A 55,397-nucleotide genomic window follows, 5' to 3' on the forward strand; every position below is an offset into this window, starting at 1 on the left:
ATACTGTTCGCGCACCGAGGCCGAGCCCGACTCGAACAGCCCGTCGCCGCGCAACACCACGACGCTGCGGTCCACCTCGTCGCGCACGGTTACCAGATCGTCGCGGATCTCGGGCGCCAGGAACACCGCCAGGCGCGGCGACGGGGCCGGACGGCGCACCGGCGCGATCTGCACCGTGGGCGGCCGCAAGGCGCTGACGGCAGCGAATACATCATCGGACTGACGGCTCAGGCTGAAGGCCAGCGCCCAGTAGATCGCCAGCGCCAGCACGCCCGCCAGCGCGCCGAACACCCATAGCGGCACCGGCAGGCGCCGCAGTTGGGTCTGCGCCGGCACGTCCTGCCAGTGCGGCGACAGGGCGCGCGGATAATCGCCGCGCGCCGTCCGCAGAATGCGCAGCAGGCGCTGGCGCAGGGTTTCGAGCTGGGAACGGCCATTGTCGGCCACGCGGTAACGGCCTTCAAAGCCCAGCACCAGGCAGTAGTACAGCAGTTCCAGCAGGTCCAGATGCTGGCTGGGGTTCTGCGACAGCTTGGCCAGCAACTGGAAGAACTTCTCGCCGCCCCACGTTTCATTGTGGAAGGTGACGAGCAGGCTGTGCGCCGACCACACGCCGTTGCCGCCCCAGGGGGTAAGCGCGGCCGCTTCGTCCAGCGCCGTGCACAGGCAATAGCGCGCCCCCAATATGGTTTCATTGGGAATGCCGGCCTGCTGCGCCCGCAGCTCGAACTGGCGGATTTCGTCCAGCAGGTGCTCGCGCAGCATCGCGGGCGACGGATGCGTAGTGGTGGCGCGTATCTGCGGGATCAGGTCCAGCAGCGGATTCGCGGCGGCCACCAGCGGGTTGGAGCCGCTGATGACATATTCGTGAGGCCGCATCCGGCCTGACGCCGATGCGGACCCTTCTGGGATTCCTCCGCCCAGCGGGCCGGGCAGAGCAGTATCGGAAGCGTGCATGATGTCTCCGGACGGTGCCTAGTCGCGCAAGGCCCAGAATTCCATGGAAAGCCCCGGAAACTCGCCGGCCAGGTGCAGGGCCAGCGCGCCCGTGCGCTCGAGCTGTTTCCAGAAATCGCCGCCCTTGTCCAATTCGAAGTACACATGGCCGGCGCTGTAGGGAATCTGGCGCGGCGCCACCGGCAAGGCTCGCACGACCACGCCGGGCAGCTGCAAGTGCACAAGGTCGCGGATGCGCTCGACCGGCCCGATCTTGACCTGTGCGGGGAAACGCGAGCGCACGGTGTCCGAGGGCATGTCGGCGTGTACCGCCAGCACGAACCCGGCCGTGCGCAACAGCTCCAGGTCGGGGATCTGCGCCACGCGCACGCCCTGGCCACGGTCTTGCAGCGGGATCTGCAGCGCATGCTGCTCCAGCACCGCCGACAGCGAACGGCGCAGCTCATTCATCAGTGTGCCGAAGGTGGACTGCAGGTCGTCGTGCTGGTATTCGGGCAGCACCTCGGGGCGGCGCGAGGCCGCGGTATAGGTGGCCAGATCGCAGGCCAGCATCAGCCAGTCGTGGAACAGGCGCTCGGGATGCTGCCATTCGGACTGGCGGGCATGCCACAGCGCGCCGATATAGCGGTTGACGGTTTCCAGCAGCATGAAGTCCGATACCTCGGACACACCGCCGCGGCCGGGCTGGGACAGGCGCGCCGCCAGCGCCTCGCTGCGCGCGTTGAGCAAGCCATAGAGTTCCTGCACATAGCCAAGCAGCAACGGCTGCGTGCCCGCTGCAAGCCATGGCGGCACATAGCGGTCATCGAGCACCACACGATTGTCGGCGCGGCGCTCCTGCACCCTGGCCACGCCCAGGCCCAGCCATTCGTCGCCAAGATCGGTTTCCAGCATCAGCCGCAGACGCAGCTTGCCCAGCTGCAAGAGGGCGGGCTCCAGGCCCATCGAGCCGGAGTCTTCCACTTCGGCCTCTTGCACCAGATAGCGCGCCAGTGAATCGGGTTCGTCTTCGTACTGCACATCGGTGGCCCCGGGCCGAACGCGAGGCAGGGCCAACATGACCCGCACATCCTGGGCATGTTCGGGCACGTCCAGCGCCGGCGGCGCATCGTCCGGGTGCGCGAATTCGAACGGGGTGCCGTCCGGCAGCACCCCGCGCGCCTGTGTCAGCACCAGTTTGCCTACCGCCAGGGCGTCCTGGTCCAGCGCCAGGTCGCTGAAGCCCCAGAAAAACCCGTGCAACGGCCCGGCGCGCCGCTGCACCAGCCCTTCGATATAGCGCTCGAACTGCTGAAAATGCTGGGGGCGCAGAAACATCCCCTCTGTCCAAACGACTTTGTTCTTTTCCGCCATGTGTCAGTTTGCAGTTAAGTTTGCAGGTGGGGGCCGGCCCGCGGCCCGTGTGCGCCTAGAACGGCCACCAGGAACGTTCGCGGTCGGTGACGGCCAGGCCGTTGTCCTTGACCGATATCTTTATCGTCTCTTCGTTGGGCGAGAACTGCCAAACCTTATAAATGTTGGTGTTCTGCGCTTCGGGCAACGGCACCACCAGGCGCCAATGGCTTTTCTCCAGGTCGCGATAGGCCGCCACAATGCCGACCATGCGCGCCTCTGCGCTACCCGCGTACTGCAATATCTTGGTTTCGCCGGGGCGAAGGATGGCCTGGTCCGTGTTCAACAGTTCTTTGCCCAAAGCGGCCTGCGGATCCGTCTGCAACGAGAAAAAGTCGCGCGACTCGAATCCGCTCGATGAGCTCAGTTCGTACACCGTGATCTGTATAGGCGACGGGCGCCCGTTCGCGTCAGGATTCACCTGCGCGTCGGCAGTCAGTTCGATCGCATACGGCACCGGTACGCGGCGCGCGGTGGATGAACATCCCGCGAGCATAAGTATTGCAACAACGCTCGCGCATAACCCTCTAAACGTAAGAATTCCTGAATTACGAAACCACATAATTCGCGAAAAGCCTCCAAGGATCATGGACAAAGGGTGTATCACAAGGGAAAAACAAGAAACTGTCGTGCAAATACAGAAATAGTTACTACTGTTACGGTAACGCTAGTCTGTTGCGCGCTTCGATATCCTTTTCTAACCGCCCGTCATCATTTCGCGGGCAGCCGATGGCTATCATCGGCACTTGCGCCCGCGCTTGCCCGCGCGCGATGTATCGGAGACCTTCCTGATGAGACTCACGGTTCTGCCCCGCCCCGACCAGCCGGCTGCCTCGGCAATATCCGCAGTGTTCCAGGCCCCCGGCGGCACACTGGGTCGCTCCCCCGACACCGACTTGCCCCTGCCGGACGCCGACCGCAGCGTATGCCGGGTGCAGGCGGCGGTGCGCATCAGCCACGGCGCCTGCTATCTCGTCAACCTCAGCAGCATGGGCGCGGTAAGCATCAATGGCCGCGCCATCGGGCGCGACCAGGAAGTGCCCCTGGCCCCAGGCGACGAACTTGTGATCGGGCCCTACCGGATCCAGGCCGAAGACCCGGCGGCCGTCGCCGCGGCCGCCGCCCCGGCGGCCGTCCTGGCCGAGCCCGACCCCTTGCTCGAAAGCCCGCTGCTGGATGACGCGGAACTTGCGCCCGCGGCGGCATACGCATCGCATCAAGACGCCCCCCCTGCGATTCCCCCGGCGCGCGTTGCGGCCCCCGCCTCGGGCCCGGTTGCTGCCGCCGAGCCTACGCCCGCCCCCGTTGCAGCCGAAGCCGCGCCGGCGGCCCAGGCTCCGGCCGAACAAACTTCCGCCCCGCCTCGGGACACAATCACCACCGTCCAGGAGTCTGACTCGCGCAGCGTGTCAGACACCCCAAAAGCGCCCGACACCCCTACGGCACCCGCGCCCAGCGCCGCTTTCCCGGACGCCGCACCCACGGGCTTTGCTTCGGCCGGCCAGCTGCCCCAGGCGCCGCTGGACGACCTCGACCTGCCGCTGGCCGCCGAACCCGCGCCGCCGGCAGACGCCGCGTCCGACCCTTTCAGCGATCTGTTCGGCCCCGGCACCTTGCCGGTGGGCAGTGTGCCCGACGTGTCCGCGCACCCGTTCGACCTGGAGTCGGCGCAGGTGCGCAACCCCGAAGATCCCCTGCGCCAGCTGCCGCGCGGCGACGCCAACGTGCGGGGCCCCCTGCGCGATCCGCTCGACGCGCTGGGCGACAACACCGAAGGCGCACACAATGTCTTCTCGGATTCCACTCCTTCGACGCTCCCTTCACACGACCCGCTGGCCGGACACCGCTCCGACCCGGTCACCGAAACACTCACCCCGCGCCAGCAGGACGACGATGCGCGCGCCGCGCGCGACCACCTGCGCGAATACGGCGCCTACCTCCGGCCCGCCCGCGTCCGGCAGGAAGATCCGGCCGATCCGTCCGGCAAGCCGCCCCGCAAATAGCGGCGCGGCATTGCATTACTCATAGCGGTAACGGAAGTCGCCGTCGGCGGCTTCCAGCTTGACGGCGCGCACCGTGCGCCCGTCCATCGACGCCGTCAGCAGCTCGCGGCTGATCTGCGGCAGCACGGTGTTCGTCAAGATCGCATCGACCATGCGCCCGCCCGACTCCACTTCGGTGCAGCGGGCCACCACCAGTTTCGTCGCGTCAGGGCTGACGTCCAGCGCAATACCGTGATGGTCGTGCAGCCGCCGGCGCACCCGCTCGAATTGCAGGTCGACGATGCGCGCCAGCATGTCGTCCGACAGCGGCAGATACGGCACCGCCACCAGCCGGCCCAGCAGGGCCGCGGGAAACGTCTGGAGCAAGGGCTCGCGCAGCGCCGCCGCCAGGCCTTCGGCGTCGGGCATCAGCGCAGGGTCGCGGCACAAGTTGGCAATGAGTTCGGTGCCGACGTTCGAGGTAAGGATGATGATGGTGTTGCGGAAGTCGATATAGCGGCCTTCGCCGTCCTCCATCCAGCCCTTGTCGAACACCTGGAAGAAGATCTCGTGCACATCGGCATGGGCTTTTTCCACCTCGTCCAGCAGCACCACGCTGTAGGGGCGGCGCCGTACTGCTTCGGTCAGCACGCCGCCCTCGCCATAGCCCACGTAGCCCGGCGGCGCTCCCTTCAGCGTAGATACGGTATGCGACTCCTGGAACTCGCTCATGTTGATCGAGATAAGGTTCTGCTCGCCGCCGTACAGCGCTTCGGCCAGCGCCAGGGCCGTTTCCGTCTTGCCCACGCCGCTGGGGCCGCAAAGCAGGAACACGCCCACCGGCTTGTGCGGATCGGTCAGCTTGGCGCGCGAAGTCTGGATCCGGCGCGCAATCGCCTCCAGGCCGTGACGTTGCCCGATTACCCGCTGCTCCAGCGTATCGGCCAGGCGCAGCACCGATTCGGCCTCGTCGCGCACCATGCGCCCTACCGGTATGCCCGTCCAATCGGCCACCACCGACGCCACCGCCGCCGCATCCACGGCGGGATAGATCAGCGCCGACTCGCCCTGGCGCTGCGCCAGCTCCTGCTGCGCCTGCGCCAGCTCTGCGCGCACCTGCTCGGGGTCTCGCGCCGACGAAGCGGCAGGCGTGCCGTCCGTGCGGCCGGCCTGCGGCTCGTCCGCCCCGGCCGCAGGCGCTTGCTCCGCCTGCCGGGCATCCTCCAGCGGCGCACCCTGGTCCAGCTCGCGGCGCAACTCGAAAACGCGCGCGGCCAGCGCCCGTTCGGCTTCCCAGCGTCCGGCCAGCTCTTCCTCTTGCGCCCGGGCCTGCGCCAGCGCCGCTTCTACCTGCGCCTCGCGCCCTTCGACGCCCGCGCCCAGCCGCGCTTCTCGCGTGGCGATGCGCAGCTCGATCTCCAGCGCCTCGATGCGCCGGCGCGCGTCCTCCAGCGCGGCGGGCACCGCATGCTGGCTTACCGCCACACGCGCGCATGCCGTGTCCAGCAGCGCGACCGCCTTGTCCGGCAACTGCCGCGCGGGGATATACCGGTGCGACAAAGACACCGCCGCATCGATCGCCTCATCCAGCAGCAGCACCTGGTGATGCGCCTCGAGCGTGCCCGCCAGTCCGCGCAACATGCCCAGGGCACGCGGCTCGCTGGGCTCGTGTATCTGCACCACCTGGAAGCGGCGGGTCAGGGCGGGGTCTTTCTCGATGTACTTCTTGTATTCGGACCACGTTGTCGCGCCGATGGTGCGCAACTGCCCGCGCGCCAGCGCGGGCTTGAGCAGGTTTGCCGCGTCGCCGGTGCCCGCGGCGCCTCCTGCGCCCACCAGGGTGTGGATCTCGTCGATGAACAGCACGATGGGGCTGGGGCTTGCCTGCACCTCGTCGATCACGCCGCGCAGGCGCTGCTCGAACTCGCCCTTCACTCCCGCGCCGGCCTGCAGCAGACCAATATCCAGCAAATACAGCGATACGTCGCGCAACGGCGGCGGCACATCGCCGCTGGCCAGCCGCAACGCCAACCCTTCCACGACGGCCGTCTTGCCCACGCCGGCCTCGCCGGCCAGCAGCGGATTGTTCTGGCGGCGCCGCATCAGAATATCCACAATCTGCCGGATCTCTTCGTCGCGCCCGGACACCGGATCGATTTCGCCGGCGCGCGCCCGCGCGGTAAGGTCCACCGCGTACTTCGACAGCGCCGAACCGCCTTGCGCGGCGCCCTCCGCGGGCGCGGCCTCTGCGGCCTGAGCGGTCGCGTCCTCGGGCGAGCCGTGCACAATATCATCCAGCTGCTCAAGCAGCACGTCCGGCACAATGCGCGCAAACTGGTCCGACATGCCCAGCACGACATTGCGCAGGGCATAGGTCTTGACCAGCCCGGCCATCAGGTGTCCGCCGCGGATGCGCCCGGCCCCATAGCGCAACGACCCCAGCACCCACGCGCGCTCCACCGCGTGGTCGATGTGTTCCGACAGGTCGGACACCGACCCTGCGCCGCGCGGCAGCTGGTCCAGCGCCTGCGTCAAATCGGCCTGCAGCCGCCCCAGGTCGACATCGAAGCGCCGCGCAATGCGGTGCAGGTCGCTGTCCTGCGTGTGCACGATCTGGTGGATCCAGTGCACCAGTTCCACATACGGGTTGCCCCGCAGCTTGCAGAACGACGTCGCGCCCTCCAGCGACTGGTACAGCAGGGGGTTGAGTTTGCCGAAGAGATCAATGCGGCCAATGTCGGACATATCGTTGTAGTTCCCGCGAAAAATACGGTTCAATCCGGCCGGGCGCAGCCCAGCGACACCACCACGCTGCCCTCGCCCACCAGCTGTTCGTCGCTGGCCAGGGTCAGCGTGCGCACCCCGGACTCCTTCAAGCGCAGCGAGCCGCTTTGCAGAAAGCTGCGCTGCGCGCCGGCGAGCTCGACCTGCGACGTGTATGTGGCAATGGCCGATTTGCAGCCGCAGTGTCCGATGGATTGCCTGACGTTGAATCGGGCCTGGAGAAGCACCTGGCCATCAGTAGTGGCGCGCATGCCGGGATCAAGCGTCACACACTGCGCCAGCGTGTTGTCCACCTTGATGGCCCCGGCCGCGTGTCCGGCCGATGCGCACAGCCCGGCCGCCAGCACAGCGGCCCGCCGCAACACACTATTTGCCAAGCGTGCCTCCGTCGGCCGGGCCATCGCCCGCATACTCGACCTTGATGACCAGGCTGGCGCGCTGCCCACCGCGCGCGTATGTGCGCAGCAGCGGAAAAATGCGCCCTTCCACCTCGATGCACCCTTGGCTATAGCCCCTGGTGGCGTCGTGCAGGTAGAACCCCGCGCGCACTGGCGAGCACCGATTGCGGGTGGCGGTGTCGGCGGGCTCCAGGCGGGCGCGGCGCGCCCCCCAATTGATCCAGAACGCTTCGCACTCGCCCGCCTCGGGGCCGCGCGGAACAGACTGTATCCCCCACGCCGGCTTCAGGTTGCATGCATTGCGGCCATCGTCCCTGGCCACCCCCTGCTCCGCCAGATACAGGCGGTAGTAGCCCGGCGGCACGGCCCCGTTATCCGCGGCGCACGCCAGGGCGGATCGTTGCGATCCCGGCAGCCCGCTGGCGGCGCGAAACGTTCCGTGGCCGGGCCAGTTCAGCCGCTGGCCGTCATAGATCATGTCATGGTTCACGCGGTCACCTCCTGTTTGTGCCGATGCCGGGCCGCCCGCCGCGCGGCGCGGTCACGCGCTTCGTAGTCCAGCAGTACATCGCGGGCGTCGCCCTGCGCGGGCCGGCGCCGGCCCAGCCAGGACGCCAGCCCCAGCGGCTGCGGCGCGCCCAGCTTCATGCCGCGCACCTCTTCGCGCCTGAGCACCGGGCGCACGTCCCATGCGAGTTCCACGCCGATATAGTCGCGCACCCAGTGCAGCAACTGCTGCGAGCGGCGGCCGCCAGGCAGGAAACTCGCGTAATCGGCGCCGCCGAGCGGGCCGAGTTCGATACGAAATTTGTGCTGCGCGTCGCGCACCGCCGAACCCAGTATGGTTTCCCGCCCCAGCCCCTGGCTGCCAGACAACGACAGGCGTTGCGACGGCTCCAGGCGTATCCACTGCGGCACGAACTCTGCAATGCGCACCGGCACCGAAAAAAAAGTCTGCAGGATGTGCTTCAGGCCCTCGGGGTTGCGCGTCTGGCGGGTCAGGTGCCCCGCCATGTAGAACTTGGCGTGGTCCATCACCGAGTCGCGGCGCATCAGCGACGGCATGCCCATGTGCAGCAGGCTGGCCACGTAGCGCGTAAAACGCTCTTCCCTGCGGTCCAGGCTGACGGTGCTCTGCGCGTCGGCCCAGGCCCGGTAAAACAGCAAGATCAGGCGATGATGGAAAACATCCGCGAACGCCGACAGCGTGGGGTCGCCGTGATGCTGCATGCGCTCGCGCGCGTATTCGGTCAGGTGCAGGGGCAACGGCCCGTTCGGGCCGAACAGCCCGAAACTGTAGATAGACAATTCCGGCGGGCGGCCCGCACGTGCCGGCCGCACCGACACCAGCGTCGACGGCGCAAACGCCATGGACGGCTCCTGGCGCATGCGCACCGGTTCGTTGCGCGGCACCGTATCGCGCCCCAGCGGCGCGCGCGCGCCCGCCCGCGCATCGATCCAGCGCAGCACATTGAACAAGTCGTATGCGTACGGCGCCTGTTCAAGCGCGCGCCAGAAGCCGGGCGGCAGCCCGCTCAGGCCGGGTCCCGGCGCGGCGTCGCCCGCGGGCGCGGGCGTGCCGGCGGACACGGCCACCGGCGCTGCAGGCTCGGTCGCTACACTGGCCACGCCTACCCCATGTGAATCTGCTTGGCGTCCACCTTGACCAGGCTTTCGCCGGTCACCATGGTGTACGACGCGTGCAGCCGCGCGCTCTTGTCGGCGCGGTAGTCCAGCGACCCGGCGCGCACGTGCTCCACCTCTTCGGCGGCGCGGAACGTCACGCGCGACAGGAACGACAGGCGGTCCATGACCGCCTCGTAGGTCTTGCCGATCAACCGCGTGGCGCCCACCGTGGCGTTCACCTCGGCGCCCAGGAACTTCATCTTTTCCGTCACCAGCTGGGCATCCTGCGACTGCAGCTTGAACGCCTCGGTCTCGACGTCCACCGACTTGCGGCCCGCCAGGCGCACGCCCTGCGCGCTTTCCAGCGACACGCTGCCCGAACGCGAGCGCAGCACCAGGTCGCCGGCGGTTTCCAGCTGCGCCAACTCCGGGCTGGCCTGTTCGATCACCGCAATGAGATAAACACGCGTGGGATCGGGCCCGCTGATCAATACCTGGTCTCCCGGCTGGGGCATCAGCAGGCAGCTGGCGGCCTGCCTGGCGTGCCAGGTGCGGCCGTCGCAATCCACGGCGAAGCTGCCGTCCGGTTCGCGCCGCCTGACGGCGCCGATCAGGTGGACGGGATCATAGACGGGGTAATGGCGTTTGACGGCAGCGCTTGTCATGGCGGGTTCCTTGCGTTTGCGCGGCCTATACGGCAGGCCGCGCGCCCATGCGGGGCTTCCAGCGGGCGATATCGCCGCGCTGCAATGTGGACAGAATCAATTCCGACATCATGTTGATCGACACATGCCGGGCGAAAAATTGTTCGAGCACCGCCCCGAACAGATACGGGCTGATGCCGGAAAAAGCCGTCTCGTCGACCTGCAGCCCGATGCGCACGCCCCGGCCATAGACAATGGGGCCCGGCACCGGCAGGCGGTGATGCATCGGCTCGGCCACCACATGCCGCACGCCGGCGATATGCTTGCGCACGACCGGGTCGGCCAGGTTTCCGTATACCTGCAGCATCTCGCGCAGCGTCTGCGCGCCCTGCTCGGCGTCCAGGTCTACCAGGCTCAGGTAATTGAGGCCCAGATGGCTGATCAAGTGCCAGGTTGCCGCGTTCTCGGCCAGCGCGGCATGGGGCCGCGTGGGCCCGTGCAGCACCTTGATCGACGCCACGGGCGCCGACACGCGCAACGTCAGGTCGGTATCGGTGCCCAGCGGCAGCAGCATCGCCAGGTCGCGGTTGGTGCACAGCGTCTCGAGCGTCAGGTGGCGAAGCTGCCCCGAGAACGGCGCCTCGTGGCGGTCGACCAGCGACACGAACACCTCGCTGCCCGTGTAGCCCGTACGGGTACCGTTGCGCTTGGCCTGCTCCGACAGCAGCCGCGGCTCGCGGCGCATCGAGTAATAAGCGCCGTAGTCGTCGGGGTCGCTGCCCAGGGTGCCGTAGAAAGACCTGAACTCCTGTTCCGGCCGCTCCGCCGACGCATGGCCCAGCACGCGGGTCAGCGCAAACACTTCGTAATCCAGCGGCCGGGTGCGGTCTATCACCACATGGTATTCGTTGGTGCGGGGCGTCACCGCAATGCGGTCGGCCCGCTTCGGAAACAGATTGATCACCGGCGCGCAATGCAGCGCCAGGTGTTCGGCCGCGATCGCCCCTTCGAGCTCCGGCGCGGCCGTCGAAAACAGCAAGGTCAGGTCGAACGTCCGCGTTTCGCGGCGCGCGCCGCCAGGCAGCGGCGGCGTGCGCAGGCCGCGCTTCAGGTCGTTCAGGCTGAAAAACAAGTAGCGGCGCGGAAACGCGAAATATTCCTGCAGCAGGCGATAACCCTGGAACACCCGCGCATCGGCGGGCAGCAGCGCCTGGTCGTCCGAAAACCCCTCGTGCCGCACGCAGGACGGCGTCAGCTTGTTGATCCAGCTCACCGGGCGTGCACTGTCGTGGCCCAGCACCGCCACCGTATGGCCCATGATCACTTCCAGGAGCCGCTGCATGGGCAGGTCCTGCCCCGCCAGGTGGAACACCAGCTGGTCCAGGTCCATGTCTTCGAGCCGCACGCCGCCGCACACTTCGATGCGGATGCGCAAGGCGCTCAGCACGCGGCCATTGCGCCCGCCCAGGCCCAGCCGCGCCAGCGGCAGATCGGGTGGCGTGCCGGTGAATTCGGCCTCTACCACCCGCAGCGGCCAAAGCCGCACGTCATGGCCGGTCATGAATTCGCACGGGGTCTGCTCGCCTCGCGGCACCTTGCCGCGCAGCAGTGTGCCGCGCGGCAAGTCAAAGCCGCGCGCCAGCGTGCCTTCGTTCATGCTGGGCGTGAACCGCACGATTGCCATGGCCGGCGTCGGCGCCAGGTAATTGGGGTAGACCACCTCCAGCAGGCGCTGCGAGAACCGCGGAAACTCCGCATCCATCTTCAGATGAATGCGCGCGGTCAGGAAGCTGAAACCCTCGAGCAGGCGCTCGACATACGGATCGGCCACCTCGGTGCCGTGCATGCCCAGGCGGCCGGCCACCTTCGGGTACATCTGCGCAAACTCGGCCCCGAGCTCGCGCATGTACACCAGCTCGCGGTTGTAATAATCGAGCAGGCGCGCGTCCATCAGGCCGCGCCTCCCAGGTCGCGCAGGTCCATGTGGCCGCTTTCCAGGTCGATATCCGTGCGAAACAGAAACTCCATGGGGTGCGGCACGCACCACAGCATGCCCTTGATTTCCAGGCTCAGTACATTGTGGTGTTCCAGCGTGCCCGTATCGGTCACGCAACGGACTTCTACTGAAGAATCCAGGATGCGGGGCTCGAATGCCGCAATGGCATTGCGTATCGAGTCTTCGACATCAACCCAGTCGATCTCCGACATCCGCTTGCCCGCCATGGCGTGCACCCCGAAATTCAGCGCCGAATCGGGCACCTGGGGATACGGCGACAGGTCATCGGTCGTTTGCAGATTCACCGTATTGAGCAGCCAGCGCAGGTCGCGCAGCACCGCCATGCGCAATTCCGCATGTGTCAGCATGGCGGCATCACGCACTTCCTGCCGCCGCGAAGGCTCGTTGTCGGTCAGGCGATCCAGCAAAGACGGCTGCAGCCGATCGCGTGCCACCCGTTCGCTGCGTGGCAGTTGATTCCATGGCCGCAGGCCTCTCGCCTCGGTCTGCTCCATATCAACGCGTCTCCAGTACCCGCACGTCCAGCAGGGCATGTTCGCCCTGGTCGGTGATCCACATCTTCTGGCCCAGCCCCAGATAGCTGTCGTCGTGCAGGGCCTGCCAATCGGTCATGCGCCCCAGGCGAACGGCCTCGGGCAATTCCGCCAGCGCCTGGCCCGGCGGCGCAGGATAGCGGGCGGGCACCAGGCCGAGCTGCGTGCGTCCGTCATCCAGCGTGATCTCGGCCTGCGCCCACACGATGTCGCTCAGGCCCTCCGGCGCCAGCAGCCGCACCGAACGCAGCGCGCTGAACGGCAGCCAGCCATAACGGCCATTGGAAATGAACTCAAAAACAGGCCCCAGCCTGCTGTCGCCGTCGGCGATCCATTCATACGCCGCCGGTTCGCCGGCGGCATTCTGCAACTGCCCTGCCCGCGCCTGGGCAGCGTCGTAGGCGCGCGCGCGCAGCTGCGCCGCCTGTTCCGGGTTGTCGGCGTCGAGCCGCAATGCCTGCAGCATATCGGCAAACCAATCCGGCGCGGCGCCGAAAAACGCAGGTTCGCCCTGGCCTTGCAGCACACTTTCGCGCTGGCGTTCAGCCGCGATGGCCTGTTCGTAGATCAAGGCCATGGGCTGCGCCTGCTTATTGAACTGGGCGCACAGCTTCAGTTGGTCGGACGCGCGGCTCCAGTCCCCTTGCACGGCCATCAGCTGGAACAGCTGGGCGCGCAGGTCGGCATCGGCCGGCTGGCGACGGATCCGGCCCTGGATGTCCTCCAGGTGCTGGGACAAGCTGCTTTCACGCAGCGCGACGGTGGGTTTGGTCATGAAGGCACCGCGGAAAGAAACGAAAAGCCGGCGCACGGCTTAGAGCCGCGCGCCGCAGAAAGAGAAGCCAGGCCAGGCCTTAGCCCACTTCCTTGTTCTGCTTGATGTCCCAGGCAACCAGGCTTTCCGCGCCCTTGCCGCCCTGCTCGGTCTGCTCCCAGTATTGCTGCTTGACCTTGGCGGCCTGGAACGCGTAGTTCACCACCACGGATTCCGAGTTCAGCTCGCCCGACAGCTGCACCGACGACACCAGCACATCTTCCAGGGTGATCTTGGTGTACTCGACCTGCTGGCCGCCGGCCTTGCAAACCGACAGTTCGATCCTGCTCAGGTGTTTGCCGCTGGCGCAGTGCTTCATGACGGCCGGGGCCGCCTTGTCGATGCGCGCAACGACATGCAGGTCGTTGAAGCTGGCTTTGCCGGCGCCCAGGCCGCCGCCGCTGGCCATGTTGCCGGGTTGAGTGGCGCCCCACGAAAACGAAATGATGTCCGTCCAGTTCTTGTGGTTGGCGTCCTTCGACTCGCCGTTGGCGCCGTCGATTTTCATGAACATGTCAACAGCCACTTCTCTCTCCTAAGTTGCAGTCACGGCACGATGTGCCTTGAAAAAAATGCCCATCAACCGTCGTTCTTCTTCAACGACGGAAGCTTGGACACAAGGCGCAGCGACACGGTCAGCCCTTCGAGCTGATAATGCGGCCGCAGGAAAAACTTCGCGGAGTAATAACCGGGGTTGTCTTCGATTTCCTGAACCTGGACCTCGGCCGCCGCCAGCGGCTTGCGCGCCTTGGTTTCCTGGGACGAGTTGACGGGGTCGCCGTCGACGTAATTCATGATCCAGTCGTTGAGCCAACGCTCCATGTCGTCGCGCTCGCGGAACGAACCGATCTTGTCGCGCACGATGCACTTCAGGTAGTGGGCGAAGCGGCAGCAGGCAAACAGATACGGCAGCCGGGCCGACAACTTGGCGTTTGCCGACGCGTCGGCATCGTAGTATTCGTGCGGCTTCTGCAGCGACTGCGCGCCGATGAACGCGGCAAAGTCCGAGTTCTTGCGATGCACCAGCGGCATGAAGCCGTTCTTGGCCAGCTCGGCCTCGCGCCGGTCGCTGATGGCGATCTCGGTGGGGCATTTCATGTCGACGCCGCCGTCGTCCGTGGGGAACGTGTGGCACGGCAGGTTTTCCACCGCGCCGCCCGACTCGACACCGCGGATCGACGTGCACCAGCCGTACAGCTTGAACGACCGGTTGATATTGGCCGCCATGGCGTATGCCGAGTTGGCCCAGGCATAACGGTCGTGGTTGGCGCCGTCGGTGTCTTCCTCGAAATCGAACTCGTCCACCGGGTTGGTACGTGCGCCATACGGCAGGCGCGCAAGAAAGCGCGGCATCGCCAGGCCGATGTAGCGCGAATCCTCGGACTCGCGCAGGCTGCGCCAGGCCGCATATTCGGTGTTGGTGAAGATCTTCGTCAGGTCGCGCGGGTTCGCCAGTTCCTGCCACGAATCCATCTGCATCACGTTGGGCGATGCGCCGGCAATAAACGGGCAGTGCGCCGCCGCGGCAATGCGTGCGATCTCGGTCAGCAGCTCGACATCGGGCGGGCTATGGTCGAAATGGTAGTCGCCCACCAGGCAGCCGATGGGCTCGCCGCCGAACTGGCCGTACTCTTCTTCGTATACGCGCTTGAAGATCGGGCTCTGGTCCCAGCCCACCCCTTTGTGGCGCTTGAGCGTACGGCCCAGTTCCTTTTTCGAGATGCACATTACGCGGATCTTGAGCAGCTCGTCGGTCTCGGTGTTGGTCACCAGGTAGTGCAGGCCGCGCCAGGCGCCTTCCAGTTGCTGGAACTCGGGATGGTGCAGCACCAGGTTGATCTGCTCGGACAACTTGCGGTCGATCTCGGCGATGATGGCCTGGATCGTACGGTAGGCGTCCGACGACACCGCCACGCCGCTGTTCTCCAGCGCCTGGTGCGCCAGCGTGCGTACGGCGTGTTCGACCGCTTCGCGGGCCTGTTCGGTCTTGGGCTTGAATTCTTTCTTCAGCAGCGCGGACAGGCCGTCCGCCTCCAGGGTTTCGGTAGTGCGGGCATCCGCGCGCTTGGCCACTGCAGTCATGGCGATCTCCGTTATGGTTTATTTCGCGGCCGGATCGGCTTCGGACTCGTCCGCCCCGGGGCTGGCGCCATCGCCCTTCGAGGCAGCATCGGGGTTGGGCGCCGCCGCCAGGGCGTTCATCAGCGCAGGGTTCTTCAACACTTTGCCGATCAGCTCTTCGGCGCCGGCCTTGCCGTCCATATAGGTCAACAGGTTGGCCAGCTGGGTGCGGGCCTCCAGCAGCTCATTCAGCGCGCCGACCTTGCGCGCCACCGTCGCCGGCGAAAAATCGTCGATGCTCTCGAAGGTGACATCCACGTTCAGGTTGCCCTCGCCCGTCAGGGTATTGGGCACCTGGAACGCCGCGCGCGGCTGGATCGACTTCATGCGCTCGTCGAAGTTGTCGATGTCGATGTCCATGAACTTGCGTTCGGACACATCCGGCTGCGGCTCCGCCGACTTGCCCGCCAGGTCCGCCATCACGCCCATGACGAAGGGCAGCTGAATCTTGCGCTCCGCGCCGTAGATTTCGACGTCGTATTCGATCTGCACGCGCGGCGCGCGGTTGCGTGCAATGAACTTCTGCCCGCTGCCCTTCAGTGTCGTTGCCATGTTCGTTCTCCTGTCCTGGTATCAGTGCGAATACGCGGGCGCATCACGCGCCAGGTCCGCCGCCGGCATCCCTGGGCAGCCAGGCCTCGAACTGCTCGAGGCCCTGCGGCGCCAGATTCTTCATAATGTCGTGAAAGCTCATCGAGATCAGCTGCTGCGCCCGCCGTATCAAATACGGAGCCGGGTGGCTGGGCTCATGCACCTCGAAATAAGCGCACACCTTGGCGAGCATGGCCGCCGCTTCTTCGCGTGTCTGAATCTGCGCGTCCTGCCAGCGCATCGCGGGCGCGGCCGCCTGTGCGGCAGGGGTCTCCGCGCTTTCGGCGATTGCGTCCCCGGTTATTTCTTCCGGCTGCGGCGCGGTGCCGGAATCATGCAGCACCTGCTGCACCATATCGAGCGTGCGCAGCGTCCCGGCGTAATCCGGCACCCATTCCTGGCCAAGGCGGCTGGCGACCTGCTGCTGTATGCGGCGCAACGACTGCGCGGCGGTGACAACCGCCTCGAGATCGGCGTCCTGCCGCAGCGAAGCCTGGCGCAGATGTTCTACCAGGCGGGCGCGCCCGCCGGGATAAAAATCGGGATCCGACCGGCTGCCGTCCAGCACCGACTCGGCATCGCGCAACGACAACTGTCCGTGCACACCATTTACCAGGCGGCTCGATCGCGCGCTGCGAGCGCATCCGGCCACGTCGCCCAGCGAAGCCAGCGCATTGATGCGCGGCATGGGATCGTCTTCGCCCACGCTGTCCAGCCGGGGATGCACCGACTCCCAATAGCGGTCGAGCGTGTCGGCCACCAGTGTCACGCCGTCGGCGTAGCCGGGCAGCCCGCGCGTCTCGGTCCACGCCTGGGTCAGGTAACCCATGATGCGCACATCGCGCGTGCGTTCCAGCAGGCCGCGCGCCAGCTTCTCGACCTCGCGCCAATCGGGAGGCTGGGCGGGAATGATGGTCGAGCCGAACTGCTGTTCGCTGCGCTCCACCGCAGCTTGCTGCAGTTGCAGAAACTCGGCGTCATATTCCAGGTCTTCACCACATGGCAGGCGAGGATCCAGAGCGGTCAGAATGTCGGCAAATTCCATGATCCCTGTCGCATAGGGATAACCCCGATACGTTAAAACAGCCCATCTCCGGCTAACTGCCGCGGAAATCCGAATTCTAGGCAGAGCATGTGTTATTTCCTGCAATCATTAACAGCTACTGTTGTTTCTTACTTTTTAATAACAATTGACAACGAATTTGCACAACTCGCGTACAGGGAAATACAAGTATTGAAACAATAGGGCCGGCCTGCGTGCCGGCCTTCGCCCCGTCGCAATACGCCTAGGCGCCCCCGTATGCGCCCTTTTTTATCTATATAAGAGTCTGCCGGGGCCACCGTTACGACAAGGTCGTTGCACCCTGCGCACGGGTGACGAACCGTCGCTACATCGGCTTGACGGTCATTAAATAGAAGATCGCCACGAAAGCCACAAAAGCCACCACGCCCAGCGCGAACCAGGCCCGGAAACAGCGCCAGTAGGCCGGGGGCAGCGCCTGCCTGGTGGCAGCCGCATGGCGCGCCAGGTTGCGCATGCGTATCTGCAGCCATACCACCGGCAGCCAACACGCAATCGCCATGATGTACAAATGCACGGACATGCGCACCCAGCCAACGTCCCAGCCCATGCCCGAAATCCGCATGAGCCAATAGCCGGTCAGGGGCTGCGCGACGGCGGTCGTGGCGGTAAAGAGCCAGTCGGCCACCACGACGTAACCCGCCACCGACGCCACAGTGCGGGCATCCCGTCCGAGCGCCGCCGCCAGGAAATAAAACGCGCTGCCGATACCCGTGCCGAACAGCACGGTCGAAGACAATACGTGTAGCCACTTCGCTATCGCGTATTCCATGGCCGCTCCAGTTCATGTAAAAGCCACAGCAAAGCTAACAGTGGCAGATTCTTCAAAATCGGGCCGTACGGGTGCAGCCAGAATTCCGGCAACCGCAACGTGATGATCGCCGTGTAGACAAGTATCAGCGATGCCTGTGCGGCCCACACCCAGCGCAGCCGCCGCGACATCAATACCAACCCGCCCAACGCGATATCCAGCCAGGACGCCATCTGCAGCGCCAGCGGTTGAATGGCTTGGGGAACCCCGGCCCGTTCCAGTAGCGCATAGCTGTCTTGCACCGGATACACCCCCAGCGACAGGATGCCCGTCACGATCCATAGCATGGCCAGGCTGAGGCGGGCGACCGGCAGCCACCACCCCAGCTGCGCCTGCGTGCGCAGCGCCGGCGCGCAGGCTGGCTGGATAAATCGGCTGACGTCGCGTGGCAGGCGCCCCAGTAGGCTACGCAGTGGCGCTACGTCGGCGCTGTTCCCCCTGCGAAGCATCTGCCATGCGGCAGTGTCCAGCAAAGCGCCCGGCAGCAGGTTACCGATGCGGGCCAGCAGAGCAATGGCCTGCGCCGGTACCGGCACAAAGCGGGCGCGCGGCAAGCCCATGCCCCGACGCAAGCCTGACATGAATTCCCGCCAAGACAGGGCCCGGGGACCGACCAACGCGATGCGGCGCGCCGGCAGCCGCGCGATGCCGACAAGGGCAACGATGGCTGCTGTGACGTCTTCTATATGTATAGGCTGCAGGCGCGCCTGGCCCAGATCGAGCGCCGGCACCCACGGCATGCTGGCCAGCGTGCCGAATAACGCCGCGCTTGTGCCGCCCGGCCCGTAAACCAGTGAAGGCTGCACCACGACCGCATCCAGCTTCAGCGACAGCAGGTAATCGTCGGCAGCCCGTTTGCTCAAGTGATAGGCGCTGCCGGCCTGCGCATCCGCCCCCAATGCCGAAACCTGGATCACGCGCCGCACGCCCGATTGGACACACGCTTCGAACACCGCGCGAGGCGCGATGTCGTGCAACTGCGTAAACCGCTGCCCTCGCGACTCGCGGAAAATACCGACGGTGTTGATAACCACATCGATGCCCCGCAACACCGGCACGACCTCCTGCGCATGACGCACCTGGTTGAAATCCAGCGCCCGGTGTTCGATATCGCTTGTGTCTTCGCCGGGCGCGCGGCGCGCCCCTGCCACCACGACATGCCCGGCGCGCCGCAGCGCCTCTGCCACGTGGCGTCCGAGAAACCCGCGGGCGCCCAGCACCAGTATCTTCATGGCCTGCGCTCCCGAAGCAATCGCGCACCATCCGTTACAGCGCGGCTATGCCGCGACATGCAAGCTGAAGGCTGTATCCACCACCGGGAGCACGCATGGGCCGCCTTTCGTACAGCATCCGACAAGCCATGGCTTCGGGCAGCGTCGCCAGCATCGTCTCTACGGCTGTGCTGGCCGGCTGCGGCACACGCGATTGCCGCAGCGCCTATGCGCCTGTCAACGCGGTCAGCCACTGGCTGTGGCGCGACACAGCTGTGTACCAGAAACGCGCCACCCTGCGCTACACCCTGGCCGGTTATGTCATCCATCATGCCATGTCTATCTTGTGGGCGGTCGCATACGAGGCCTGGCTGGGCAAGCGGCCGCGGCCGGCATGGCAAGTCTGCACCGCTGGGCTCGGCGTCGCCGGCGCGGCCTGCCTGGTCGATTTAAAGGCCACGCCACAAAGGCTGACGCCCGGCTTCGAAAGGCGGCTGTCCGGGCCGTCGCTGGCAGGCGTATACGTCGCCTTCGGCATCGGGCTGGCGCTCATGCGCATCGTCCGCCGCCACTAGCCGCTCTGTCCGGTGTGCGCATCGCGGGGCGCGATACGTATCCGGTTGTCCACCTCGGTCACGCCGCGCGTCTCGCTCGCGGCATCCTCTACAGCATGCTTGATCCAACGTGACGGCACCGTGCCGCTGAGCGACACCTTGCCGCCCTCCACCGCCACCGATACATCGCCCACCTCGAGCCCGCTGCGGCTCAGGCGTTCGCACAGATCATCCTGTATGTATTCGTCGGAACGCACATAGCCCTTGGGGTAAACCGGGCGACGCGGCTGCGTCTGGTAGGGAAAGGTCAGCCCCGAGCGCCCGGGAAAATGGCCCTGGCCCACGCCCTGGCCCTGCCACTGCGGGTCGTCCTTCCAGCTGTCGGGCTGTGAATAGACGTCGCGCGTCGCATCGCGCGCATGTTCCCCGGCCACAGGGTCATCGTAGCGGCGGTTGTATGGGTCGCGTTCGTCAGTATAGGTGTTGCCTCCGGCGGGATATCCGGAATTGGAACTGCGGTCATGATTGCGCCGCTTGGGTTCGGCGTCCGGCAGGTCGTTCAGGCGATAGCGCATCGCGGGCCTCCATCGCAATAAGAAAGAGACACGCCGACCTGCAAGCGGCGTGCCCGCCGCCGCGCAGGCATGCGGCTTGCGGCGCCTCACTGCTCTATGTCCCTGTCGGAGACCCGCCATGCCTGCCAAATCCCAAGCACAGCAAAAAGCCGCCGGCGCCGCGCTTGCCGCCAAGCGAGGCGAACAGAAAAAAAGCGACCTGAAAGGCGCTTCCAAGTCCATGTATGAATCCATGGACAAAAAGGAACTGGAAAAAATGGCGTCCACGCCCCGCCACGGCAAGCCGCAACACAAGCGCGACTCGTAGGGCCGCCGGCGCCGCAGCGCGCTGTGATACGGTAGTTGGTCTTTCACTGCCAACGAGGCCGCATTATGTCCCGTATCAAGCGCCTGCCCGCCGCCGCCAACTTGCCGTTGTCCCGCGCCGTACTGGCCGGAGGCTTCTGCTTTCTGTCCGGCCAGATCCCCCTGGACGCCAACGGAAATGTCGTGCGCGGCGACATCGCCGCCCAGACCGAAGCGGTGCTGGACCGCATCAGCGAAACCCTGGCCAAGGCAGGATGCCGGATGAGCGACGTGGTGCGCGCCACGGTATGGCTTTCCGACCTGGGCCTGTTCGGCGAATTCAACAAAGTGTATGCGGCGCGCTTCGGCCCCGCACTGCCGGCACGGTCCACTGTGCAGGCACGGCTTTCGCGCGACGTCGACATCGAAATCGAAGTGCAGGCGCTGCTGCCCGAGCGCCGCATTCCCGGCCCGGGCTCCGAAGCCTGAACCGGGCACGGGCCACGCGCGCGGCGCCACAAGGCGTCGCGCAGCGTTCCGATGCAAGGCCGGACTACTCGGCCTTGCGAAACGCCAGCACGGCGTTATTGCCGCCCATGCCGAAAGAATTACTCAGTGCCACGCGCAACGCGGGCAGCCGCCGCGCGCCTTCGGCCACATAATCCAGATCGCATTGCGGGTCGCCGCTGGCGTAGAAAAGCGTAGGCGGCACGACGCCGTTGTGCACGGCCATGGCCGTGACCGTCGCCTCGATGGCGCCCGCCGCGCCTATGGTGTGACCCACGGCGCCCTTGATACTGCTTACCGCCAGGCGCCGGGCGTGGTCGCCGAACACCTGCTTGATGGCGGCCGTTTCGATCCGGTCGCCGGCCAACGTTCCGGTGGCGTGGGCACTGATGTACTGCACCTCGGCGGCATCCAGCCCGGCGTCGACCAGGCAGCGCAACATCGCCAGCGCCTGGCCCCTGGGGTCCGGGCGCACAGGGTGCGTTCCGTCGTTGCTCACACCGTAGCCGCATAGTTCGGCGATCACAGGCGCGCCCCGGGCACGGGCGTGGGCCTCGGATTCCAGCACCAGCATCGCCGCGCCTTCGGCCAGCGCAAAACCAGTACGCCTGTGGCTGAACGGCCGGCAATAGCCTTGCTGGCCCTTGCCGGGCTCGGCGCACAACACATGCAACTGCCCCCACGCCGCCATCAGCATCGGCGAGAACATCGATTCGGCTCCGCCAGCTATCGCAACATCGAGATATCCGTCGCGTATGCGGCGGTAGGCCTCGCCGATGGCGACCGCGCCTGCCGAACATGCCGTGGCATACGTCTGCGCCTCGGCGGTGGACTGCAGCTGCTGCGCGATCTGCGCGGCCAGGGCCTGCGGCATCACCGCCGGCACCACCAGCACCGGCCGCTTCGGCACGATCTGGTGGTACGCCTCTACGGCTTCGCAAAGCGTCGTGACGCCACCGATGCCGGTGCCGGCGAATACCCCGCACTCGGACTGCGGGCCCGCATCCAGCCCGGCGGCAGCCAGCGCCTGCATGGCGGCGTAACGGCCCATCAGAGTGACACGGTCCAGCATCCGCGCCTGGCCGGGATGCAGCCCGATATCCAGATCCTGTTCCACATAGCCCACGCTCCTGGCGATACGCGGGTCCGGATGCCTGCGGATGCCGCACGCCGCCGCATTCAGCGCATCAAAAGACGCTTGGGCGGAACTGCCCACGGGCGACACCATGCCAGCCCCGGTCACGACCACTCGCCGGCGCGTCATGGCGACACCTGCGTCGTATTGGCGGGCCGGCGTGCGTGCACCTGGCGCATATACGCCGCCAGGTCGTCCAGGTTGCGTGGAAACACGCTGGTGAATTCCTGTGCGCCGACATGGTGTTCGGCGGGCAGCATTTCATCGGTCGACAGGCCGAACTCCGTCTCGATCTCCAGCAGTATTTCCAGGATGGCCAGTGAATCGAACTGCTCGATCACACTGGCGAAGGCGTGGTTATCCAGCAAGGGGGCGGGTTCACAGCGGCAGGTGCGCGCAATGATGGCAGCGAGCTTCTCGCGCAGCACCGGGGTATCAGGCAGGGTGTCCATAGAAGAGGTAATCAAGGGTAGGTGAACTTCAGCGTGGCGCTGGCCCGTACTTTTCCGGCGCGCACGGGCGCGGCTACTTGCACATAGCTGGCTCCCACAAGGTATCGCCAGCGGCGGGACGGCACGCCTTCCATCGGCGCCCCCAGCCCCGGCTCGGCCACGCCGAAAGCCGGCAGGCGATAGGCGTCGGCGGCCGGGTCGTAGACCCACACTTGAACACCCACGCCGTCGGCGGCGGACGTGCCGCTTTCCTGGTTGGCCAGCGTGGCTGGATAGCCCGCCACCGTGCTATTGGGAATGATCGTCACCGTGGGCGACGCCTCGCTCGGCGAGCTGCACGCGACCTCGATCGACGTGCTGGTAATGTCCCGGCCCGGCGATGCGGACAACAAGTGCACCGGCACGGCCGGCAGCCTGACCGTCAGCGCGGCCGGATTCTGCACGTCGCAAGTAGGCGGCGTAACGGCAACCGGTGTGGCCAGCTGCACGCGGTACAGTTGCGGCACAGCCACATTGCCCACATTGCTTACCGCGGCCTGCCCGTAGACGTTGGACGGTGACAGCTGCCCCGGCAAGATCGGCTCGCCCGTCGCCACGAATTCGATCCGCGCCTTCAGACCCGTGCCCATGCCGGCCGAGCCATTGAACGGAAATACCAAAGCGCCGGACTTGTACGTGTTGTTGGCGGAATACGGCGCCACCTCGTTCTGCGAAGCGTCGATGTAATAGTAGTAAACCCGGTATCCAATGCCTTGCACGCCCGATGCATACACGTCGGGATGCCCGGCCACCAGGGCCGTGCCGCCGCGAAATGTCTCGACGGCGCCCGCGTTGCAGGCGTACAGCGGCGCCGCCCGCCCCTGGGCCGAGCCCGATCCCAGCTCCGGCAAGGGCATTTCCGCCACGAACAGCGTCTCGCCAGCCACGGGGTACGCCGGCAGGGGAAAGCTGGCGCGGCCCGGCGGCACCCGGATCTGAAAAAGCGACGCGTCGTAGGCCGCGTAATAGTTGTTTTTGCTCGTGGTTCCGCCGCGATTGACCGAACAGGCCTGCGCGGTCGCCGCGCCGCCGGCCAACGCCAGGGCCAGCGCCAGAGCTTGTGCCGCTTTCGCGCCGGGGCGCCGGCAGAAGGGTCGCGCGCACATCACGACAGGCATGTCAGCTCCATCGCCTGCGGAGCGGCATCCTGTTCTTGGGTGATATCGATCTCGAAACTGCATTGCTGGTCCGCCTGCTCGCCCCATTTCACGGTAAAACGCGACGTACCCTGCAGGCCCGTCAGCCACGCGCGGCCCACGGGGCCGACGATGCCCTGCTGCGTTCCTTCGGCGTCATACACTGCCGCGCCAAAAGGCAGCACCTTGCCGCTTGCGTTCTTCAGCACCGCCAGCAAAGTGCGCCCCAATTGCGTGTCGAACTGGGCCACCACAATGGCCCCGCGGGTCGGCACCACCGTCTGCACGTTCTGTTTCAAGAGCGCCCCGTCAAGGCCGGCGCCGGCATCCAGCGATATGCGGTTCTCGCGATAAGGGCTGGCGTACGGCACCAGCGCCCTGCCCGCCGCATTGGTGCGTACTCCGGGCATCGCGTCTACCACGGCGCCGGCGGCGCCGGGCGCCTCGACGATGACGGCCGTCTCGCCCAGCGATTGCCCGAACAGCAGCCCTTTGCCATCGGCCAGCACGGCCCCGCTGACGTCCAGGTACGTATTGGTTGCGCCGCCCGATGTTGCATGACTGGCCGTGGCCAGGCCCACAGGCATGGCATAACTGAGCGACCCATAGCCTGTTGCGCCGTTATAGGCACCTGCGCCGCGCGCCGCCCCGGCCTGCAGGGCGTAGCTCAGGGAATAATCGTCCAGCATGGCACCGCTGAGGTTGACGCTGTGACTCGAACCCTGCCGATCAGTGCGGTTGAACGCATAGCTGGCAGTATGGTTGCCCGCCAGCGGAATACTGAAGTTCAGCATCAGCGTCGACTCACGTTGGCGCCACGCGCTGACGCTCTGGGCAAAAGTCACCGAATAGCCTATCCGCCCGATCGTGCTGGAATATCCCAATTGGGCGTAGCGCGCGTTGCGCGGCGCGTTGCGATACGCAATGCCGTAAAAATTGAGCGACAGCGATGCCCTGCCGCCCATCCGCTGCAACACCGACAACTGGTACTCGTGCTGGCGGCGGAAATCGGCCCTGTCGGGATGCTCCCCGCGATCGCGCGCCGCGTCGTTCAGGCTGCGATAGCCTTCGGAGTTGTAGCGATAGCTGGCCAGCGTGAAATCCGTGCCGCTGCCGGGAAACGACTTTGCATACTGAATGCGCGCGGCCGAACCCGTTATGCTGGCGCCTTGCGCATTGCGCGATCGAGATCCGGTCAGGTCTGCCGACACCGCCCCCAGATGCCTGAGATTCGCCGCCACGCCCGCCGCGCCGGACTGGTAGCCGCCTTGCGCCATCGTCCACCCGCCATACGCAGTCAGGCCCAGCGGCAACCCATAAGCCAGCGCGGCCTGAGCCATCAACGGGCGCGTCGCCGCATTGTTGTGGCGATGCTCACCCAGCATCAGGTTGTAGTTCCACACGCCCTCGCGCATCATCGTGGGCAGGGCCGAGAACGGCTGCAGATACTGCGTGCTGCGCCCGCCCAGTTCGTCCACCGTCACTTCCAGGTCACCTCCGCCCGGGGTGGAGTACAGATCGTCGATCACAAACGGGCCGGCGGGCACGAACGTCGCATAGATCACCTGCCCGTTCTGCCGGATGGTGACCTTGGCGCTGCTGGCCGCCACGCCCCGCACCACAGGTGCGTATCCGCGCTGGCTGTCTGGCAGCATGCCGTCGTCTGACCGTATCTGCAGGCCGCGAAAGCGCGCCGATTCGAATACCCTACCGTCGGTCGCGCTGTCGCCCATGCGCAACCGCCCGCGCCACGACGCGATATCGCGCTCGGCATACAGGTCGGCCCAATCCCACCTGGATGTACGGTCATCGGTGTAGTAATTGCCATTGCCGCGCAGGCGCCACGCGCCCAGGTTAAGCCCGTTGCGCAAATTGACATATACCGTCTGGTTCTTGTACGTGAAGGGCCCGTCGCTTGACCGCGTACGGTTGTACGAAATTCGGTACGACGACCACATGGCGTTGGTGCCCGCGTCCCAGCGGTCTGGCGCAACCGCCCCGCGCGCCTTGCGGTCCAGTGCGGCCTGCGGGATCGAAACGTTCAGCACGTTGGCGCCTTCGTCATAGGACGCCTGCGCAGACGGTATGGCCTGCAGCGTGCGCCCGCATGCGTCATCTTTCAATGACGCCAGCGCGGCAAAGGCATCGACCTTCACACCCAGTTCCCGCAGTGCGGATACCGACAGGCAGGGCTCGGCATCTTCCTGGCCGGGCACGGCAACAAACTCGATGACGCGCACATCCACGAACTGCTCATTCAGGCGCAGCGTCACCGAACGCGGGCCCGGCAACACCCGGCTGGCGTGCGCGAACACCGACAGATCCACATGCTCGGCCTGCCCGGGCGCGCGGTACAGGAAGCTGCTGTCGAACACCGCCGCCTCGTCGCGCTGGCCGGCGGCACAGGCAAGCGCGGCACATGCCAGCGTTGCACCGCCGGCCCATGCCGGCATGCCAACCCGCCTATTCATGTCGGTCAGCGCGCCGGCGTGGCCGGCGTCACCGTGGCAGCAGGCCAGGCCTCGACGACGCCATAATCATTGACGACGTGGGCGATGACCTGCGTGGTGTCCGTGGCCGGACAGCGGCTCAGCGCTACCGCCGTCGTGGCCAGGGGCAAGGCAACCACGGTGCGGCCGAAATCTGCGGCTTCACCCGCAATCTCGATGCGGGCGAAGTTGATGGTATAGGCCGACTGGTTGTGCAGCATCAGCCGGCACGCGCCGCCGTCGCGCCCCAGGCGCCATTGCAGCAGCTCGGGCCCGCGTGGCTGCTTCAGCACGGACGCGGGGCGGTAGAACAGCTTGATGCGCGTATGCATGGCCAGCGACAAAGTGTTGTCGGCTGCGTTTTTCTTCTGCGGGATCTCCAGCACATTGATCCAGTAGTACGATTCGCGGTCCTGCGGCATGCCCTCGCCCACCCGGGTGATGGTCAGGCGCCGCTCCACGCCCGCGTCGAACCGGCTCAGCGGCGGCGTAATGAAGAATGGCGTTTCCATTTCTTCGGCGGCGCCGTCTATCCATGCCTGGACCACATACGGCTCGGCCACGATGTTCTTGGCGAACACCGAAACATGCTTCTGTTCGTGGTTCATGATGACGCGCGTGCTCGACAACTGAATGCCGGCCTGCACCGCGCCCGTGCTGCACAAGAGCAAGGCAGCCAGGCACATGCGTCGGATCGAGGTATTCATTTACAAAGCTTCTAACGGCCAGATCTGCGCCGGCCCAGGTACCTTGGCCAACGCTGCGGCATGCACGCCGCCAGATCGGGGGTTCGTGGGCGGCCCGCCCGACATCGGGGGCAGACGGCCGGCTTGGCCCGGGCGTGGGGCGGCGGCCGCGTAGCGGCCGCCATCAGTGCGAACTTCGTGCGCGGCAAAGCCAGTCTTGTGAACCGGCCCGCCGATGCGGCGGATCAGGAGTAGTCCACCTGGAACACCGCCCGGGCGTTGGCGCTACCGGCCGTCACCGGGTAGGCCGTGGCTTCGTAGAAAGCCTTGAACCGCAGTTCGTTGGTGCCGTCGATCAGGATGTAGTCGCTGGCGGCGCCGCCCACCACGATGTCGGTGCCGGCGGCCGTGGCCAACCCCACCGCCACGCCCTGGGCGCCCATGCCGTTTTCCAGGCTGAGCAGGCGGCCGGAGATTACGCTGCCCGCCGCAGGGCTGAACGAAATCGATGCGGTGTCTGCAACATTGGTGTCACAGCCGATAAGCTTGATGACGAACTCGGTTTGCGGCCCGCGGTCGCCAACGGCTGCGAACATGGTGGCCGGTACGCTGCCCATGGCAACGGTCATGGCCGCGCCATCCTGGCCGCCGCCGATGGCGCATGCCGCGTTGGTAATTTCGCCGATGAACGAGATGTTTCCCGTGTCGGCAGCCGCAGTGCCCGCCAGAGCGGCCAGCACGCCAGAGGCCACCACCGTAAGTAAAGTTTTTTTCATGATTGTCGATTGAACTGATTAAAAGGACGCCAGGGTGTGGACCTTGCACCGATTGCCCGCCGAGGCGCGGATGTAGCCGCCGACACCACCTTGCAAGCCGACACGGCCAGGCCCAGCAGCCAGTTGGCGGGCCAGAAGATGCAGCGATGCACCATCCATCCCCGCCAGTGGCGCCTGCGCCGCAGGCCCCCCTGGAATGCCATATCGGCCGACATCCATCGCACGGCTGTGGCCAGCATGCGGGCCAGCCCGGCATGCTGTCGCATCAGCCGCAAACAGGGCAGCGCCCACAGGCGATAGCCCTGGTAGGTGATTCGACAGAAGCGCGCCTTGCAATAGCGTGCGTCGATAAGCCAGGTGTCGAAAGACACCAGGCCCTGGCGGCGCAACTCGTTGCAGACGACCTTCTCGTTGAAGTCCACCCATATTCCTAGTTTGCTCATGCAGGCGATCAGTAAACAGGTCCACGCTGAAACGGCAAACTGCCGTTACTGTCTTCCATGAAGAAAGCAACGGCATGGTAGGGTCGGTACGCGGTTATGAATTTGACCTAGTGCAAAAGCGCCGAAATATGCGTCAGAATCCCAGGACAAGCGCCGCAGCCGGGCGAATCCATCTGATACAGTCAGAGAATTTTTTCCTGTTCATGCATCGTTTGCATCAATTACTTCACAACGCCGAACCGGCCCGAACAGGCGGGCTGGGCGCGATCGAACGCAATGTCATCGCGGCAACGGCGGCCAGTATCGCCACACTCACCGTGCTGAAATAAGCCGCCGCCTGCAGGCCGTCGACAAATGCGCCGCGCGCCTGTTCGAGCAGGCCCGCCGGCAGCTGCGGCGCCACAGATGCCGCCGCCCAGAGGCTATCGGCCAGCGCGTCGCGAACGTCCATGGGCAGATGCGCCGGTACGCTGTCGGCCATGCCGCCCCGGTAAACTGCAACGGCAACGCTGCCCAATAGCGCAATGCCCAGAGATATCCCCAGGTCCTGCGCCATTTCAGTCATGGCCGAGGCCGATCCCGCTTTGTCGGCGGGGGCGGCATGCACGACCAGTTCGGTTCCCAGCGCGGCTATCGTGCCATTGCCCAGGTAGGCCAGCGCCAGCGCGGCGACGGCCAGCATCACCCCCGAGCCGCCGCTGTCTACCAGCGCGAGCATCAGGTATCCGGCCGCCGAGAGCGCGAGCGCCCCGGCCACCACCAGGCCCGGGCGTATCACGCGTGCCGCGAACGGCGCGCCGACACCGCCCACGACCATGGCCAGGGCCGCCGCACCCATCCACAAGCCGGCGGCAGAGGGCGTATACCCGGCCACCAGCTGCAGATACTGGGCGGTGAGCAACATGGCGCCTCCTACGGACACCAGCCCCAACAACAGCACCAGCAAGGCAACGCGGAACCCGCGATTCGCAAACAGGCCGAGATCCAGCAACGGGTCGGCCAGCCGCCGCTGGCGCCTGACAAACACCCAGCCGCACAGCACACCCAGCAACACGGCGACAGCGGCCTGATGCGCATAGCCGGACTTGGCGATCAACTTGATGCCATACACAATGGGCAGCATGGCGCCCAGCGACAAAGCCACGCTGGGCAGGTCCAGGCGCTCGCGGTGCGGCGCGCGGTATTCGGGCAACAAAAAGGGCCCCAGGATCAGCAGCACGCCGACTATCGGCACCGCAATCAGAAACGCCGCGCCCCACCAGTACCATTCCAGGATCAGGCCGCCCACCATCGGCCCCGCAGCCGACCCCACTCCCCACATCGTGGCCCATATGCCGATACCAACGGCGCGCTGCTTCGGGTCGGTGAACAGGTTACTGATCAGCGCCAGCGTCGATGGCATCAGCGTGGCGCCGGCCACGCCCAGGGCCGCTCGCGCCGCGATCAGCATATTGGCGCTGGTCGAGAATGCGGCGGCCACCGACGCCAGGGCAAACGCCGCGGCGCCAATCAACAACAGTTTTCGGCGGCCGATGCGATCTCCCAGCGTGCCCATCGTGATCAGAAAGCCGGCAATCAAAAAGCCATAGGCATCCATGATCCACAAAGCCTGCGTGCTGCTGGCCTGCAAGTCCGCCGCCAGGGCAGGCAAAGTCAGGTGCAGCATGGTCAGGTCCAGCCCCAGCATGATGGTGGGCAGCGACAACAATGCCAGTCCGGCCCATGCGCGGGCATCCGCCCTTTGGGGAACCGTCGGCGGTCTACGCACAGAAGCGGCGCCTGCCGCGGCGAGTTGGCGATCTTGGTTCATGAAAATGGCCTGCTGGTCGAGTTCGATTGCGGGGTTGCCATCTTCAATGCAATATCGTCCTATGACAATTTAAGCGTTTATCCTATTACTGGAGGCAATACACATGCGCGACCGCAGCCTTGATCGCACCCGTTCCGACCTGTCCGAGTTCCTGGTGCGCCATCGCAGGCGGCTGGCCCCGGCGGATGTAGGGCTACCCGCCACCGAGCGCCGCCGCACCCCCGGCCTGCGGCGCGAAGAAGTCGCCGCGCTGGCAGGCGTGGGCCTTACCTGGTACACCTGGTTCGAGCAAGGGCGCGACATCCGGGTGTCGGAAAAATTCCTGCTCAGGGTGTCCCACGCGCTCAAGCTGAACGATGCCGAATGCAGCCATCTGTTTTTACTGGCGCACCGACGCCCGCCGCCGCCAGAGGCGCATCAACGCCTGACAGTCAGCCCCGCGATCCAGCAACTGCTCGATGACCTGCCCAGGCCTGCCTATGTGCAGAACCTGCGTTGGGACGTGGTGGCGTGGAACGCTTGCGCCGATAGGGTCTTTGCGCTCGCCGGCCGGCCCGCCGGCGACTGCAATCTGCTGCGCATGTTCTTCGCCGACCCCGCAATGCGGCCGCGCCTGCCAGCCTGGCACGAGGATGCGCCAGGGCTGCTTGCTCAATTCCGCTATGACCTCGCCGTAGCGCCGGACGACCCGGCCATGCTGGCCCTGATCGACGACTTGAAACAGATGTCGCCGGGCTTCCGGCAATGCTGGGACACGGCAGCCCAGCATCCCGCCCGCCGCGGCATTGCGTCAATCATCGATACGCAAGGCGAGCCTTATCAGTACCACCACGAGACGCTGGTAGTGGATGAACATCGGCATCTGAAGCTGGTGGTGTATTTCCCGGCCATGGCGTGACGCCCCGCATGGCCCAGTCCATATTGCATATCTTGGCCCTTGGTAATGCGTCATGGCGCGCCTATCATACGGTTGCCAACCGGATCGCCGACGGCGCAGCCGGAGCAGTCATCCAGGGAGCCATCGTTGAACGTATCGGTACTGCGGCATGCCCGCACGCCAGCAGAGGTTGAAGCCTGCTTTCCGGTAATGCAGCAATTGCGTCCGCATCTGCAAACCCCCGCGGATCTCCTGGCGCGCGTACGCCGCATGGCAGGCGAGCATTACCAGATACTGTGCGTGTGGCAACACGATGCCGTTATTGCCGCGGCCGGATACCGCCTGCAAGAAAACCTGATCTATGGCCGGTTCCTGTACGTAGACGACCTGGTTACTCGCGATGAACAGCGTGGCCAGGGCCACGGCGCGCGGCTGCTCGATGAACTGGCACACATCGCCGAACAAGAAAACTGCGCGAAGCTGGTGCTTGATACCGGCCTGTCCAACGCGCTGGCCCAACGCTTCTATTTCCGCCAGGGCCTGCTGTCCGGCGCCATGCGGTTCTCAAGTCCGATCAACAAGGAACCCATTTGAAATCCATTCTACGCATCACCAGCAGCCCGCGTGGGCATCAGTCCGAAAGTTACCGCCTTTCCCAGGCCGTCGTTGAACGCCTTATCGCGCAATACCCCGCAGCCAGGCTGATCGAACGTCCGCTCGCGGGAGCCGGCGCCGGGCACGTGGATGAAGATTATGCCGACGTGCTGGGCGGCTTCGCAGCGCCTGCTGGCAAAGACCACTTGGGTACGCTGGCGGCATCGGAACAGATGATCCGCGAACTGGAAGAAACCGACTGCCTGGTCATCGGCACCCCCATGCACAACTACACCGTGCCTTCCAACCTGAAGGCCTGGATCGACCATGTCGTCCGGGTGTATCGCAGCTTCCAGCCCACGCGGCAAGGAAAGATCGGCACGCTGCGCGACCGGCCCACTTTCGTGGCGGTTGCATCGGGCGGCACCTACGCGGACGAGCCGCCGCGCCAGCCCGACTTCCTGACGCCCTACCTGACAGCGGTGCTGAACACCATCGGCATCCGCGACATTACTTTCTTCTCTGTACAGGGCACCGCCGCAGACCCCGATAAAGTCGGGGCGGCACGAAGCTGCGCCATCGCATCCATAGACGCCCATTTCCACGCAAGTACTGTGCAGCGCGGCGCCGAGATACCAGCCCTATAATTTCCCGGCACCGTATGTCTCCAGATGGGCGGGCCATGGCAGCAGCAAAACCCGGCAGCATTTCGCCGCTGGACCGGGCGGCGCCTCAGTCGTATTACCGGCAAATCTATCAGCGCTTTCGCGGCGCCATTGTCGCCGGCTTGCTGGCGCCGGGCGAGCGCCTGCCGTCGGCTCGCGCCCTGGCCAAAGAGCTGGGGCTGGCGCGCGGCACCGTAGAATCGGCCTACGCATTACTGGCCGCCGAAGGCTACACACAAGCCCGCGGCCAGGCCGGCACGGTGGTGTCGCCCCACCTGAACGCGCGCGGCGCGGCCCGCGCCAGCGCTGCCCCGCACGACCACCCCCATCCCGCCACGCTCGAGCCGCGGCCTCAACCCGTCTTGCCCTTTCAGATGGGCCTGCCCGCGCTCGATGCGTTTCCGCGCAAGATCTGGGCGCGGCTGGCCGCACGCACTGTGCGCGCCATGCAGCCCGCCGACATGAACCACCCCGCAGTCAGCGGGCTGCCCGCATTGCGCGCGGCAATCGCAGCCTACCTGAATGTTGCTCGCGGCATCGCATGCACGCCGGCGCAGGTAATCGTCACCTCGGGGTACCGTCACAGCATGGCGCTGGCCGCCCATACGCTCTTGAAGCCGGGCGATTCTGTATGGGTCGAAGACCCGGGGTACCCTCCCACCCGCGAACTGCTGGCCCTGTTGCATATGCGTGCCGTACCCGTGGCCGTCGACGAACAAGGCCTGTCGATTTCTGCCGGCATGGGCGCTGCGCCCCGCGCCCGCGCCGTGGTGGTGACTCCCGCCCACCAGAGCCCGCTGTCGATGTCGCTGGCCCTGCCGCGACGCATGGAACTGCTGGATTGGGCCGCACGCGCCCGGGCATGGGTCATCGAAGACGACTACGACGGCGAATACCGGTATGTCGGCCGCCCGCTGCCAGCCCTGAAAAGCCTGGATCGCGACGAGCGCGTTATTTATGCCGGCACATTCAGCAAGGTGCTGTATCCCGGCATCAGGCTCGCCTACCTGGTGGTACCCGAATCCCTGATCGGGCGCTTCGAGCGCATCAACGACATACTCGCCGCCGGCAGCCCCCCGCTTACCCAGGCCACTGTCGCGGCGTTCATGGGCGAGGGCCATTTTTCGCGGCATATCCAGCGCATGCGCAGGCTGTACGGCGAGCGGCGGCAGGCCGCGACGGCCGGATTGCTGGATGTGCTGGGCCGCCACGTCCGTATCGATGCCCAGCCTGGCGGCATGCACCTGATCGTGCGGCCCGCCGGCCGCGCATCCGATCAGCAACTCGCCGCCCGCATGCTCGCCGGCGGCATGTACGCCCACGCGCTGAGCACATGGAGCCAGTCGCGCAGCAACCACCGCGGGCTGCTGCTGGGCTTTACCAACATTCCTACCCGACAAGAAGCGCAAGCGCTGGGCCGCCGCATCCTGGAAGTGCTCTGAACGGCGCCTGCCGTGCTCGCACGCAGGGCTGCCCATGCACACGCATGGCTCAGAGCGTAAGGCAGATCTTGGCTCTTTCAAGCTGGTCCATGGCCGGCCATCATCGTGCTTCTTGCATTGCAATCAAGTTCACGGAAACCACAACATGACCCAACGCCTGGATTACGCCAAGGCGTCGCCGGACGGCTTCAAGGCCTTGCGCGGCGTATACGCCTATCTACACACCTGCGGCCTGCCGCGCGAACTCGTCAACATCGTCTACCTGCGCGTGTCGCAGATCAACGGATGCGCCTACTGCATAGACATGCATTCACGCGACCTGCTCGAGCAAGGCCTTGCCATCGACAAACTGGTGCTGGTGCCGGTATGGCGGGAAGCCGGCAAAATGTTCTCGGCCCGCGAGCGCGCCGCACTGGCCTGGGCGGAAACGTTGACCAACGTCGCGGCCACCGGCGCGCCGGACGAACAGTACGCCGCCGCGGCCGCGGCATTCGACGAAAAAGAACTGGCCGATCTTACCTATGCGATAGGCTTGATGAACGCACTCAACCGACTGGGCGTGGGTTTTCGCAACCCGCCTGCCGCCGCCGCGCGCGCCGGCACTTAACTCGCGGACGCGGCGCGCATGGGGATCTTCAGGTAGCGAATGCCATTGTCTTCCGCCTGCGGCAGGCCGCCCGCGCGCAAATTAACCTGCAGCGACGGCAGCAGCAACGCCGGGGCCTGCAGGCCCGCATCGCGCTGCGTGCGCATGGCCACGAACTCGTCCTGGCCTACGCCGTCGCGCACATGCACATTGCCGCTACGCTGCGCCTGTACTGTGCTTTCCCATGCGTAGAAATCGCGCCCGGGCGCCTTGTAGTCGTGGCAGGTAAACACGCGTGTGGCGGGAGGCAAAGCCAGCAGACGGCGTATCGACTGATACAGCACGCGTGCATCGCCTCCGGGAAAATCGGCCCGCGCGGTGCCGTAGTCGGGCATGAACAGCGTGTCGCCCACAAACACCGCGTCCCCGATCAGGTAGGACACACACGCCGGCGTGTGGCCGGGCGTGTGCAGCACCCGCACCGGCAGCGCCCCCAGCAAGAACTCCTGGCCGTCATGGTAAAGCTCGTCGAACTCGGCACCGCGGCACGACAGGCTCTCCAGGTTGAACACGGGCTGGAAAATCTTCTGCACCGCGCTCACATGCTCGCCTATGCCGACGGTGGCGCCCGTCAATGCCTTGATGTGCGGCGCGGCGCTCAGGTGATCGGCGTGCACATGCGTTTCCAGCACCTTGACGATAGTGGCCCCCTCGACGCGCGCCGCCGCCACCATGGCATCCGCCGATTGCGTGGAGAACTCGCCCGATCGATGGTCGTAGTCGAGCACGGGATCGATCGCCGCCGCCTGCATGGTATCGGGATCGATAACCAGGTAAGAGACCGTGTTGGTGGCTTCATCGAAAAAAGCCCGGATCAATGCCGATTGCGCCATGTGTAAACCCCGGTGTAGGCCCAGACCATACGTTAACAGGTTAGCGAAATCGACTACATAAAATGCGGCCTCACCGCCGCGGTAAACATGATACTGACGGCGCTGGTCGAGCAACGAGAAACGGCGTTCCAGGCTGCCTGACTTTGCAGGCCATGTCCGGCCCCGATACGGCTGCGCCTTTACAAGGGGCGGCGCCGCAACGGCGCCGCGCGCGTCATCAGATCGATGACCCAGTCCATGAAAACCCGCAGCTTGGCGCTGACGTGGCGGTTGGGCGCATAGGCCAGGTACATGGGCATGGGGTCGAGCTGCCAATCTTCGAAAATCCGCACGAGTTCGCCGCGCGCGGCGTGGTCCGCAGCCATATAGTGCGGCAGCCAGAGTATCCCCATGCCGGCCAGGCCTGCGGCCAGATACGCATTGCCGTCATCTACGGCCAGCGCGTAGCGCCCATGCACGCTGAGGCTTTCGCCATCGCGGTGCATGGCATAGGGCAGCGCCTTGCGGGTACGCAGCCACAGAAAGCCCACGATGCGGTGATGGCCGTCCTGCAGGTCTCGGGGATGCGCGGGCCGCCCAGCCAATTTCAGATAAGCGGGGGCGGCGTACACGCCCAGCTCCAGGTCGCCCACGTGCCGGGCCACCAGCGACTGGTCGGTGATTTCTCCGCCGCGCAGCACGCAATCCACATTTTCGTCGATCAAGTCGACCACGCGGTCGCTGACGCCCATGTGCAGCTGAATATCGGGATAGCGCGCATAGAACTGCGGCAACGCCGGTATCAGCAGCATGCGCGCCAACGGGCTGGGTACGTCGATGCGCAGCAGTCCGCGCGGCTGGGCGGATGCGCCGGAAAGGCTGGTTTCCGCGTCGTCCATATCCGCCAGTAAACGCACCACCCTTTCGTAGTACGCGGCGCCGTCGGCCGTAACATTGACTTTGCGGGTGGTGCGGTTCAACAGCCGCACCCGCAAGCGCGCTTCCAGCTGCTGTATCAGCTGGGTTACGGTTGTCTTGCTCATGTGCAGCGTTTGCGCGGCCTTGGTGAAGCTGCCCGTTTCCACTACACGGACAAATGCCTGCATCGCGTCGATACGGTCCATCACGCCTCCGAAATCGGACAATTGTTTGCATTCTACAAACAGTCAAGCGCAAGCTTGCCTGTTTATCGGAGCGTCGGCGATCGATACAGTGACTGCCATCTTCCCAACCCGGCCTACCGCCGATACTGAGGTCTACCATGGCAACCCGCGATGTCGTCTTCCCCCCCAACCGCCATGCGCTCTACGAGCGCAACCGCTACTCGCCCGCGATCAAGTCGAACGGCTTCTTGTTTGTATCCGGCCAGGTGGGCAGCCGCGACGACGGCTCGCCGGAACCCGATCTGGACCAGCAAGTACGGCGGGCATTCCATAACCTGAACGCCATCCTGCACGAAGCAGGCGCAACATTCGACGACGTGGTGGACGTCACCGTCTTCATGGTCGACCCCGAGTCGAAATTCGACGCCATCTGGCGCACCGTGCAAGACTATTGGGGCAACGCGCCCTACCCCACCGTAACCGCCGTGGGTGTCACCTGGCTGTATGGCTTTGACTTCGAGATCAAAGTCATCGCCCGGCTGCCTCAGCCATAAGCTACCGCGCGCCTTGCCCGCATACCTCGGGCGCGGCGTTCAGCCGGCCGCCGGCCTGCCCCCGCGGCCATGCGCCTTGAGTTCCCAGAGCGCATTCAATACATGGCGGGTCGCGCGCTCGACGGGCTGCACATGGTGCGCAATTCCCAGCTCGCGCCACACTGCGGGGCGCAGGGGCCGCATGGCAATACGTGCGTCCCACTGCGGCGCGCCCGCTTCGTGCGGCAGCAGGGTTGCGCCATAGCCGGCCGCCACCAGGCTTTTGATGGCGTCGTTGTAATTCAGCTCGATGCGCGGCGTCGGGCGGCAGCCGCCCTGGGCGAACCATTCCGCCGTCAGGCGCGACAGGCGCGTACTGGCGTCATTCAGGATCAACGGCCGTTGCGCCAGCCAGGCCGGCGTTACCCGCGCCGGGGGCTGCCAGTGGGCCGGCAGAAATGCCAGCACGGGATCGCGGCGCCATGGCCGTATCGCCAGGCCCGCCACCGGCGCCTGCGGCAATGCCACCAGGCCGATGTCCAGCTTGCCCTGCGACAGACGCGTCAGGGTTTCCTGCGACGTCAGTACTGCGATCTGCACGTCAATATCAGGATGCTGCGCGCGCAGGCGTTCCAGCGCATGGGGCAGCAAGTGCGCGATGGCGCCGGTGGATGCGCCCAGGCGCACGCGCCCGGCCAGCCCCTGCACCTGTCGCCCGACGTCGTCCAGCGTGGCTTCAACTTCGGCCAGCAGGCGGCGCGCGCGCTCTACCAGCATTTCGCCCACCGCCGACGGCCGCACGTTGCCGCGCTGGCGAGTCAGCAGCGGCGCGCCCAGCCGGCGTTCCAGTTCGGCAATGTGCAGGCTGACCGTGGGCGGCGCAAGATGCAGGTGTTGCGCGGCCGCCGCAAAGGAGCCCAGGTCGGCGATCGCCACCAGAGTACGCAAGCGGTCCAGGCTGATTTCTCGCATGCCGTCCTTTTACTTTGCAAAACCTGACTTGAGTCGTCAGGAAATTCAACTTTTCTTATTCTAGCGGGTGGCCGATGATCCCTGCAGACTACACCGCATCGGGGCAAGCGCATCATGACCACTCCCATCGTTTTCATCGACGGCGACCAGGGCACCACCGGCCTGCAGATACACGACCGGCTGCGCGGTCGCACCGACCTGCGGCTGCTTACGCTGCCGGCGGCCGAACGCAAGGACGCGCAGCGCCGCGCCCAGGCCATCAACGCCTGCGACATTGCCATCCTGTGCCTGCCCGATGCCGCCGCGCGCGAATCGGTCGGCTTCATCCGGAACCCGTCGGTGCGAGTCATCGACGCCAGCTCTGCGCATCGCACGCAGGCCGACTGGGTGTACGGCTTTCCGGAAATGGCCCACGGCCAGGCGCAGCGTATCGCCGTCGCGCCCCGTGTCACCAACCCGGGCTGCTACCCCACCGGCGCCATCGCGCTGCTGCGGCCCCTGGTCGCCGCCGGCCTGCTGCCGCGCGACTACCCCTTGGCCATTCATGCCATATCCGGCTATTCGGGGGGCGGCCGGGCCGCCATCGACGCGCACGAGTCGGCTGCGGCGCAAGGCACGCCGCCGTCGCAGGTATATGGGCTCGCCCTGGAACACAAGCACACCCCCGAAATCGCGCTGCACGCGGCGCTGGCGCACCGCCCGCTCTTCGTGCCCGCGTATGGCGCGTATCGCCAGGGCATTGTGCTGACCATACCCATCGAGCTGCGGCTGTTGCCAGCCGGCACCGACGGCGCGCGCCTGCACGCCTGCCTTGAACAACACTACGCCCGCATGCAGCACGTGCAGGTGCTGCCATTGGCGCAAACCCGCGCCATGACGCACCTGGATCCCCAGGCCCTGAACGGCACCAACGACATACAGCTGGGCGTATTCGTCAATGAACGTCACGGCCAGGTGCTGCTTTCCGCGGTATTCGACAACCTGGGCAAAGGCGCCTCGGGCGCTGCCGTGCAGAACCTGGAACTGATGCTGGCGCAATAATCGAGTCTATACCCGCGCGCCGCGCCGGTGTATAAATTCCTGGCGCGCGCGGGCGCCGGACGTGTCCGCCGCCTCTTTCACCCTATCTGGCCCTGCGCCTGAAGCGCTTCCGCCTGCCCAACCGCCGCCCCACGTTCCGATAGCGAGAAAAAAATGAGCCTGGAACCCCTGACTTCGGCGGCGCCGGTCATCCAGGTGCACGCCTGGGCAGCCATCGCCGCGGTTGCGCTGGGCGCCATCGTATTGCTGCGCAAAAAGGGCGATGCATGGCATCGCTGGACGGGCCGCTGCTGGCTGGCCGTGATGCTGGTGACGGTGCTGTCGTCTTTTTTCATACACGAACTGCGCACCTGGGGCGACTGGAGCCCCATCCACATTCTTTCGGTCGTGACGCTGTTTCTGCTGGTTCGCGCCTATCAGGCCATCCGCAAGCGCAACGTGACGCGCCACGCCCACCTGATGAAAACCGCTTTTTTCAACGCATTGCTGCTGGCCGGGTTCTTCACGTTCCTGCCCGGACGCATCATGTACGCGGTTGTATTCGGGCCGCCCGCGTCCGACGCTTCCATGTCCGCAACGCTGATGTGGACGCTTATCATCGGTGCGGTCATCGTCGTCAGCGGTTGGCGCCACGCGCCGGCACTGATCAGGCGGCTGGGCAAACCGGCGCATGCGCCGCAGCGCCGCCTGTAGGCGCTGCGGCGTCCGTTGGCCTTACGCGAGTACGGCTCGGCCGCCCAGATCGGCGAACTGGCTTTCGGGCTCGGCCGTTTCCACATCGGCGAACACCGAACGGTCGCCGTGCTCATCCGTTACCCGCGTGCTCAGCCCCATGCGCTCCATCAGGCCCAGGAGCGGCAGCGGCGGCAGTTCTTCCACGTTGACCATGCGCCGCACATCCCAGGTGCCGTTGGCGATGAGCATCGCGGCAGCGGCGGCGGGCACGCCGGCCGTGTACGAGATGGCCTGGCTGCCCACTTCGCGGTAGCACGCGGCGTGGTCACATATGTTGTATACGAAAGCTTCGCGCGGCTTGCCGTGCTTGGTGCCCTTTACCAGGTCGCCGATGCAGGTATAGCCGCGATAGCTCGGCGCCAATGAAGACGGGTCGGGCAGCACTGCCTTGACTACCTGCAGCGGCACGACCTCGCCGCCGCCAGGCAGGCTCACGGGCTTCTCGGACAGCAGGCCGAGCTTGTTCAGTACGGTGAATACATTAATGTAGTGGTCGGAGAACCCCATCCAGAACCGGATATTGGGCACGTCCATCAGGGCTGACAACGAATGCAGTTCGTCGTGCCCCGTCAGATAGGTAGTCTGGTTGCCGACCACCGGCAGATCCCAGTTCTTCTTCACTTCGAACATCTTGTTGGGCGTCCACTGGCGATCCTGCCAGGACCACACCGTGCCCGTAAATTCGCGGAAGTTGATCTCGGGGTCGAAGTTCGTCGCAAAGTAGCGGTCGTGCGAGCCGGCGTTGGTATCGATGATGTCGATAGAGTCGATCGAGTCGAAGTACTCGTCTTTCGCCAGGCGCGCGTATGCGTTCACGACGCCGGGGTCAAAGCCGATGCCCAGCACGGCGGTCACGCCCGCCTTGGCACATTCGTCGCGGCGGCGCCACTCGTAGTTGGCGTACCACGGAGGCTGTTCGCATATCCGGTCGGGCTCTTCGTGGATGGCGGTATCGATATAGGCGGCGCCCGTGGCAATGCATGCCGACATGACCGACATATTGATGAACGCCGACCCCGCATTGACCACGATCTCGCTGTTGGTCGAGCGTATCAGGTCGGCCGTTGCCTGGACATCCCGCGCGTCCAGGGCATGCGCCTTCAGGGTACCCGGCCGCTGCAGGTTGCCCTTGGCATGCACAGATTCAACAATGGCCTGGCACTTGCCCAGGGTACGCGATGCGATGTGTATATCGCCAAGCGCGGCGTTGTTCTGCGCACACTTGTGCGCCACCACGCTGGCCACACCGCCGGCTCCGATGATGAGTACATTTCTTTTCATCTTTCGTGCTCCATTCACGACAGAAGATTTAAAGGATGCTGCTCGTTGGGCTCAGGCGCCCAGGCTGTCGACGTAATCCTGATATCCGAACTCGCGCACGACCCGCACCGTTCCATCCAGTTCCTTGATGGCAATGGAAGGCATGTGCACGCCGTTGAACCAGTTTTTCTTCACCATGGTGTAGCCGGCGGCGTCGCGGATCGACACGCGCGAGCCCGGCTGCAGCGGCTCGGGGAAATCAAACTCGCCAAACACGTCGCCGGCCAGGCACGTGTTGCCGCACACCAGGTAGCGATGCGGGCCTGCATTGGGCTCGACCCGCGCGTCCAGGCGGTAGATCAGCAGATCCAGCATGTGCGCCTCGGTGGCGGCATCGACTACGGCGATCTGCTTGCCATTGACTTGCGTATCCACCACGGTGACTTCCAGCGTCGCGCTATCCTGCACCACGGCCTCGCCCGGCTCCAGGTACACCTGCACGCCATAACGCTTGGAAAACGCCCGCAGCCGCTGGCCCAGTTCTTGCACCGGATAGTCCGGCGCCGTGAAGTGAATGCCGCCGCCCAGGCTTATCCATTCCACGCGTTCGAACAAATGCCCGAAGCGCTCTTCTGTCTGGGTCAGCAACTGGTCAAACCGCGCAAAGTCGCGGTTTTCGCAGTTGTTGTGAATCATGAATCCGCTGACGCGGTCGATCACCGAAGCCACGCGGGCAGGGTCGGGTTCGCCCAGCCGGCTGTACGATCGTGCGGGGTCGGCCAGATCGTAGGCCGCGGCGCTGATCGACGGGTTGAGCCGCAGGCCGCACGGAATGCCCTTTGCCTGCGCATGATGGCGTTCCAGCTGCGAAATCGAATTGAAGATGATCTTGTCCGCGTAGGTCACCGCTTGCGGAATGTCGGCGTCGGGCCATGCCACGCTGTAGGCGTGCGTCTCGCCGCCGAACTTCTCGCGGCCCAGCCGAAGTTCGTTCAGCGATGACGAGGTGGTGCCGTCCAGGTATTCCCGCATCAGGTCAAAGACCGGCCAGGTGGCAAAGCACTTCAGCGCCAGCAATATCTGGGCGCCCGACCACTCGCGCAGCTGCGCGGCGGTGCGCAGGTTGCGTTGCAAGGCGGCTTTATCAATAAGGTAATAAGGCGTACGTATCATCAACGGTTATGCGGGCAAAATTCAGCGGCCTGCGGCGCGCGCAAGCAATTCGGGAAACAAGCTGGCGGGCGCCATAGGGCGCCCCGGGGTATTGCTTGGGAAAAGCTGCCGCCTGTGCGTGGTGCGGGGCCCATGGCGCCGCCCCGGTGCGTTTACGCGTCCGGGCGCAACAGGCTAGATCGGCATTCGTTCGCGAAAGCTGTGGCGATGCGGCTCAATCGGCCGGGCCAGGCGGCGCCATACTGGCGACGATCCGGCCATGCGCGGCCGGAGCAAATCAGTTGTGTGGCGATGGGCGTTACTGAATAGCGCAGCGCGGGCGTGCACCACGGAATGCCGCGGATAGCGACAGGAAAATTCTTCCGTTTGGGAGGTGTTCAGGGCAACTGAGACGATCCCCAATTGGAAGAGGGCGTCGGCAGACATGGCGTCCTCCCCAACCAGTAGACAAAAGGCCTCGCGGCGCGGGAAGCACGAAGCCTATCTCAAAGTGTCAATCGATGCAATTATCGCGCACCGTCCAGCCGGGCGAATTTCCGTGAAATCGCCCTAACTTTGCACATATTTGCGTATTATGCCGCATTTTTGCCGCCGCCCGCAGCGCGCCGCTGCCGTGCCAACCGCTCAGTCGCGCGCAATATCCTGCGCTTCCAGGTGCAGTTTATGCAGGATACGGTGAACCACCGGCGCAAAAATAACGCTGAAGGCCGCCAGGAACACCAGGCTGGCATATAGCCCGAACAGGGTCGCGAAGACACGGCCGGCCAGGCTGCCGGGCACTTCCATCAACCCAAAGCCGCTGAGTATGTGCAGCGCGTGCAGTATGGCGTCACCGAAGGCATGCCCCTCAAACGCCATGAAACCGGCCGCGCCCAGCGCCGCAGACAAGGCCAGCAACCCCAGCACGTACATCGCGTGCTTGCACAGGCGCCATGCAAAGCGCTCAACCGTCAGCAGCCGTTCGGAAACATGCTCGTACATAATGCGGGCAAGAATAGCCCAACTGCCGGGTAAAGCAAGACGGCCGGATACTTCCGTGGTGAAATCGCGCTGCGCCCACTTGAAACGACGCTTATGCAAAACAATATGCCGCAAACGGCGCCTGCCGGAAAACTGGCCATCATGGCGGCCCTGCCCAAAGAACTGGAAGGCCTGACGCAAGCCATGGGGCCGACGGTAACCATACAAACCATCGCGATGCGCGACTTCTACCTGGGAGAGATCGCGGGGCAGCCGTGCGTAGTGGTACTGAGCCGCATCGGAAAGGTGGCCGCAGCCACGACGACCACCATTCTGATAGAACGAGTCGGCGTCACTGGGGTTATCTTCGCGGGCCTGGCGGGCGGCATCCATCCGTCGGTCGGCATCGGCGACATCGTCGTAGCCAGCAGCCTCGTGCAGCACGACCTGGACGCCAGGCCATTGTTTCCCCGATACGAAGTGCCCCTGCTGGGCCGGTCACACTTCGCGCCCGATCCGGCACTAAGCCAGTTACTGCATGCGCATTCAGTAGGCTTCCTGGCGGAGCTTTGCGCCGAAGACGCCCCGCTGGCGGCAGGCGGACGCACGCCCCGGGCGCACCGGGGCGCAATCGCCACCGGCGATATATTCGTCAGCGACGCCGGCGCCGGCGCCGATATCCATGGCCGGCTGCCGGAGGTGCTTTGCGTGGAAATGGAAGGCGCCGCCATGGCGCAGGTGTGCTACGAATCCGGCGTTCCGTACGCCGTGATGCGCGTCATTTCTGATCACGCCGACCCAGGCGCCAAAGAACACTTCGCCGATTTCCTGGAACACCGGGCGGGGCGCTATACCTGCGGCGTGCTTGCAAGGCTGATGGAAAGCCGGGCCACGCAGTTGGCACCCTTGTAAGCGCATACCGTAAATGCGTGGGAAGTCAGGCCGCCGGCGGATTCCAGCCGGGAGCCGCCATCTCGAAACTGGCGAACTCAAACCCCGGCGCCACAGTGCAGCCCACCAGCGTATAGCGGCCCAGGGGCCGCGCAGACTGCCAGCAGCCTGCCGGCACCACGGCCTGCGGCCGTTCGCCACGGGCCAGGTCTGGGCCGAGCGTGATGTCACGGCTGTGTTTGCCGTCCCATAGCCGCAACAGCAACGCGTCGCCCGCATAGAAATGCCACACTTCCGCGGCGTCGCGCACACGGTGCCAATGCGAGCTGTCGCCGGCTTCAAGCAGATAATAAATCGCCGTCGAAGCCGCACGCCCGTCGCCACGGGCATCGCGGAAAGTCTCGACAAACCAGCCGCCTTCCGGGTGCTGCTGCATGCCCAGGGTGGTAATGATTTCGCTGGCTTGCATAGTGGAGCCTTTATTGACGGTGTCGGGGTTGCCAGCCTAGTGACGAGAAGCCGCGAGAAACACTACACAACGTTCTTGGGATAGGCCGAAAGGCTGAAGTGGAGCGCGTGATGGGAACATCACACCGCACGCAAGACTTATCGATAAAGGACTTCTTCCGTGCGCCACTGAATTTGGCCGATTATGTACCAGCCCCACCTTCCTGGGCAAAGGCCGGCTCGAAGTCCAACATGTCCGTGCCGCGCATGCCCAAGCCTCGGGCCGCCACCCGCCAGCCCGCCACGGCCTGGGCCACTTCGTTCCAGATCGCCCGCGCTTGCGCAGCATTCAGCCTGAAATACGGCGCGGCGCTCATCAGCATGTCCCGGCTGTCGATGACACCCGTTCCCTCGGTCAGCCAGGTCTTGCTCTCGCGCCGGTCGCCCGGCATCGGGTTCAGGTCGAAGGCTGGCGACAGGCGCCAGCCGCGCTGGCGCGCGTCGTACAGGAAGCCGGTGTTGCGCAGGTGGTCGTCCGTATTGCAGATCAGGAAATTGAAGACCAGCCGCCGCCACAGCTCATGGATGTCGGCGATCGGATGGGCGCCCAACTGAAGCAGCACATCGACCAGTTCCGTGTAGGCATGCGTCGCGTCGCGACCATCGGTCTGGAGCATCGTCGCGGCCGACACGTAAGGAATGCGGCTGCCATCGTCGGTGCGGTCGAAACGCCGGATGACGGCGACCGCCGTGCCGCCGATCACTTCCACGCGGGCCGGCGCCACGCGGATGCCGGCCTTGGCCGCCAGTTGCATGGCCAGCACTTCACCTCTGATCACGTCCCGCCGGTCCGCCTGACTGGGAAACTTGCCGACCGCCAGGCGTCCGTCGGTGTCCCGCACCGTGGACTTCGGCCTGGCGCCACCCAGCGAAGTTCCTTGTCCCAGCAGGTAGCGTAGATCCTGTGCGCTTTCCGTTCCGTCTTCCAGGGCGCGAGCCGCGTGGAGCACCTTCTCCAGTTCAACCAGGGGCGGTACATGCCGGTTGGCTCCTCCGGTGCGCAGGTAGGCGCCAGACTGCGGATCGAACAGCCGCAGCGCGCCGACGCGCGCCTCGTCGTTCACCCACATCACGAAGTCCACCGGGTCCAGGGCAGGCGTGTCGCGGTCTTCCTGCCGCAGCTTCGCATGGGCGCGGCGGATCACACGCTCGCCCCAGGCGTCCGGCGCGGTGTCCTCCAGCGCGAGGAAGAACACCTGGCGGGGATGCTGCACGCCGGCCACCGGCTGGAGATCGGGCGACAGCGTGAAGAACCGCGCATCCCGCAGCCAGCCTTCGTCGTAGCTGAACGCGCTGCGCCTGCCGCTGCCCAGGTGCAGGCGCCCCACGATCTGGCCGCTCGCCCCCAGGTGGACTTCGAGGTCCGGACGTCGTGTGGGCCGAGGCGTTGCCATCAGAATCCCTCCAGTTCATCGGAGCGCCCGTTCGCGTCGTCTTCGCCGGCCGCTGCCTTCGAGCGAACCGCCGGGCGCTTCTTGCCGGACGAGGTGCGCACCCGTTGCGGCAACTGCTCCCGCACCAGTTCCAGGCCGACCACATCATTTTCCAGAGTCATCGCCCGAGCCAGTTCATCGAGCCGGCCCAGCACGTGCAGCGCGCGCAGGAAGGTGTGTAGCGCGGTGCCGGGATAGCCATCTTCCATGCGCCTGACGGTGCTCAGGGACGTGCCGATGCGCTGCGCCAGGTCTTCCTGGCTCAGGCGGCGCATGCGCCGCGCCGCCGAGATGTCTTGCCCCAGGCGGCGCAGTGCGCGCGCGACGGGCTGCGGCATGGCCACCTGCGCGCCGGACCGCTTCTGCTCGGAAGTTGGCATCATAATTTAGCTCAAATATGAGCTTAATAAGTCGATAAGAACTCATATTTGAGCGCATAAATAACAGGCAGTCAACCTGGGCCAGGCCGTTGCACGGCGGCATCGTGCCCAACGCCCAACGAGTGCAGCAGGGGATCGCGAGCGAGTCGCAGTCAATGCGCTTGAAATCGCCAGCCTTGGACTTGGCGAACAGGTGGGAACAGATGGGGTTTCGGCAGAGGACCGAGCCGTGCCGGTGGCTTGCAACCCTATGAACGCCCTTGGAACGCCCTGGATTGTTGAAGTGGAGCGGGTGATGGGAACATCACGCCGCACTCAAATCGTTGACTGATAAAAGATTTCTTCCGTGAGCACCACGGAATTAGGCCAGATTATGTACCGGGCGTACCGCGTCGGCAACCAGATCCTGTCCGCATTTGTCTGCTGACATTCACGGCCATTCATCAACGCGCGCTCCAGGCAGACGTGCTTCATTCTATCGTTTGATGTATAAGATCAACGAAATCAAGAAACATCTTTGGGGCGATGGAAAGATCCTCACATGCCCAGCGCGCTCTTGCCCTACTCCACAAGCAGGGCTTCCTGCGCACCCGCGACTTGGACGCCATCGGCGCGCTGCGGGTGGTGCTGCCACGTCTGTCCACTTCCGGGCAGTTGGAGCGTATCGGGCGCGGCCTCTACCGGTTGCCAGGCAACCCCATGTCCGAGCAGGAGGACCTCGCCACGATTGCAGTCAAGGTCCCCAAAGCAGTGTTCTGCTTGCTGGAGGCACTCCAGTTCCACGAACTGACCACGCAACTGCCTCGCCAGGTTTGGATCGCCATGCCTCGTGGCAGCCACACCCCACGTATCGGGCACCCGCCGATCAAGATGGTGCAGATGGCGGGTGATGCCTATGCCTTGGGCATTGATGAGCACGAACGCGATGGCGCCAGACTGCGGATCTACAGTGCCGCCAAAACCGTGGCGGACTGCTTCAAGCACCGCAACCAGATTGGCCTGGACATGGCCATTGAGGCGCTGTAGGCTGCCTGGAAGACACGCAAGGCTTCAGCCGATGACCTATGGCGCCATGCCAAGGCTCGCGGGCCAGGCGCTACTGTGCATTGCCGCCTACAATCTGGTGTGCACGGGCAGCATCGGTGGCTGGTGGGACGCGCATCATGCGTGATGCCGTGGGATACGTGCGCCCGAAACGGGCGAAACGGCCTGGAAACAGGCCTTCATGAGCGCCGAGATCGCTGCACGGACGCTTCGCAAAGACTCGTATCGTCGACATCAGCCGCCGAAGACCATTCGGCAGGGGATTTTTCAACGGCCTGCTAAGGGCAACTGCCCCTCTCATCGTATGCACCCGGCATGGCGGCCACAGGGCTAAACTGTACTCTGCATTCCAACACCGTTCAGTACCACGCCGCGGCGCGCCGTTCACATGCGTGTCATGGCGAACGGTTTGAATGAGGGTTTGCCGTCCTGGAGGTCCTGCGTTGTACGCTCTCTGCCTGCGCGGCGGGTCACTGGCCTTGCTGTCCGCGCTGATTGCCGGCTGTTCCACCCCGCCCACCCCCGCAAGCGAAGACTCGCGCCTGCTCAGGCTCGCCAAGGAGTTGAGCGAGCGCGGCGATCCCGCCTCTGCCGTCGTACTCTATGAACGCGCCGCGCAAGCGTCGGGCCATACGCCCGACCTCATGCTAGCCCTGGGTCAGGCGCGCTTGCGCAACGGCGATGCCGCCGGCGCTTCGCAAGCCTTCCGCGAGGTCATCGAGCAGCGCCCGGACGATGCCCAGGCTCTGCTGGGCCTGGGCGCGGCGGCCCTGCGCGAAGGCCGCGCACAGCGTGCCGTCGGCCTGCTGGCCGACGCCGCGCCGCGCGTGGACAGCGCCCAGGGCTACAACTTGTGGGGGGTGGCAGCCTTGATGCACGGCGATGCGGCGCAAGCCGAGGCAGCCTTCGGACTAGCCCTGGCCAAGGCGCCGCAAGACCTGGACCTGCAGACCAATCTGGCCTTGTCGCAGGCGCTCGACGGAAACCACGCCGCGGCCATGACCCGGATCGAAGCGGTAACCGCCTCCGCGCTGGCGCAGCCGCACCATGTGCGCCGCCAGGCGCTGATCCTGATGCTGGCCGGCCAGCCCAAGCGGGCCAAGGCGGTGCTGGGTGATCTGCCGCCAGGCCGGCGCAAAGCCCTGCTCAGCCGCGCACGCTACATCGCCGCGTTGAAAGATACCGCGGCGCGCGCGCGCGCCATCGGCATCATGCCGGGCGGTCCGGGCGATACGACGCGCTGACGCCGCGCCCCAACCGGCGATGATTTACGGCTCGCGCGTCGCCGCCTCGCGTTCCAGCCGCTCGCGTCGACGGGCTTCCAGCTCTTCTTCGCGTTCCACCCCCAGATATCGCTCGATGGCCTGCGCTGCGGGCGCACCATAAGCCGGCCCCATTTGCCGGCCTTGCCGCAGGTCGGCGGGCCGCTCGACCATCTGCATCAGGTTCAAGGCATTGGCGCAGCCCGGCGGCAGCCGGGCAACGTCGCCTTGCACATCGTCGGCCAGGCAGGCGCGAGGCACCAGGCCGGCATGCTCGGCCGCGCCAGCATCCCAGGCCGACACCGGTGCATGCCGCGCACTGTAGCCGGACGTGGCCATCTGCGTGCAGGCGCTGGAGAGCAGCGCCAGCGCAAGAAGGGCCAGGAGCGCACGGCGAGCGCCGTGCTTCGCGTAACGATCAGCGTACATAGAATCCGAAGTCCGAAGCATGCCGCAGGCCCATGGGGCCGTCGGCCAGCAGGCGCGCGGGGTTCTCCAATGCGCCATCGAGCGGGGTGGCGGCGGTGCCGCCGGCGGGCGGACGCACCAGATAAGGCGTAATGAGGATGACCAGTTCGGTCTCGTTGCGCAGGAAGCGCTGCGAGCGGAACAACTGGCCGAGGATGGGGATGTCGCCCAGCATCGGCAGCTTCTGCACGTCCGATGCGCTGCTGCGCTGGAACAGTCCGGCGATGGCGAAGGTCTGCCCGCTGCCCACTTCCACCTGCGTATCGGCCCGCCTCACCTGGAACGCCGGAATCTGCATGTCGCCGAACTCGACCACGCCGGTCGCCGACAGCGTGCTGACCTCGGGTCGTACCTGCAGGGAAATCCGGTCGTTGGGCAATAGGGTTGGGGTGAAGACCAGCGACACACCGTACGGCTTGTAGTCGATGCCCACCAGATCACGGTTGACCGGCACCGGCACCGGAATCTCCCCGCCCGCCAGGAAGCTGGCCGTGCGCCCCGTCACCGTCGTGATGTTCGGCTCGGCCAGGACTTCGAGCACGCCGTTGGTCTGCAGGGCCTGGAGCAGCACGTCGATGCTTGCGCTGCCCGATTGGAAGCCGCCCACCACGAAGTTGCCGGCCCCGGCTGCCACATTGGACAAGGGACCGCCCGTGGACAGACCGAAGGAGAACGAGCTGCGGCTGAGCAAGGCGCTCCAGTTCACGCCATAGCGCAGCAGCTCTTCGCGCGACACCTCGGCGAAACGCACGCGCAGATTGATCTGCGGCAAGTCGGCCAGCGTGGTGGCGTTCACCGGCAGCACGCCCTGATCCGCGTGGCCGGACAGGGCGCTTTGCACGTCCAGCGCCGCATCCAGGCTGTCTACCCGGCCGCGCGCGGTCACTCGCTTGCCGTTGGGCTGCTCGCGCACGGCGGCCCCGCCGCGCGAGGCGCCCGTGCCGATGCGAACGGGCAAGTGCGCCACCTCCCGGTCATTGCCGTCCAGCGCGATGAGCTGCGTTGCGCCGACCTGCTTGCCATAGACGTATGCCGCGCGCGGCGAGACCAGTTGAATGTCGGCCACCGCCACGTCGGCGACGAAGACCGAGGCGACGGGCGTATCGAAACGCACCACGCGGCCTTCGCCGCGCGGCAGGTCGATGGCAGGCGGCGCGGCGCGGCGCGCCGCCTGGCCCGTCTGCGCTGCCTGGGCAGGCGCGGGGATGAATGACAGTAAGGCCATCAGCAGCAGCCCGGCCCCGGCCAGGATGACGGTACGGCGCGTCGAGCTGGCCGCTGCCAGCCTGAGCGCATGACGATGAGAAGACGGCAAGCGGAACCTCCGACTCTTAGGGGATCGATACGATGGGCAGCCCTTACGCATGGCGCCGGCGTTCATGCGGCCTGCAACGCGGCGGAGCCGCCGGGCAGGGACTCGGGGACCTGGCCCTCGTCGTCCTGGCCGATGACCAGCAAGGGATGCGAGGTGTAGCCGCGCACCAGTTCGGAGTACGCCATCACCGGCAGGTCGATGTCGTGCCGCAACAGATGCTGGCGCAGGTAGCGCCGGATGTCGGCGGCCACCATCAGCACCGGATGCGCCGTCTCGGGCAATGCCGCCACGGCCGGCTGCAAGCTGCGCACGACTTGCGCAGAGAGATCCACGGGCAGGCCGCGGCCTTTGCCTTCCCCGAGCTTCAAGGCATCGCGGATGGCAAGCTCCAGGGGGCGCGACAGCACATAGGCGGCGATGGTGTGCTGCGCATCGGCATGCTGGTGGCAAAGCTGGCGCGCCAGGGCCGCCCTCACCCGCTCGCTCAGCACATGCACCGCGGCGTCGGATGTGCCGCCGGTGCCGGCCTGCACCAGGGCTTCCAGCACTGCCCGCAGATTGCGCACCGAAACGCGCTCGTCCAGCAGGCGGCGCAGTACGTCGGCGATGCGCTGCACCGGCATCACCCGCAGCGCTTCCTTGACCAGTTCGGCATGGCTGTGTTCCATCACGGCGAGCATGTCGCGCGTTTCCTGGATGCCGACGAAATCCGGCGCATGGCGCAGCAAGGCGACGTGCACGTATTCGCCCAGGGCCTGTTCGGGGGTGGCGCACTGCGCGCCGGCTTGCGTCAGCGCGTCGCGATGCTCCTCGGGAACCCACAGGGGCTGAGCCTGGTGCACCAGCGGCGTGCCGCGGCGGCCGGGCACGGCCAGCGCCTGCGCGGGCGCGGCATCGCCGCGCAACATGAGGTGCCTGTCCGGCAGGATGCCGCCGGCCACCGGCACGCCATCGAGCGAAATGCCGAAAGCCTGCGTGTCCAGGCGCGTATCCAGGGCGAAGCCGGCATCGGGCAAGGGCACGCCCAGGGCATCGCGGGCACTGGCGCTGGCATAGGCCAGGCTCTCGCGCAAGCGCTCGGCGGACAGCCTCTGCGCCGCCTGGGGATGCAGGCAGAGCATCAGGCGCCCTTGCGGCGCGTCTTCCCATTGCGAAGCGGGACGCGCCGGCAGCGAATCGGCCGCGACCTCCTCATCCGGGCCAGGCGCCGGGGCCGGTTCGGCGGGCTCGGCCTGCTGCGATGGCTCCTGCAGGCGTTGGCCCCGCCGCCACAAGGCATAGGCCGCCAGGCCCGGCACCAGGGCAATGCCCAGAAAGACGTGCGGCGGAAAACCCGGCACCAGGGCCAGCACCGCCAGCATGGCCGCGGTCAATCCCAGGGCCCGGGCATTGTTGCCCATCTGCTCGACGATCTCGGCGCCCAGGTCGCGATGCCTGTCGGATGCCACGCGGGTCACCGCGATGCCCGCGGCCACCGCCGTCAGCAGCGCGGGCAGTTGCGCGATGAGGCCATCGCCCACCGTCAACAGGGAATAAGTGCCCACCGCATCGCCGAAGGACATGCCGTGGCGCAGCGTGCCGATGACGATGCCGCCCAGCAGGTTCACGCACAGGATGACCAGGCAGGCAATGGCATCGCCCTTGACGAACTTCATCGCGCCATCCATGGCGCCGAAGAGCTGGCTTTCGCGCTCGAGCCGCGAACGGCGCGCCCGCGCCTCGGCCTGGTCGATGTCGCCGTTGCGCAGGTCGGTGTCGATGCTCATCTGCTTGCCGGGCATGGCATCGAGCGAGAAACGGGCGCCTACCTCGGCCACCCGTTCAGCGCCCTTGGTGATGACCACGAACTGCGCCACGGTGATGATGAGAAAGACCACCAGCCCGACCACCACGTCGCCGGCGATGACGAACTCGCCGAAGGCCGCCACGATCCGTCCCGCGTCCGCGTCCTTCAGGATCAGCCGCGTCGTCGTGATGGACAGGGACAGGCGAAACAGGGTGCTCAGCAGGATGACCGGCGGCAGCACCGAAAAATCGACCGCTCGCGCACTGTAGAAGGCCACGACGAGGATCAGCACGGCGAAGGCGATGTTCAGGCTCACCAGCACGTCGACCGCCTGCGTGGGCAAGGGCACGATCATCATGGCCACGGCCAGCAGCAGGAAGGAGGCGACGATCACGTCGCTGCGGCGCCCGGCCTGGCGCGCCAAACTGTTCATCAAGGTCAGCATGTATCGTCCTCGTCTGGCAAGGCGCGCGCCAGCGCGTCGCGGGCAGCCTCGCGATCGCCCAGCGCCAGCCAGGCGCGGGCGCGCAGCCGCTCGATGCCGGGGGTCTCGCCGTGCAGACGCGCCAGGCGCTGCGCGGCTTCCAGCGCCCGCGCGCCGTCGCCGGCACGCGCGAAGATGTCGGCCAGGCCATGCAGCACCGCGGCGTCGTCGGGCTGCATCTGGAAAGCCACCAACTGGTAGACCAGGCCGCGCCGCGCCTGCCCGCTGCGCGCCAGCAGCGCGGCGCGCCGGCACAGCCATTGCAGGCTTTGGGCGTCGCGCGCGACCTGCCCGGCCGCCGCCGGCGCCGCCATGGCCGGCATCTCGCCGGCCGCCGGGCCGCCGGCGCTTGCGGGCGTCGGTTGCGGAGCCGGTACGGTCATGCCGGGCTTGCCTCCTCTTCGGGATCGGACTCGGCCGACAGGACGCGGCGGTGATGATCCATGTCCTCGGACAGCAAGGCGGCCGCCAGCGCACGCACGTCCGCGGGCAAGGCCAGCCGGGGCAGCACGGTGTCGATCAGATGCTGCAGGATCTCGACGTTGCCGGCCGTCTGAGCCAGCGCGGTCTCGGCCGCTGCGCTGGCGGCGGCCCCTTGCGCGCCCGCGGCGCGCGGCGCGCGGCCCGCCCGGGCAGGCCGCCGTGGCGGCGTGCGCGGTTGCGCGGCCTGTGCGGCCTCGAAGGGTTCACGCGCGCGCTGCGTACCGTGCTCGCCTTCGATACGCCATGGGTCTGAACTGGCACGATCTACGCGCATCGGAACAGGCCGGGACCCGTATCAGAGCTGCAGGGTATGTTCGCGCCCGCCCCTGGCGAGCACGATGCCCTTCGCGTCGATGCGCTTGAGCACCCAGCCATCGGACAAGGCGGCGCCGGGGTACAGGCGCTGGCCGCGGCCATCGATGAGGTAGGGCGACTCGCCCAGCCACACCGCGCGCACGCGCACCTGGGGGAGCGCCCGCGTGGCCTGCGCCTGCACGGTGCTGTGCAGGATGCGGCGGGCGCCGTAATGCTCGTCGAACCACGCCTGCACCGCGCGCCAGCGCGGCATGTCGGTCTCGGGCAATTCACCGGAGACGCGCACATAGCCCGCCTGCGAATGCACTTGCAAGCCATGCAGGTTCTCTTGCCGGATGCGGGCCTGCAGCGCGGCCAGCGGCGAAGCCTGCGGGGCGTCGGCGACCGCCGCGACGCTCGGCGAAACGGCCTGATCGCGTTCAGCGGCCGTGCGCGGCCATTGCGCGGCGTCCAGCTTGTTGGGCAGACGCGAGGCGTAGGCGTCTGTGCCGCCGCCCGAGAACCCGGCGTAAGCCAGCGCCGCCATCGCCGCCGGGGCGGCCAGCATAATCAGCGCAGCAGGCGGCGACCACACGCGCCGTTCGGCGCGGTCCTGGGGATAGGCGACGCGTACCTGCGTCTCGCCCAATGCCAGCGACACGGGCAGCAGGCAGCGGCATCCGGTCCCCCTGGGCAACTGAACGGCCTGGCGGGCGGCCTCGCGCACCACGACAGGCTGGCCCAGCGCCTCGACGTTGGCATGCTTGCCGTCGATGCGGATCACTGCGTGGCACGGCGCAACGTGCTCGTCGCGCAGCACGAGGTCGCAGTCCAGGCTACTGCCCAGTTGCCAGCGGCCCGGGCCCAGAGGCGCGCTGGCGCCGGCCTGCGAGCCGTTCAGGACATCGAGAATGGGAAGAGGAGCGGCGGAATCAGCCTTGCGCACGATAGTGACCTTGCGAAAGCATTGGATGACGGAAGAGAGGGAACAACAAAGAGAAAAAGGGGCCGCGCGCGAGACGCAGGCCCCTCATGGCTTAGTTCTGCGGACGCTGCTTGGCGGCGTCGAGCTCGGCCTTCTTCTCGGTGGTGATCTCGGTCACGCGGGCCGAGGTTTCGATGGCCTTGTCAAAGGCCGCTTCCATCTTTGCAATGGCGGCGTCGGCACCGCCGGAGACGGGAGGAACGTTGCTCATGAAACTCTCCAGAAAAAGATAAAGAAACACAGGTCGGCACGACCCATCCGTGCGAGCCAGCAAGCGTTGCCAGTACAACTTCCCGCTGCCTTGCACGCCATGCATTCTTGTCGCGCGCGATGACCTGGAAGTGACAGTTGTGAAGAGTTACTAAATGACTCGCGTTGCCACGAGAAGATCCGCCACCTGCCTGAAGAAGCGCTCTGGCAAAGGCTCTCCAGGCACCGTGCTGCGTGCGATGGCGGATGCGAGATCGGGGGAACGCACGCGCGCGATACCTTGCGCGGCATCGCCATGCCAGGCCTGCGCGGACCGCTCCGGCGGCGCGATGAAGACGATCACCGGCACCTTCGTCTGTCCTCTTGCATAGCGCACACCCACGACCCATCCCTGCTCGCTGCCGATGATCAGGGACGCGTGCTCAAGGCCGCGCACGCTCGCCGACGCCTGCGACTGGCTGCGCTGGCGCTGCCGCTCCTTGCGTATCTGCGGCGAACCCTCAGTATCCTTGCGCTCGCGCTTCTGCTCGCTGTGGGTCATGCGCATGTCGCGCGCGAACAGCCAGTGCTGGATCAGCAGATCGACCAGGCCCGTGGCCAGGAAAGCCAGCACCGCCGTGATCGCCAAAGGATGCAGCAGCACCTTGAAGGCCGCATAGATACAGCCGGCGCCGCACTGCGGGGCGGCCAGCAGCAGGGGCAGGCTGTGCCGGTACACCAGCACGAAGGCCGCTCCCAGCACCAGCAGCTTGAACAACGACTTCAGGAATTCGACGACGTTGCGCAGGCTGAAGACCCGCTTGAAACCGCTGGCCGGATTGATGCGGTCCACGTCGGGCTTGACGGGGTCGGCCGAGAACACCAGGCCGCGCAAAATGGCCAGGTTGCCCACGAACACCACGGCCACCGTCGCCAGGACCAGGGGCAGGCCCACGGCGGCCAGCGTCTCAATGGCTTGCGCCGCCAGGGGCGGCCATGCCAGCGCGAAGGGCGGCGCGCCCGGGCCATAGGCGCCGGCCGCCGCGTCGAGCAGGCCGCGCACGCGCGCCACCGCATGCGCGGACGCAAAACCCAGGAACACCGTGCAGGCCAGCACCACCAAGGCGGTGACGAAGTCCTGGCTTTTGGCGACCTGGCCCTTGCGCCGCGCATCGCGCAGCTTCTTGGCCGAACCCGGTTGCGACTTCTCTTCG

The 55,397-nt window shown here is 66.0% G+C and carries 58 protein-coding genes (2 of these 58 running past the window's edge); 15 read left to right on the forward strand and 43 right to left on the reverse strand.

From position 1 onward, the window contains the following. The 3 genes in view from CAL18_RS15465 to tssJ are tightly spaced (at most 55 nt apart) and all read right to left on the reverse strand, a layout consistent with a single transcriptional unit that may run on beyond the window. Positions 1–957, reverse strand: partial view of a DotU family type VI secretion system protein gene (locus tag CAL18_RS15465; RefSeq protein WP_026639047.1) — the 5' portion only. The gene continues 327 nt to the left of window position 1, outside the view; the window shows 957 of its 1,284 coding nt (coding positions 1–957); the start codon lies at positions 955–957; its stop codon lies off the left edge, out of view. 18 nt (positions 958–975) lie between these two features. Next, a complete protein-coding gene (tssK, locus tag CAL18_RS15470; RefSeq protein WP_094818236.1) occupies positions 976–2,310 on the reverse strand; it encodes a type VI secretion system baseplate subunit TssK in 1,335 nt (444 codons plus the stop codon). 55 nt (positions 2,311–2,365) lie between these two features. Then, a complete protein-coding gene (gene tssJ / locus CAL18_RS15475) occupies positions 2,366–2,911 on the reverse strand; it encodes a type VI secretion system lipoprotein TssJ (protein ID WP_094818237.1) in 546 nt (181 codons plus the stop codon). Positions 2,912–3,140: 229 nt separating this feature from the next. Here tssJ and CAL18_RS15480 point away from each other — a divergent pair, with 229 nt between their 5' ends. Continuing rightward, positions 3,141–4,352 (forward strand): FHA domain-containing protein, encoded by a 1,212-nt coding sequence (locus CAL18_RS15480; protein ID WP_141217776.1) that lies wholly within the window; start codon positions 3,141–3,143, stop codon positions 4,350–4,352. Between the two features lie 15 nt (positions 4,353–4,367). Here the strand turns inward: CAL18_RS15480 and tssH are convergent, their stop codons facing one another. The 14 genes from tssH to CAL18_RS15550 all read right to left on the reverse strand — a co-directional run bounded on the left by tssH (position 4,368) and on the right by CAL18_RS15550 (position 18,983). Continuing rightward, positions 4,368–7,076, reverse strand: coding sequence for a type VI secretion system ATPase TssH (tssH, locus tag CAL18_RS15485; RefSeq protein ID WP_094818239.1), 2,709 nt, complete (start codon positions 7,074–7,076; stop codon positions 4,368–4,370). Between the two features lie 29 nt (positions 7,077–7,105). After that, the gene (locus tag CAL18_RS15490; RefSeq protein WP_170940371.1) at positions 7,106–7,492 is read right to left on the reverse strand and encodes a DUF2195 family protein; all 387 of its coding nucleotides are present in this window, start codon (positions 7,490–7,492) and stop codon (positions 7,106–7,108) included. Next, positions 7,482–8,003, reverse strand: coding sequence for a DUF2778 domain-containing protein (locus CAL18_RS15495; RefSeq protein ID WP_026639041.1), 522 nt, complete (start codon positions 8,001–8,003; stop codon positions 7,482–7,484). Before CAL18_RS15495 ends, CAL18_RS15490 begins: the two co-directional genes overlap by 11 nt. Then, positions 8,000–9,103, reverse strand: coding sequence for a type VI secretion system baseplate subunit TssG (gene tssG / locus CAL18_RS15500; RefSeq protein WP_432759145.1), 1,104 nt, complete (start codon positions 9,101–9,103; stop codon positions 8,000–8,002). Before tssG ends, CAL18_RS15495 begins: the two co-directional genes overlap by 4 nt. A 41-nt stretch (positions 9,104–9,144) precedes the next feature. After that, positions 9,145–9,804 (reverse strand): DUF3540 domain-containing protein, encoded by a 660-nt coding sequence (locus CAL18_RS15505; protein WP_094818241.1) that lies wholly within the window; start codon positions 9,802–9,804, stop codon positions 9,145–9,147. A 25-nt stretch (positions 9,805–9,829) separates the two neighbouring features. After that, positions 9,830–11,734, reverse strand: a complete 1,905-nt coding sequence (tssF, locus tag CAL18_RS15510) for a type VI secretion system baseplate subunit TssF (RefSeq protein WP_026639038.1) — start codon at positions 11,732–11,734, stop codon at positions 9,830–9,832. Next, positions 11,734–12,294, reverse strand: a complete 561-nt coding sequence (tssE, locus tag CAL18_RS15515) for a type VI secretion system baseplate subunit TssE (RefSeq protein ID WP_051423696.1) — start codon at positions 12,292–12,294, stop codon at positions 11,734–11,736. The genes tssF and tssE overlap by 1 nt, the downstream gene beginning before the upstream one ends. Before the next feature lies 1 nt (position 12,295). Beyond that, entirely contained in the window at positions 12,296–13,108 is an 813-nt protein-coding gene (locus CAL18_RS15520; protein WP_094797304.1) for a type VI secretion system accessory protein TagJ, read from the reverse strand. A 79-nt stretch (positions 13,109–13,187) separates the two neighbouring features. Further along, the gene (locus CAL18_RS15525) at positions 13,188–13,673 is read right to left on the reverse strand and encodes an Hcp family type VI secretion system effector (RefSeq protein WP_026639035.1); all 486 of its coding nucleotides are present in this window, start codon (positions 13,671–13,673) and stop codon (positions 13,188–13,190) included. 53 nt (positions 13,674–13,726) lie between these two features. Continuing rightward, positions 13,727–15,229, reverse strand: a complete 1,503-nt coding sequence (gene tssC, locus CAL18_RS15530; protein WP_026639034.1) for a type VI secretion system contractile sheath large subunit — start codon at positions 15,227–15,229, stop codon at positions 13,727–13,729. A gap of 18 nt (positions 15,230–15,247) precedes the next feature. Next, the gene (gene tssB / locus CAL18_RS15535; RefSeq protein ID WP_026639033.1) at positions 15,248–15,820 is read right to left on the reverse strand and encodes a type VI secretion system contractile sheath small subunit; all 573 of its coding nucleotides are present in this window, start codon (positions 15,818–15,820) and stop codon (positions 15,248–15,250) included. A gap of 43 nt (positions 15,821–15,863) precedes the next feature. Continuing rightward, positions 15,864–16,904, reverse strand: a complete 1,041-nt coding sequence (tssA, locus tag CAL18_RS15540) for a type VI secretion system protein TssA (protein ID WP_094818242.1) — start codon at positions 16,902–16,904, stop codon at positions 15,864–15,866. A gap of 343 nt (positions 16,905–17,247) precedes the next feature. After that, a complete protein-coding gene (locus tag CAL18_RS15545) occupies positions 17,248–17,712 on the reverse strand; it encodes a DUF2269 family protein (protein ID WP_026639031.1) in 465 nt (154 codons plus the stop codon). Beyond that, the gene (locus tag CAL18_RS15550) at positions 17,697–18,983 is read right to left on the reverse strand and encodes an NAD(P)H-binding protein (RefSeq protein WP_094818243.1); all 1,287 of its coding nucleotides are present in this window, start codon (positions 18,981–18,983) and stop codon (positions 17,697–17,699) included. Before CAL18_RS15550 ends, CAL18_RS15545 begins: the two co-directional genes overlap by 16 nt. A gap of 95 nt (positions 18,984–19,078) precedes the next feature. Here CAL18_RS15550 and CAL18_RS15555 point away from each other — a divergent pair, with 95 nt between their 5' ends. Continuing rightward, on the forward strand, positions 19,079–19,537 hold the full coding sequence (locus CAL18_RS15555; RefSeq protein ID WP_094818244.1) for a hypothetical protein: 459 nt from the start codon (positions 19,079–19,081) through the stop codon (positions 19,535–19,537). Here CAL18_RS15555 and CAL18_RS15560 read toward each other — a convergent pair. Further along, positions 19,534–20,091 carry a BON domain-containing protein gene (locus CAL18_RS15560; protein WP_170940372.1) on the reverse strand — a complete coding sequence of 186 codons (558 nt, stop codon included), beginning with the start codon at positions 20,089–20,091 and terminating at the stop codon, positions 19,534–19,536. The genes CAL18_RS15555 and CAL18_RS15560 overlap by 4 nt on opposite strands. Positions 20,092–20,209: 118 nt before the next feature. Between CAL18_RS15560 and CAL18_RS19625 the strand changes: the two genes are divergently transcribed. Both CAL18_RS19625 and CAL18_RS15565 read left to right on the forward strand, forming a co-directional pair. Next, the gene (locus CAL18_RS19625) at positions 20,210–20,398 is read left to right on the forward strand and encodes a DUF3008 family protein (RefSeq protein ID WP_026639028.1); all 189 of its coding nucleotides are present in this window, start codon (positions 20,210–20,212) and stop codon (positions 20,396–20,398) included. A gap of 65 nt (positions 20,399–20,463) precedes the next feature. Beyond that, entirely contained in the window at positions 20,464–20,865 is a 402-nt protein-coding gene (locus CAL18_RS15565; protein ID WP_094818246.1) for a RidA family protein, read from the forward strand. Between the two features lie 64 nt (positions 20,866–20,929). Here the strand turns inward: CAL18_RS15565 and CAL18_RS15570 are convergent, their stop codons facing one another. The 8 genes from CAL18_RS15570 to CAL18_RS15605 all read right to left on the reverse strand — a co-directional run bounded on the left by CAL18_RS15570 (position 20,930) and on the right by CAL18_RS15605 (position 29,849). Next, positions 20,930–22,147 (reverse strand): beta-ketoacyl-[acyl-carrier-protein] synthase family protein, encoded by a 1,218-nt coding sequence (locus CAL18_RS15570; protein ID WP_094818247.1) that lies wholly within the window; start codon positions 22,145–22,147, stop codon positions 20,930–20,932. Next, a complete protein-coding gene (locus tag CAL18_RS15575) occupies positions 22,144–22,470 on the reverse strand; it encodes an acyl carrier protein (RefSeq protein ID WP_197022086.1) in 327 nt (108 codons plus the stop codon). Before CAL18_RS15575 ends, CAL18_RS15570 begins: the two co-directional genes overlap by 4 nt. A gap of 11 nt (positions 22,471–22,481) precedes the next feature. Next, complete coding sequence (locus CAL18_RS15580) at positions 22,482–23,627, reverse strand: fimbrial protein (RefSeq protein WP_170940373.1); 1,146 nt, start codon at positions 23,625–23,627, stop codon at positions 22,482–22,484. Then, positions 23,615–26,116 (reverse strand): fimbria/pilus outer membrane usher protein, encoded by a 2,502-nt coding sequence (locus tag CAL18_RS15585; RefSeq protein WP_249278419.1) that lies wholly within the window; start codon positions 26,114–26,116, stop codon positions 23,615–23,617. The genes CAL18_RS15580 and CAL18_RS15585 overlap by 13 nt, the downstream gene beginning before the upstream one ends. A 5-nt stretch (positions 26,117–26,121) precedes the next feature. Beyond that, positions 26,122–26,841 carry a fimbrial biogenesis chaperone gene (locus CAL18_RS15590; protein WP_094797313.1) on the reverse strand — a complete coding sequence of 240 codons (720 nt, stop codon included), beginning with the start codon at positions 26,839–26,841 and terminating at the stop codon, positions 26,122–26,124. 224 nt (positions 26,842–27,065) lie between these two features. After that, positions 27,066–27,596 carry a fimbrial protein gene (locus tag CAL18_RS15595; RefSeq protein WP_094818250.1) on the reverse strand — a complete coding sequence of 177 codons (531 nt, stop codon included), beginning with the start codon at positions 27,594–27,596 and terminating at the stop codon, positions 27,066–27,068. Continuing rightward, positions 27,593–28,039 carry a hypothetical protein gene (locus CAL18_RS15600; protein WP_197022085.1) on the reverse strand — a complete coding sequence of 149 codons (447 nt, stop codon included), beginning with the start codon at positions 28,037–28,039 and terminating at the stop codon, positions 27,593–27,595. Before CAL18_RS15600 ends, CAL18_RS15595 begins: the two co-directional genes overlap by 4 nt. Before the next feature lie 226 nt (positions 28,040–28,265). Next, positions 28,266–29,849, reverse strand: a complete 1,584-nt coding sequence (locus CAL18_RS15605) for an MFS transporter (RefSeq protein ID WP_094818251.1) — start codon at positions 29,847–29,849, stop codon at positions 28,266–28,268. Between the two features lie 103 nt (positions 29,850–29,952). Between CAL18_RS15605 and CAL18_RS15610 the strand changes: the two genes are divergently transcribed. The 5 genes from CAL18_RS15610 (at position 29,953) to CAL18_RS15630 (ending at position 34,034) form a co-directional block, all read left to right on the forward strand. Next, positions 29,953–30,747: a helix-turn-helix transcriptional regulator gene (locus tag CAL18_RS15610; RefSeq protein WP_026639021.1), complete on the forward strand. Its 795-nt coding sequence runs from the start codon at positions 29,953–29,955 to the stop codon at positions 30,745–30,747. A 189-nt stretch (positions 30,748–30,936) separates the two neighbouring features. Beyond that, the gene (locus CAL18_RS15615) at positions 30,937–31,320 is read left to right on the forward strand and encodes a GNAT family N-acetyltransferase (RefSeq protein WP_432759146.1); all 384 of its coding nucleotides are present in this window, start codon (positions 30,937–30,939) and stop codon (positions 31,318–31,320) included. Next, positions 31,317–31,967, forward strand: a complete 651-nt coding sequence (locus CAL18_RS15620; protein ID WP_026639019.1) for an FMN-dependent NADH-azoreductase — start codon at positions 31,317–31,319, stop codon at positions 31,965–31,967. Before CAL18_RS15615 ends, CAL18_RS15620 begins: the two co-directional genes overlap by 4 nt. 35 nt (positions 31,968–32,002) lie before the next feature. Continuing rightward, entirely contained in the window at positions 32,003–33,427 is a 1,425-nt protein-coding gene (locus CAL18_RS15625) for a PLP-dependent aminotransferase family protein (RefSeq protein WP_094818253.1), read from the forward strand. Between the two features lie 145 nt (positions 33,428–33,572). Next, positions 33,573–34,034, forward strand: coding sequence for a carboxymuconolactone decarboxylase family protein (locus CAL18_RS15630; protein WP_026639017.1), 462 nt, complete (start codon positions 33,573–33,575; stop codon positions 34,032–34,034). Here the strand turns inward: CAL18_RS15630 and CAL18_RS15635 are convergent. Next, positions 34,031–34,906, reverse strand: a complete 876-nt coding sequence (locus CAL18_RS15635) for an MBL fold metallo-hydrolase (protein ID WP_094818254.1) — start codon at positions 34,904–34,906, stop codon at positions 34,031–34,033. The two genes, CAL18_RS15630 and CAL18_RS15635, sit on opposite strands and share 4 nt — an antisense overlap. Before the next feature lie 179 nt (positions 34,907–35,085). Then, positions 35,086–36,009, reverse strand: coding sequence for a LysR family transcriptional regulator (locus tag CAL18_RS15640; RefSeq protein WP_094797320.1), 924 nt, complete (start codon positions 36,007–36,009; stop codon positions 35,086–35,088). A 137-nt stretch (positions 36,010–36,146) separates the two neighbouring features. Between CAL18_RS15640 and CAL18_RS15645 the strand changes: the two genes are divergently transcribed. Then, positions 36,147–36,542 carry a RidA family protein gene (locus CAL18_RS15645; protein WP_026639008.1) on the forward strand — a complete coding sequence of 132 codons (396 nt, stop codon included), beginning with the start codon at positions 36,147–36,149 and terminating at the stop codon, positions 36,540–36,542. A gap of 39 nt (positions 36,543–36,581) precedes the next feature. Here the strand turns inward: CAL18_RS15645 and CAL18_RS15650 are convergent, their stop codons facing one another. Continuing rightward, the gene (locus CAL18_RS15650) at positions 36,582–37,493 is read right to left on the reverse strand and encodes a LysR family transcriptional regulator (RefSeq protein WP_026639007.1); all 912 of its coding nucleotides are present in this window, start codon (positions 37,491–37,493) and stop codon (positions 36,582–36,584) included. Between the two features lie 114 nt (positions 37,494–37,607). On the opposite strand from CAL18_RS15650, the gene argC reads away from it, so the two are divergent. Beyond that, positions 37,608–38,534 carry an N-acetyl-gamma-glutamyl-phosphate reductase gene (argC, locus tag CAL18_RS15655; protein ID WP_026639006.1) on the forward strand — a complete coding sequence of 309 codons (927 nt, stop codon included), beginning with the start codon at positions 37,608–37,610 and terminating at the stop codon, positions 38,532–38,534. Between the two features lie 153 nt (positions 38,535–38,687). Further along, entirely contained in the window at positions 38,688–39,227 is a 540-nt protein-coding gene (locus tag CAL18_RS15660) for a DUF2306 domain-containing protein (RefSeq protein WP_094797322.1), read from the forward strand. Positions 39,228–39,248: 21 nt separating this feature from the next. On the opposite strand, the gene CAL18_RS15665 is transcribed toward CAL18_RS15660, so the two are convergent. The 3 genes from CAL18_RS15665 to CAL18_RS15675 all read right to left on the reverse strand — a co-directional run bounded on the left by CAL18_RS15665 (position 39,249) and on the right by CAL18_RS15675 (position 42,683). Beyond that, entirely contained in the window at positions 39,249–40,550 is a 1,302-nt protein-coding gene (locus CAL18_RS15665) for a saccharopine dehydrogenase family protein (protein WP_094797323.1), read from the reverse strand. A 51-nt stretch (positions 40,551–40,601) separates the two neighbouring features. Continuing rightward, positions 40,602–41,702: a carboxynorspermidine decarboxylase gene (locus tag CAL18_RS15670; RefSeq protein WP_094818255.1), complete on the reverse strand. Its 1,101-nt coding sequence runs from the start codon at positions 41,700–41,702 to the stop codon at positions 40,602–40,604. A 624-nt stretch (positions 41,703–42,326) separates the two neighbouring features. Beyond that, positions 42,327–42,683 (reverse strand): hypothetical protein, encoded by a 357-nt coding sequence (locus tag CAL18_RS15675; RefSeq protein ID WP_026639004.1) that lies wholly within the window; start codon positions 42,681–42,683, stop codon positions 42,327–42,329. A gap of 93 nt (positions 42,684–42,776) precedes the next feature. Here CAL18_RS15675 and CAL18_RS15680 point away from each other — a divergent pair, with 93 nt between their 5' ends. After that, positions 42,777–43,574 carry a 5'-methylthioadenosine/adenosylhomocysteine nucleosidase gene (locus tag CAL18_RS15680; RefSeq protein ID WP_249278421.1) on the forward strand — a complete coding sequence of 266 codons (798 nt, stop codon included), beginning with the start codon at positions 42,777–42,779 and terminating at the stop codon, positions 43,572–43,574. A 25-nt stretch (positions 43,575–43,599) separates the two neighbouring features. Here CAL18_RS15680 and CAL18_RS15685 read toward each other — a convergent pair whose 3' ends face one another. From CAL18_RS15685 to CAL18_RS15695, 3 genes are all read right to left on the reverse strand, one after another. Next, positions 43,600–44,022: a cupin domain-containing protein gene (locus tag CAL18_RS15685; RefSeq protein WP_026639002.1), complete on the reverse strand. Its 423-nt coding sequence runs from the start codon at positions 44,020–44,022 to the stop codon at positions 43,600–43,602. A 181-nt stretch (positions 44,023–44,203) separates the two neighbouring features. Continuing rightward, positions 44,204–45,454, reverse strand: a complete 1,251-nt coding sequence (locus CAL18_RS15690) for a type II toxin-antitoxin system HipA family toxin (RefSeq protein ID WP_094818256.1) — start codon at positions 45,452–45,454, stop codon at positions 44,204–44,206. Next, positions 45,454–45,879, reverse strand: a complete 426-nt coding sequence (locus tag CAL18_RS15695; protein WP_026639000.1) for a helix-turn-helix domain-containing protein — start codon at positions 45,877–45,879, stop codon at positions 45,454–45,456. Before CAL18_RS15695 ends, CAL18_RS15690 begins: the two co-directional genes overlap by 1 nt. Positions 45,880–46,398: 519 nt before the next feature. On the opposite strand from CAL18_RS15695, the gene CAL18_RS15700 reads away from it, so the two are divergent. After that, positions 46,399–46,899, forward strand: a complete 501-nt coding sequence (locus CAL18_RS15700) for a type IV toxin-antitoxin system AbiEi family antitoxin domain-containing protein (RefSeq protein ID WP_349290277.1) — start codon at positions 46,399–46,401, stop codon at positions 46,897–46,899. Positions 46,900–47,360: 461 nt separating this feature from the next. Beyond that, positions 47,361–48,161, forward strand: coding sequence for a tetratricopeptide repeat protein (locus CAL18_RS15705; RefSeq protein WP_170940374.1), 801 nt, complete (start codon positions 47,361–47,363; stop codon positions 48,159–48,161). Positions 48,162–48,185: 24 nt separating this feature from the next. Here CAL18_RS15705 and CAL18_RS15710 read toward each other — a convergent pair whose 3' ends face one another. The 8 genes from CAL18_RS15710 to CAL18_RS15735 all read right to left on the reverse strand — a co-directional run. Continuing rightward, on the reverse strand, positions 48,186–48,608 hold the full coding sequence (locus CAL18_RS15710) for a CpaD family pilus assembly lipoprotein (RefSeq protein ID WP_094818258.1): 423 nt from the start codon (positions 48,606–48,608) through the stop codon (positions 48,186–48,188). Further along, positions 48,598–49,962 carry a type II and III secretion system protein family protein gene (locus CAL18_RS15715; RefSeq protein WP_212589942.1) on the reverse strand — a complete coding sequence of 455 codons (1,365 nt, stop codon included), beginning with the start codon at positions 49,960–49,962 and terminating at the stop codon, positions 48,598–48,600. The genes CAL18_RS15710 and CAL18_RS15715 overlap by 11 nt, the downstream gene beginning before the upstream one ends. A 62-nt stretch (positions 49,963–50,024) precedes the next feature. Then, the gene (gene sctV / locus CAL18_RS15720) at positions 50,025–52,193 is read right to left on the reverse strand and encodes a type III secretion system export apparatus subunit SctV (protein ID WP_141217780.1); all 2,169 of its coding nucleotides are present in this window, start codon (positions 52,191–52,193) and stop codon (positions 50,025–50,027) included. Continuing rightward, positions 52,187–52,615, reverse strand: coding sequence for a tetratricopeptide repeat protein (locus CAL18_RS19630; RefSeq protein WP_141217781.1), 429 nt, complete (start codon positions 52,613–52,615; stop codon positions 52,187–52,189). The genes sctV and CAL18_RS19630 overlap by 7 nt, the downstream gene beginning before the upstream one ends. After that, positions 52,612–52,989, reverse strand: a complete 378-nt coding sequence (locus CAL18_RS15725; RefSeq protein WP_094818260.1) for a hypothetical protein — start codon at positions 52,987–52,989, stop codon at positions 52,612–52,614. The genes CAL18_RS19630 and CAL18_RS15725 overlap by 4 nt, the downstream gene beginning before the upstream one ends. Before the next feature lie 21 nt (positions 52,990–53,010). Continuing rightward, positions 53,011–53,955, reverse strand: a complete 945-nt coding sequence (locus CAL18_RS15730; protein WP_094818261.1) for a SctD/MshK family protein — start codon at positions 53,953–53,955, stop codon at positions 53,011–53,013. A gap of 91 nt (positions 53,956–54,046) precedes the next feature. Further along, positions 54,047–54,205 (reverse strand): hypothetical protein, encoded by a 159-nt coding sequence (locus CAL18_RS19760; protein ID WP_170940375.1) that lies wholly within the window; start codon positions 54,203–54,205, stop codon positions 54,047–54,049. Positions 54,206–54,355: 150 nt separating this feature from the next. Then, positions 54,356–55,397, reverse strand: partial view of an EscU/YscU/HrcU family type III secretion system export apparatus switch protein gene (locus tag CAL18_RS15735; protein WP_094818262.1) — the 3' portion only. The gene runs 17 nt beyond the window's last position; only the last 1,042 of its 1,059 coding nucleotides appear in the window; its start codon lies beyond the right edge, outside the window — the gene reads right to left on this strand; the stop codon is at positions 54,356–54,358.

The organism is Bordetella genomosp. 7 (assembly GCF_002261415.1).
GTDB lineage: Bacteria > Pseudomonadota > Gammaproteobacteria > Burkholderiales > Burkholderiaceae_B > Bordetella_A.

Bases quoted from the DNA above. Each gene is read 5' to 3' on its own strand.
- CAL18_RS19625 (WP_026639028.1), top strand. From the start codon at position 20,210: ATGCCTGCCAAATCCCAAGCACAGCAAAAAGCCGCCGGCGCCGCGCTT.
- CAL18_RS15640 (WP_094797320.1), bottom strand. From the start codon at position 36,009: ATGGACCGTATCGACGCGATGCAGGCATTTGTCCGTGTAGTGGAAACG.
- CAL18_RS15660 (WP_094797322.1), top strand. From the start codon at position 38,688: ATGAGCCTGGAACCCCTGACTTCGGCGGCGCCGGTCATCCAGGTGCAC.
- sctV (WP_141217780.1), bottom strand. From the start codon at position 52,193: ATGCTGACCTTGATGAACAGTTTGGCGCGCCAGGCCGGGCGCCGCAGC.
- CAL18_RS15545 (WP_026639031.1), bottom strand. From the start codon at position 17,712: ATGGAATACGCGATAGCGAAGTGGCTACACGTATTGTCTTCGACCGTG.
- CAL18_RS15595 (WP_094818250.1), bottom strand. From the start codon at position 27,596: ATGAAAAAAACTTTACTTACGGTGGTGGCCTCTGGCGTGCTGGCCGCT.
- tssH (WP_094818239.1), bottom strand. From the start codon at position 7,076: ATGTCCGACATTGGCCGCATTGATCTCTTCGGCAAACTCAACCCCCTG.
- CAL18_RS15550 (WP_094818243.1), bottom strand. From the start codon at position 18,983: ATGAAGATACTGGTGCTGGGCGCCCGCGGGTTTCTCGGACGCCACGTG.
- CAL18_RS15630 (WP_026639017.1), top strand. From the start codon at position 33,573: ATGACCCAACGCCTGGATTACGCCAAGGCGTCGCCGGACGGCTTCAAG.
- CAL18_RS15665 (WP_094797323.1), bottom strand. From the start codon at position 40,550: ATGAAAAGAAATGTACTCATCATCGGAGCCGGCGGTGTGGCCAGCGTG.
- tssC (WP_026639034.1), bottom strand. From the start codon at position 15,229: ATGACTGCAGTGGCCAAGCGCGCGGATGCCCGCACTACCGAAACCCTG.
- tssE (WP_051423696.1), bottom strand. From the start codon at position 12,294: ATGGAGCAGACCGAGGCGAGAGGCCTGCGGCCATGGAATCAACTGCCA.
- CAL18_RS19760 (WP_170940375.1), bottom strand. From the start codon at position 54,205: ATGAGCAACGTTCCTCCCGTCTCCGGCGGTGCCGACGCCGCCATTGCA.
- tssF (WP_026639038.1), bottom strand. From the start codon at position 11,734: ATGGACGCGCGCCTGCTCGATTATTACAACCGCGAGCTGGTGTACATG.
- CAL18_RS15645 (WP_026639008.1), top strand. From the start codon at position 36,147: ATGGCAACCCGCGATGTCGTCTTCCCCCCCAACCGCCATGCGCTCTAC.
- CAL18_RS15710 (WP_094818258.1), bottom strand. From the start codon at position 48,608: ATGTACGCTGATCGTTACGCGAAGCACGGCGCTCGCCGTGCGCTCCTG.
- CAL18_RS19630 (WP_141217781.1), bottom strand. From the start codon at position 52,615: ATGACCGTACCGGCTCCGCAACCGACGCCCGCAAGCGCCGGCGGCCCG.
- CAL18_RS15560 (WP_170940372.1), bottom strand. From the start codon at position 20,091: ATGCGCTATCGCCTGAACGACCTGCCGGACGCCGAACCCAAGCGGCGC.
- tssJ (WP_094818237.1), bottom strand. From the start codon at position 2,911: ATGTGGTTTCGTAATTCAGGAATTCTTACGTTTAGAGGGTTATGCGCG.
- tssB (WP_026639033.1), bottom strand. From the start codon at position 15,820: ATGGCAACGACACTGAAGGGCAGCGGGCAGAAGTTCATTGCACGCAAC.
- CAL18_RS15680 (WP_249278421.1), top strand. From the start codon at position 42,777: ATGCAAAACAATATGCCGCAAACGGCGCCTGCCGGAAAACTGGCCATC.
- CAL18_RS15590 (WP_094797313.1), bottom strand. From the start codon at position 26,841: ATGAATACCTCGATCCGACGCATGTGCCTGGCTGCCTTGCTCTTGTGC.
- CAL18_RS15675 (WP_026639004.1), bottom strand. From the start codon at position 42,683: ATGTACGAGCATGTTTCCGAACGGCTGCTGACGGTTGAGCGCTTTGCA.
- CAL18_RS15650 (WP_026639007.1), bottom strand. From the start codon at position 37,493: ATGCGAGAAATCAGCCTGGACCGCTTGCGTACTCTGGTGGCGATCGCC.
- CAL18_RS15610 (WP_026639021.1), top strand. From the start codon at position 29,953: ATGCGCGACCGCAGCCTTGATCGCACCCGTTCCGACCTGTCCGAGTTC.
- CAL18_RS15600 (WP_197022085.1), bottom strand. From the start codon at position 28,039: ATGAGCAAACTAGGAATATGGGTGGACTTCAACGAGAAGGTCGTCTGC.
- tssA (WP_094818242.1), bottom strand. From the start codon at position 16,904: ATGGAATTTGCCGACATTCTGACCGCTCTGGATCCTCGCCTGCCATGT.
- CAL18_RS15635 (WP_094818254.1), bottom strand. From the start codon at position 34,906: ATGGCGCAATCGGCATTGATCCGGGCTTTTTTCGATGAAGCCACCAAC.
- CAL18_RS15580 (WP_170940373.1), bottom strand. From the start codon at position 23,627: ATGCCTGTCGTGATGTGCGCGCGACCCTTCTGCCGGCGCCCCGGCGCG.
- CAL18_RS15725 (WP_094818260.1), bottom strand. From the start codon at position 52,989: ATGCGCGTAGATCGTGCCAGTTCAGACCCATGGCGTATCGAAGGCGAG.
- CAL18_RS15480 (WP_141217776.1), top strand. From the start codon at position 3,141: ATGAGACTCACGGTTCTGCCCCGCCCCGACCAGCCGGCTGCCTCGGCA.
- CAL18_RS15585 (WP_249278419.1), bottom strand. From the start codon at position 26,116: ATGAATAGGCGGGTTGGCATGCCGGCATGGGCCGGCGGTGCAACGCTG.
- CAL18_RS15685 (WP_026639002.1), bottom strand. From the start codon at position 44,022: ATGCAAGCCAGCGAAATCATTACCACCCTGGGCATGCAGCAGCACCCG.
- CAL18_RS15700 (WP_349290277.1), top strand. From the start codon at position 46,399: ATGGAAAGATCCTCACATGCCCAGCGCGCTCTTGCCCTACTCCACAAG.
- CAL18_RS15625 (WP_094818253.1), top strand. From the start codon at position 32,003: ATGGCAGCAGCAAAACCCGGCAGCATTTCGCCGCTGGACCGGGCGGCG.
- CAL18_RS15570 (WP_094818247.1), bottom strand. From the start codon at position 22,147: ATGACGCGCCGGCGAGTGGTCGTGACCGGGGCTGGCATGGTGTCGCCC.
- argC (WP_026639006.1), top strand. From the start codon at position 37,608: ATGACCACTCCCATCGTTTTCATCGACGGCGACCAGGGCACCACCGGC.
- CAL18_RS15565 (WP_094818246.1), top strand. From the start codon at position 20,464: ATGTCCCGTATCAAGCGCCTGCCCGCCGCCGCCAACTTGCCGTTGTCC.
- CAL18_RS15605 (WP_094818251.1), bottom strand. From the start codon at position 29,849: ATGAACCAAGATCGCCAACTCGCCGCGGCAGGCGCCGCTTCTGTGCGT.
- CAL18_RS15520 (WP_094797304.1), bottom strand. From the start codon at position 13,108: ATGACCAAACCCACCGTCGCGCTGCGTGAAAGCAGCTTGTCCCAGCAC.
- CAL18_RS15690 (WP_094818256.1), bottom strand. From the start codon at position 45,454: ATGGCAACGCCTCGGCCCACACGACGTCCGGACCTCGAAGTCCACCTG.
- tssK (WP_094818236.1), bottom strand. From the start codon at position 2,310: ATGGCGGAAAAGAACAAAGTCGTTTGGACAGAGGGGATGTTTCTGCGC.
- CAL18_RS15615 (WP_432759146.1), top strand. From the start codon at position 30,937: ATGCAGCAATTGCGTCCGCATCTGCAAACCCCCGCGGATCTCCTGGCG.
- CAL18_RS15575 (WP_197022086.1), bottom strand. From the start codon at position 22,470: ATGGACACCCTGCCTGATACCCCGGTGCTGCGCGAGAAGCTCGCTGCC.
- CAL18_RS15505 (WP_094818241.1), bottom strand. From the start codon at position 9,804: ATGACAAGCGCTGCCGTCAAACGCCATTACCCCGTCTATGATCCCGTC.
- CAL18_RS15555 (WP_094818244.1), top strand. From the start codon at position 19,079: ATGGGCCGCCTTTCGTACAGCATCCGACAAGCCATGGCTTCGGGCAGC.
- CAL18_RS15670 (WP_094818255.1), bottom strand. From the start codon at position 41,702: ATGATACGTACGCCTTATTACCTTATTGATAAAGCCGCCTTGCAACGC.